The organism is Azotobacter beijerinckii, assembly GCF_900110885.1.
Taxonomy (GTDB): Bacteria; Pseudomonadota; Gammaproteobacteria; order Pseudomonadales; family Pseudomonadaceae; genus Azotobacter; species Azotobacter beijerinckii.
The window spans coordinates 55,355-112,212 of the sequence record NZ_FOFJ01000010.1; the positions used below are offsets into that span (position 1 = coordinate 55,355).

46 protein-coding genes and 3 pseudogenes (1 of these 49 cut by a window edge) are annotated in these 56,858 nt (G+C 65.3%); 30 read left to right on the top strand and 19 right to left on the bottom strand.

Going from position 1 to position 56,858, the window contains the following annotated elements; genetic code table 11:
- The 3 genes in view from BMY22_RS07405 to BMY22_RS07415 are tightly spaced (each overlapping or abutting the next) and all read left to right on the top strand, a layout consistent with a single transcriptional unit that may run on beyond the window.
- Nucleotides 1–1,342: the 3' portion of a xanthine dehydrogenase family protein molybdopterin-binding subunit gene (locus BMY22_RS07405; protein ID WP_090620817.1), read on the top strand. 974 nt of this gene lie to the left of the window's left edge; only the last 1,342 of its 2,316 coding nucleotides appear in the window; its start codon lies off the left edge, out of view; its stop codon occupies nucleotides 1,340–1,342.
- Complete coding sequence (locus tag BMY22_RS07410; RefSeq protein WP_090620818.1) at nucleotides 1,342–2,331, top strand: XdhC family protein; 990 nt, start codon at nucleotides 1,342–1,344, stop codon at nucleotides 2,329–2,331. Before BMY22_RS07405 ends, BMY22_RS07410 begins: the two co-directional genes overlap by 1 nt.
- Nucleotides 2,328–2,933 (top strand): nucleotidyltransferase family protein, encoded by a 606-nt coding sequence (locus tag BMY22_RS07415; RefSeq protein WP_090620820.1) that lies wholly within the window; start codon nucleotides 2,328–2,330, stop codon nucleotides 2,931–2,933. The genes BMY22_RS07410 and BMY22_RS07415 overlap by 4 nt, the downstream gene beginning before the upstream one ends.
- Before the next feature lie 22 nt (nucleotides 2,934–2,955).
- On the opposite strand, the gene BMY22_RS07420 is transcribed toward BMY22_RS07415, so the two are convergent.
- A complete protein-coding gene (locus BMY22_RS07420; RefSeq protein WP_244158820.1) occupies nucleotides 2,956–3,570 on the bottom strand; it encodes a thermonuclease family protein in 615 nt (204 codons plus the stop codon).
- A gap of 290 nt (nucleotides 3,571–3,860) precedes the next feature.
- Here BMY22_RS07420 and phnN point away from each other — a divergent pair, with 290 nt between their 5' ends.
- The 3 genes from phnN (at nucleotide 3,861) to groL (ending at nucleotide 7,058) form a co-directional block, all read left to right on the top strand.
- Entirely contained in the window at nucleotides 3,861–4,421 is a 561-nt protein-coding gene (gene phnN, locus BMY22_RS07425) for a ribose 1,5-bisphosphokinase (RefSeq protein ID WP_090620821.1), read from the top strand.
- An 81-nt stretch (nucleotides 4,422–4,502) separates the two neighbouring features.
- Nucleotides 4,503–5,441, top strand: coding sequence for a universal stress protein (locus BMY22_RS07430; protein WP_090620823.1), 939 nt, complete (start codon nucleotides 4,503–4,505; stop codon nucleotides 5,439–5,441).
- A gap of 3 nt (nucleotides 5,442–5,444) precedes the next feature.
- Nucleotides 5,445–7,058: a chaperonin GroEL gene (gene groL, locus BMY22_RS07435; protein WP_090620824.1), complete on the top strand. Its 1,614-nt coding sequence runs from the start codon at nucleotides 5,445–5,447 to the stop codon at nucleotides 7,056–7,058.
- A 107-nt stretch (nucleotides 7,059–7,165) separates the two neighbouring features.
- Here groL and BMY22_RS07440 read toward each other — a convergent pair whose 3' ends face one another.
- Entirely contained in the window at nucleotides 7,166–7,717 is a 552-nt protein-coding gene (locus BMY22_RS07440; RefSeq protein ID WP_090620826.1) for an Hsp20/alpha crystallin family protein, read from the bottom strand.
- A 281-nt stretch (nucleotides 7,718–7,998) separates the two neighbouring features.
- On the opposite strand from BMY22_RS07440, the gene BMY22_RS07445 reads away from it, so the two are divergent.
- The gene (locus BMY22_RS07445) at nucleotides 7,999–8,823 is read left to right on the top strand and encodes an FAD/NAD(P)-binding protein (protein ID WP_090620827.1); all 825 of its coding nucleotides are present in this window, start codon (nucleotides 7,999–8,001) and stop codon (nucleotides 8,821–8,823) included.
- A gap of 15 nt (nucleotides 8,824–8,838) precedes the next feature.
- Here the strand turns inward: BMY22_RS07445 and BMY22_RS07450 are convergent, their stop codons facing one another.
- Entirely contained in the window at nucleotides 8,839–9,330 is a 492-nt protein-coding gene (locus tag BMY22_RS07450) for a BCAM0308 family protein (RefSeq protein ID WP_090620829.1), read from the bottom strand.
- A 116-nt stretch (nucleotides 9,331–9,446) separates the two neighbouring features.
- On the opposite strand from BMY22_RS07450, the gene BMY22_RS07455 reads away from it, so the two are divergent.
- The gene (locus tag BMY22_RS07455) at nucleotides 9,447–10,121 is read left to right on the top strand and encodes a phosphoribosyltransferase (RefSeq protein WP_090620830.1); all 675 of its coding nucleotides are present in this window, start codon (nucleotides 9,447–9,449) and stop codon (nucleotides 10,119–10,121) included.
- 29 nt (nucleotides 10,122–10,150) lie between these two features.
- Nucleotides 10,151–10,783: a dienelactone hydrolase family protein gene (locus BMY22_RS07460; protein ID WP_090620903.1), complete on the top strand. Its 633-nt coding sequence runs from the start codon at nucleotides 10,151–10,153 to the stop codon at nucleotides 10,781–10,783.
- 16 nt (nucleotides 10,784–10,799) lie between these two features.
- On the opposite strand, the gene BMY22_RS07465 is transcribed toward BMY22_RS07460, so the two are convergent.
- Together BMY22_RS07465 and BMY22_RS07470 are read right to left on the bottom strand one after the other, a co-directional pair.
- Nucleotides 10,800–11,351: a phosphoribosyltransferase gene (locus BMY22_RS07465; RefSeq protein ID WP_090620832.1), complete on the bottom strand. Its 552-nt coding sequence runs from the start codon at nucleotides 11,349–11,351 to the stop codon at nucleotides 10,800–10,802.
- Between the two features lie 186 nt (nucleotides 11,352–11,537).
- Nucleotides 11,538–12,509 carry a site-specific integrase gene (locus BMY22_RS07470; protein ID WP_090620834.1) on the bottom strand — a complete coding sequence of 324 codons (972 nt, stop codon included), beginning with the start codon at nucleotides 12,507–12,509 and terminating at the stop codon, nucleotides 11,538–11,540.
- Between the two features lie 178 nt (nucleotides 12,510–12,687).
- Here BMY22_RS07470 and BMY22_RS07475 point away from each other — a divergent pair, with 178 nt between their 5' ends.
- Nucleotides 12,688–13,743 carry a DNA-binding protein gene (locus tag BMY22_RS07475; RefSeq protein ID WP_090620836.1) on the top strand — a complete coding sequence of 352 codons (1,056 nt, stop codon included), beginning with the start codon at nucleotides 12,688–12,690 and terminating at the stop codon, nucleotides 13,741–13,743.
- Nucleotides 13,744–13,781: 38 nt separating this feature from the next.
- Here BMY22_RS07475 and BMY22_RS07480 read toward each other — a convergent pair whose 3' ends face one another.
- The 7 genes from BMY22_RS07480 to BMY22_RS07510 all read right to left on the bottom strand — a co-directional run bounded on the left by BMY22_RS07480 (nucleotide 13,782) and on the right by BMY22_RS07510 (nucleotide 21,155).
- A complete protein-coding gene (locus BMY22_RS07480) occupies nucleotides 13,782–14,465 on the bottom strand; it encodes a nitroreductase (protein ID WP_090620838.1) in 684 nt (227 codons plus the stop codon).
- A gap of 50 nt (nucleotides 14,466–14,515) precedes the next feature.
- A complete protein-coding gene (locus tag BMY22_RS07485) occupies nucleotides 14,516–15,793 on the bottom strand; it encodes an OprD family porin (protein WP_090620840.1) in 1,278 nt (425 codons plus the stop codon).
- A gap of 370 nt (nucleotides 15,794–16,163) precedes the next feature.
- Complete coding sequence (locus tag BMY22_RS07490; RefSeq protein ID WP_090620842.1) at nucleotides 16,164–16,649, bottom strand: MarR family winged helix-turn-helix transcriptional regulator; 486 nt, start codon at nucleotides 16,647–16,649, stop codon at nucleotides 16,164–16,166.
- 74 nt (nucleotides 16,650–16,723) lie between these two features.
- The gene (gene aliB, locus BMY22_RS07495) at nucleotides 16,724–17,863 is read right to left on the bottom strand and encodes a cyclohexanecarboxyl-CoA dehydrogenase (RefSeq protein WP_090620843.1); all 1,140 of its coding nucleotides are present in this window, start codon (nucleotides 17,861–17,863) and stop codon (nucleotides 16,724–16,726) included.
- Nucleotides 17,864–17,926: 63 nt separating this feature from the next.
- On the bottom strand, nucleotides 17,927–18,709 hold the full coding sequence (badI, locus tag BMY22_RS07500) for a 2-ketocyclohexanecarboxyl-CoA hydrolase (protein ID WP_090620845.1): 783 nt from the start codon (nucleotides 18,707–18,709) through the stop codon (nucleotides 17,927–17,929).
- Nucleotides 18,710–18,732: 23 nt separating this feature from the next.
- Nucleotides 18,733–19,500 (bottom strand): SDR family NAD(P)-dependent oxidoreductase, encoded by a 768-nt coding sequence (locus tag BMY22_RS07505; RefSeq protein WP_090620846.1) that lies wholly within the window; start codon nucleotides 19,498–19,500, stop codon nucleotides 18,733–18,735.
- A gap of 56 nt (nucleotides 19,501–19,556) precedes the next feature.
- Nucleotides 19,557–21,155, bottom strand: a complete 1,599-nt coding sequence (locus BMY22_RS07510; protein ID WP_208599244.1) for an AMP-binding protein — start codon at nucleotides 21,153–21,155, stop codon at nucleotides 19,557–19,559.
- Nucleotides 21,156–21,413: 258 nt separating this feature from the next.
- Between BMY22_RS07510 and BMY22_RS07515 the strand changes: the two genes are divergently transcribed.
- The 10 genes and pseudogenes from BMY22_RS07515 (at nucleotide 21,414) to BMY22_RS07560 (ending at nucleotide 32,634) form a co-directional block, all read left to right on the top strand.
- On the top strand, nucleotides 21,414–22,190 hold the full coding sequence (locus BMY22_RS07515; protein WP_090620849.1) for an enoyl-CoA hydratase: 777 nt from the start codon (nucleotides 21,414–21,416) through the stop codon (nucleotides 22,188–22,190).
- A 59-nt stretch (nucleotides 22,191–22,249) separates the two neighbouring features.
- A pseudogene (locus BMY22_RS07520) lies at nucleotides 22,250–23,089 on the top strand (enoyl-CoA hydratase/isomerase family protein); the annotation flags it as partial.
- Between the two features lie 63 nt (nucleotides 23,090–23,152).
- A complete protein-coding gene (locus BMY22_RS07525) occupies nucleotides 23,153–24,334 on the top strand; it encodes an acyl-CoA dehydrogenase family protein (protein ID WP_090620853.1) in 1,182 nt (393 codons plus the stop codon).
- 11 nt (nucleotides 24,335–24,345) lie between these two features.
- The gene (locus BMY22_RS07530) at nucleotides 24,346–25,488 is read left to right on the top strand and encodes an acyl-CoA dehydrogenase family protein (protein WP_090620855.1); all 1,143 of its coding nucleotides are present in this window, start codon (nucleotides 24,346–24,348) and stop codon (nucleotides 25,486–25,488) included.
- Between the two features lie 30 nt (nucleotides 25,489–25,518).
- Nucleotides 25,519–26,268 (top strand): electron transfer flavoprotein subunit beta/FixA family protein, encoded by a 750-nt coding sequence (locus tag BMY22_RS07535; protein ID WP_090620856.1) that lies wholly within the window; start codon nucleotides 25,519–25,521, stop codon nucleotides 26,266–26,268.
- Nucleotides 26,268–27,197, top strand: a complete 930-nt coding sequence (locus BMY22_RS07540; RefSeq protein WP_090620858.1) for an electron transfer flavoprotein subunit alpha/FixB family protein — start codon at nucleotides 26,268–26,270, stop codon at nucleotides 27,195–27,197. The genes BMY22_RS07535 and BMY22_RS07540 overlap by 1 nt, the downstream gene beginning before the upstream one ends.
- A gap of 63 nt (nucleotides 27,198–27,260) precedes the next feature.
- On the top strand, nucleotides 27,261–28,784 hold the full coding sequence (locus BMY22_RS07545) for a 3-hydroxyacyl-CoA dehydrogenase (RefSeq protein WP_090620860.1): 1,524 nt from the start codon (nucleotides 27,261–27,263) through the stop codon (nucleotides 28,782–28,784).
- Complete coding sequence (locus BMY22_RS07550; protein ID WP_090620862.1) at nucleotides 28,781–29,983, top strand: 3-oxoadipyl-CoA thiolase; 1,203 nt, start codon at nucleotides 28,781–28,783, stop codon at nucleotides 29,981–29,983. The genes BMY22_RS07545 and BMY22_RS07550 overlap by 4 nt, the downstream gene beginning before the upstream one ends.
- A 40-nt stretch (nucleotides 29,984–30,023) precedes the next feature.
- Nucleotides 30,024–31,205 (top strand): acyl-CoA dehydrogenase, encoded by a 1,182-nt coding sequence (locus BMY22_RS07555; RefSeq protein WP_090620864.1) that lies wholly within the window; start codon nucleotides 30,024–30,026, stop codon nucleotides 31,203–31,205.
- A 142-nt stretch (nucleotides 31,206–31,347) separates the two neighbouring features.
- A complete protein-coding gene (locus BMY22_RS07560) occupies nucleotides 31,348–32,634 on the top strand; it encodes a tyrosine-type recombinase/integrase (protein WP_090620866.1) in 1,287 nt (428 codons plus the stop codon).
- Between the two features lie 132 nt (nucleotides 32,635–32,766).
- Here the strand turns inward: BMY22_RS07560 and BMY22_RS07565 are convergent, their stop codons facing one another.
- Both BMY22_RS07565 and BMY22_RS07570 read right to left on the bottom strand, forming a co-directional pair.
- A complete protein-coding gene (locus tag BMY22_RS07565; RefSeq protein WP_090620867.1) occupies nucleotides 32,767–34,578 on the bottom strand; it encodes a monovalent cation:proton antiporter-2 (CPA2) family protein in 1,812 nt (603 codons plus the stop codon).
- A gap of 167 nt (nucleotides 34,579–34,745) precedes the next feature.
- Nucleotides 34,746–35,936: a hypothetical protein gene (locus BMY22_RS07570; protein ID WP_090620868.1), complete on the bottom strand. Its 1,191-nt coding sequence runs from the start codon at nucleotides 35,934–35,936 to the stop codon at nucleotides 34,746–34,748.
- A 241-nt stretch (nucleotides 35,937–36,177) separates the two neighbouring features.
- Here BMY22_RS07570 and BMY22_RS07575 point away from each other — a divergent pair, with 241 nt between their 5' ends.
- Complete coding sequence (locus tag BMY22_RS07575; protein WP_090620870.1) at nucleotides 36,178–37,593, top strand: DUF2252 domain-containing protein; 1,416 nt, start codon at nucleotides 36,178–36,180, stop codon at nucleotides 37,591–37,593.
- Between the two features lie 69 nt (nucleotides 37,594–37,662).
- Here the strand turns inward: BMY22_RS07575 and BMY22_RS07580 are convergent, their stop codons facing one another.
- Nucleotides 37,663–40,116: a patatin-like protein gene (locus BMY22_RS07580; protein WP_090620872.1), complete on the bottom strand. Its 2,454-nt coding sequence runs from the start codon at nucleotides 40,114–40,116 to the stop codon at nucleotides 37,663–37,665.
- A gap of 202 nt (nucleotides 40,117–40,318) precedes the next feature.
- Between BMY22_RS07580 and acuR the strand changes: the two genes are divergently transcribed.
- Nucleotides 40,319–40,969 carry an acrylate utilization transcriptional regulator AcuR gene (acuR, locus tag BMY22_RS07585; protein ID WP_090620873.1) on the top strand — a complete coding sequence of 217 codons (651 nt, stop codon included), beginning with the start codon at nucleotides 40,319–40,321 and terminating at the stop codon, nucleotides 40,967–40,969.
- 43 nt (nucleotides 40,970–41,012) lie between these two features.
- Here acuR and BMY22_RS07590 read toward each other — a convergent pair whose 3' ends face one another.
- Both BMY22_RS07590 and BMY22_RS24850 read right to left on the bottom strand, forming a co-directional pair.
- Entirely contained in the window at nucleotides 41,013–41,663 is a 651-nt protein-coding gene (locus BMY22_RS07590) for a response regulator transcription factor (RefSeq protein ID WP_090620875.1), read from the bottom strand.
- A 457-nt stretch (nucleotides 41,664–42,120) separates the two neighbouring features.
- Nucleotides 42,121–42,361: pseudogene (locus BMY22_RS24850) on the bottom strand (NUDIX hydrolase); the annotation flags it as partial.
- Between the two features lie 678 nt (nucleotides 42,362–43,039).
- On the opposite strand from BMY22_RS24850, the pseudogene nadE reads away from it, so the two are divergent.
- Nucleotides 43,040–43,371: pseudogene (nadE, locus tag BMY22_RS24855) on the top strand (NAD(+) synthase); the annotation flags it as partial.
- A gap of 35 nt (nucleotides 43,372–43,406) precedes the next feature.
- Here the strand turns inward: nadE and BMY22_RS07605 are convergent.
- On the bottom strand, nucleotides 43,407–45,236 hold the full coding sequence (locus BMY22_RS07605) for a PAS domain-containing sensor histidine kinase (RefSeq protein ID WP_090620876.1): 1,830 nt from the start codon (nucleotides 45,234–45,236) through the stop codon (nucleotides 43,407–43,409).
- A gap of 171 nt (nucleotides 45,237–45,407) precedes the next feature.
- On the opposite strand from BMY22_RS07605, the gene BMY22_RS07610 reads away from it, so the two are divergent.
- From BMY22_RS07610 to BMY22_RS07640, 7 genes are all read left to right on the top strand, one after another.
- The gene (locus tag BMY22_RS07610; RefSeq protein ID WP_090620877.1) at nucleotides 45,408–47,030 is read left to right on the top strand and encodes an acyl-CoA synthetase; all 1,623 of its coding nucleotides are present in this window, start codon (nucleotides 45,408–45,410) and stop codon (nucleotides 47,028–47,030) included.
- Between the two features lie 138 nt (nucleotides 47,031–47,168).
- Nucleotides 47,169–47,498 carry a DUF485 domain-containing protein gene (locus tag BMY22_RS07615; protein ID WP_090620879.1) on the top strand — a complete coding sequence of 110 codons (330 nt, stop codon included), beginning with the start codon at nucleotides 47,169–47,171 and terminating at the stop codon, nucleotides 47,496–47,498.
- Nucleotides 47,495–49,159: a cation acetate symporter gene (locus tag BMY22_RS07620; protein ID WP_090620881.1), complete on the top strand. Its 1,665-nt coding sequence runs from the start codon at nucleotides 47,495–47,497 to the stop codon at nucleotides 49,157–49,159. Before BMY22_RS07615 ends, BMY22_RS07620 begins: the two co-directional genes overlap by 4 nt.
- Before the next feature lie 186 nt (nucleotides 49,160–49,345).
- Nucleotides 49,346–50,218, top strand: coding sequence for a 3-hydroxybutyryl-CoA dehydrogenase (locus tag BMY22_RS07625; protein ID WP_090620882.1), 873 nt, complete (start codon nucleotides 49,346–49,348; stop codon nucleotides 50,216–50,218).
- A 70-nt stretch (nucleotides 50,219–50,288) separates the two neighbouring features.
- The gene (locus BMY22_RS07630) at nucleotides 50,289–52,064 is read left to right on the top strand and encodes an acyl-CoA dehydrogenase C-terminal domain-containing protein (protein WP_090620884.1); all 1,776 of its coding nucleotides are present in this window, start codon (nucleotides 50,289–50,291) and stop codon (nucleotides 52,062–52,064) included.
- Nucleotides 52,065–52,349: 285 nt separating this feature from the next.
- Nucleotides 52,350–54,215: a choice-of-anchor I family protein gene (locus BMY22_RS07635; RefSeq protein WP_090620885.1), complete on the top strand. Its 1,866-nt coding sequence runs from the start codon at nucleotides 52,350–52,352 to the stop codon at nucleotides 54,213–54,215.
- 148 nt (nucleotides 54,216–54,363) lie between these two features.
- On the top strand, nucleotides 54,364–55,257 hold the full coding sequence (locus BMY22_RS07640) for a LysR family transcriptional regulator (protein WP_090620887.1): 894 nt from the start codon (nucleotides 54,364–54,366) through the stop codon (nucleotides 55,255–55,257).
- 362 nt (nucleotides 55,258–55,619) lie between these two features.
- Here the strand turns inward: BMY22_RS07640 and BMY22_RS07650 are convergent, their stop codons facing one another.
- Nucleotides 55,620–56,606, bottom strand: coding sequence for an aldo/keto reductase (locus tag BMY22_RS07650; RefSeq protein WP_090620890.1), 987 nt, complete (start codon nucleotides 56,604–56,606; stop codon nucleotides 55,620–55,622).
- Nucleotides 56,607–56,858 lie beyond the last annotated feature (252 nt).

The window sequence follows — 56,858 nt, forward strand, 5'->3', positions numbered from 1 at the left end:
GAGCCAGGCGGCAAAGGCGCCCGGCAAGGTGGTGCGCGAAGCCGGCGACGTGGAGGCGGTCTTCGCCAGGGGGGGGCGACTGTTCGAGGCCGAGTACTACATTCCGCACCTGGCCCAGGCGCCGATGGAGCCGCCGGTGGCCACCGCATACTTCGCCGACGGTGCCTGCGAGGTCTGGGCGCCCAGCCAGGCGCCGCAGGTCACCCGCGAGCGCATCGCCGAGCGCCTTGGCATTGCCTTCGACCAGGTGAAGGTCAACGTGACCCTGCTCGGCGGCGGTTTCGGCCGCAAGTCCAAGCCGGACTTCATCCTCGAGGCGGCCGTGCTGGCCAAGGAGTTCCCCGGCCGCCATGTGCGTGTGCAGTGGACCCGCCAGGACGACCTGCAGCATTCCTACTTTCACACCGTCTCGGTGGAATACCTGCGCGGCGCCCTGGACGCCGACGGCAAACCGAGCGCCTGGCTGCACCGCAGCGTGGCGCCGAGCATCGGCGCGCTGTTCGGGCCGGACCCCAGGCACGAGAACCCCATCGAGCTGGGCATGGGCTTCGTCAGCATGCCCTACGCATTGCCCAACCTGCGCCTGGAGAATCCCGAGGCGGCGGCCCACACGCGGGTCGGCTGGTACCGCTCGGTGTCGAACATTCCCCATGCCTTCGCCGTGCAGAGCTTTATCGCCGAGCTGGCCGCCGCCGCCGGCCGGGACCACCGCGACTTCCTGCTGGAGCTGCTCGGGCCGGCGCGCCGGATCGATCCGCACAGCCTGGGCGATGCCTGGAACCACGGCGAATCGCCGACGCTGTATCCCATCGATACCGGCCGCCTGCGCGCGGTGGTCGAGGAGGCGACCCGCCAGGCCGGTTGGGGTAAGGAACTGCCCAGGGGGCGCGGGCTGGGACTGGCGGTGCACTACAGCTTCGTCACCTACGTCGCCGTGGTGCTCGACGTGGAGGTCGGGGACGACGGCACTCTCGTCGTGCACCGGGCGGACATGGCGGTCGACTGCGGCCCGCAGATCAACCCCGAGCGCATCCGTTCGCAGATGGAGGGCGCCTGCGTGATGGGGCTCGGCAACACCGTGGTCAGCGAGATCAGCTTCAAGGACGGCCGGGTGCAGCAGAGCAACCTGCACGACTACCAGGTGGCCCGCCTGCCGCTGGCGCCGAAGGCCATCGCCGTGCATCCGGTCATTCCGGCCGGCGAGGTGCCGCTCGGCGGGGTCGGAGAGCCGGGCGTGCCGCCGGTCGGTCCGGCGCTGGCCAACGCCGTCTTCGCCGCTACCGGCAAGCGCATCCGCGAGCTGCCGATCCGCGACCAGCTCAAAGGCTGGCGGGAGGCCTGATGGACAGCGCCGACCTGAATGTCCTGCGCAGCGTGCTGGCCTGGCGGCAGGCCGGCCAGCGCGTGCTGCTCTATACGGTGGTGCAGACCTGGGGCAGCGCGCCCCGGCCGCCCGGCGCCATGCTCGCCCTGCGCGGCGACGGCGTGCCGGTCGGCTCGGTGTCCGGCGGCTGCATCGAGGACGATCTGATCGAGCGGCTGCGCGACGGACGCAGCATGCCGGGCCGGCCGGTGTCCCTGGTGACCTACGGGGTGACCCGCGAGGAGGCGGCGCGCTTCGGCCTGCCGTGCGGCGGCACCCTGCGCCTGACCGAGGAGGAGGTGCTGGAGACCGCGTGGGTCGAGGCGCTGCTGGCGCGCTGCGAGAACCACGAGCTGGTCGCCCGCGAGCTGGATCTGGCCACCGGCGCGGTCAGTCTGCACGCGGCCAGCCGCGGCGATGCCCTGAGTTTCGACGGGCAGCGCCTGCGCGCCGTCTACGGGCCGCGCTGGCGCCTGTTGCTGATCGGCGCGGGGCAGCTGTCGCGCTATGTCAGCGAGATGGCGCGGATGCTCGACTTCGAGGTGCTGATCTGCGATCCGCGCGAGGAGTTCGCCTTCGGCTGGGAGGACGGCAGCGCCCGCTTCGTGCCCGGCATGCCGGACGACGCGGTGCTGGCCATCGCGCCGGACGAGCGCACCGCCATCGTCGCGCTGACCCACGATCCGCGCCTCGACGACATGGCGCTGCTCACCGCGCTGCAATCGCGCGCCTTCTACGTCGGCGCCCTCGGCTCGCGGGTCAACAGCGCCAAGCGCCGCGAGCGCCTGGCCTTTCTCGGCCTGGCCGCCAGCGACATCGCGCGTCTGCACGGCCCGATTGGCCTGCCGATCGGCAGCCGGGTGCCGGCGGAGATCGCCCTGTCGTTGCTCGCCGAGATCGTCGCGCTGAAGAATGGCGTCGCTAGTATCAGCCGGCCGGCCCGTCAGGCCAGCGGGCAGCCGGCGTGAGTAGCGATTTCTGTGCCGTGCTCTTGGCGGCGGGGCAGGGGAGTCGCTACCGCGCGGTTGCCGGGGCGAGCGAGGACAAGCTGCTGGCGCGCTGTCGCGGCCGCGACGGCAGCGAGCGCGCCGTGCTGGAGCATGCGCTGCTGGCGCTGCGGGCGAATCTCGAGCGGGTGCTGCTGGTGACCCGTCCCGGCAACGGCGGGGCGATGGCCCTCGGCGAGGCACACGGCTGCGAAGTTCTGACCCTGGACTCGGCGGGGATGGGCGAGAGCATCGCTGCGGCGGTGATGCGGACAGCGGACTGTGCGGGCTGGCTGATCGCCTTGGGCGACATGCCGTTCATCCTGCCGGCGACCGTCGGGTGCGTGTTGCGGGCACTGGAGGAGCATCCGCTGGTGGTGCCCACCTGGCAGGGGCGGTACGGTCATCCGGTCGGCTTCGGCAGGGGCTGCCGGGCGGCGTTGGCGTCCCTGGACGGCGACAGAGGGGCGAAGCGCTTGCTGCGCGAGGGGCGGGCGCACGAGCTGGCGGTCGGCGACCGCGGTGTGCTGTGGGATGTCGATACGCCGGCAGCGCTGGGCTTCGAGGGCGCGGCGACCGGCTGAGCCAGTCCCGGCCGCGGCTGGCTCAGTACTGCGCCTCGTCCCGTGGTCCCCAGCTCAGTCGGCGAATGAGGCAGTTCGGGGCCTTGGTGTGCCCGGCGCAGCTCGAAACCACCGTCTGTACAGGCTGGCGCTTGGTCTTGCTCCAGACCCAGGGCGGCACTATGTCCTTCTTGGGCATGGCCCAGAGTCCTCGGCGCTCCCGCTTGGCCTCGGCCTCGACGGGCAGCAGGTGGGCTGGCGGAGGGTCCTGGTCATGGTCAACCCAGGCCGCGCCATGTCGGACCATCTCGCGATTGATGTCCAGCCCGTCGATGAGCATCCTGGCGACGCTGCGTCCGGCCAGGTCACGGGCCTGTACCTTCAGGGTGGCGCGCTTGCCGAGTGCCAGGGCGGAGAGCATTTTCCTGGCTTTGTCGCTGTAGGGCTGGCTGGGTTCCGGAGCGTCGATGTCGGCCAGGCGGACGTGGATCTGCCAATTGTCGGACGTGAGCAGGCTGAGGGTGTCACCATCGAGGATATCGATCACCTGGCCGGCAATTTCTTCTGCCCGAACCTGGCCGTTGCCCAGTAACAGCAGCACCGAAAGCAGGCTACCCCGGACGGCCGCCGGCTTCGCGAATGAGGTGCGATAAATCATGTGGTCGCCTCCTTGCGTGGGGTTCACCATGCCCCTGTGATGCGAGTGCTCCTGTCCATGACAGCCGGACGGCTGAAATCATGAACCAGATCACGTGCGGGCAGGATGCTAGCCAATGGCTTCGGCAATGGCAATCGCTATCTATACAAGGGACAACCTGTAAAGCAAATGCATGTTAAGCCTGGAAAAGTTTTCAATGGGTTGCGGAGTGGCACTATTGTCCGTGTGGCCTTTCCGGAACATCTTGGCACATTGATGATTCGCCATTGCGGCGAAGGGGAGAGTTGAATATGCACAGCCGGCTGTTCTACCTGATGGGGCCATCGGGTGCCGGAAAGGATTCCCTGCTGCTCCGCTGTCGCGAACGGCTCTGCGAGCGCTCCTGCCTGATCGCCTCGCGCTATATCACTCGTCCGCCCGAGCTGCAGGGGGAGAACCACCTGTGGCTGAGCGAGGCCGAGTTCCTCCAGCGGCTGCAACTCGGCGCCTTTGCCCTGCACTGGAGCGCCAACGGTTACCGCTACGGTATCGGCCTGGAGATCGACCGCTGGCTGGAGCTCGGGCTGGACGTGCTGGTCAACGGCTCGCGCGCCCATCTGGAGCAGGCCCGGGCGCGCTATGGCGAGCGCCTGGTGCCGCTGCTGCTGCAGGTCGATCCGGGGTTGCTGCAGCAGCGGCTGAACGCCCGCGGCCGGGAGACCCAGGAGGAGATCGCTGCGCGGGTCGAGCGGGCCCGCCTGCTGTCGGCGGAGCTTCCGGCGGATGCCATCGTCATCGACAACAGCGGGGAGCTGGAGGCGGCGCTCGGGCAGCTTCTCCAGGCCGTACAACGGAGCTATCTACCGGTGTAGCGCGGGTTCTGGCGCCCTCCGGCATTTCGCGGCAGGCCTACTAATATGAAACCGTGGCCTGCTCCCCCGGAGGGATTTTCCATGAGCCAGTTTCAACGCCTGTTTCTGGTCGTCACGCCAGACATGTGCCGAACCCCGGCGTTCGAGCGTGCCGTCGCCCTGGCCAGGGTCAGCGGCACGCCTCTGCACATGGCTTTGTTCACCCATGTGGAAACCCTGGCGGCGGTCGGCCGGATCAACCCGGATGGGATGAAGCAGGCCGTGGACAGCTATCTGGCCGGCCATCGCGAGTGGCTGGAGGAGGAAGCCTCGATCCTGCGCAGCCAGGGGCTGGAAGTGACCACCGAGGTGGTCTGGACCAAGCATCCGGCAGAGGAAATCATCGATCATGTGCGGCAGATGCCGGCCGGTATGTTGATCAAGGACGTGCGACCGGAGTCAGCGGTCATGCGGGCCTTCGTCACGCCGCTGGACTGGCAACTGCTACGCCGCTGCCCGGTGCCGCTCCACCTGGTGACCGATGCGCACAACCCGGTGCCGCTCAAGGTGGCGGCGGCGGTCGACCCCTTCGTGCATGCCGACGGGGCCAGCGAGTTCAACGATCGGATCGTTCGTGCGGCAGAGGGGCTCGCCATGCTGTGCCGCGCCGAACTTCATCTGCTGCATGCCTGTAACGCCACGGCCGAGCATTTCGGCAGCAGCCTGATTCGCCTGCCCTGGTTGGAGGGGCTGCAGAAGCGGATGAGGACGGGGGCCGAGGAGGTATTCACGATCCTCGCCAACCGCCATGGCGTACCGCCGAAGCAGCGCCATTTCCTGCTCGGCCCGCCGGTCCCGACCCTTACCGATTACGCCGTCCGCAGCGAGATCGACGTGGTGGTGCTGGGCAGCAGCCTGCGCAAGTCGTTCGAGCACGAGATTCTCGGCAGTACCAGCGAGGCGCTGCTCTATCGTCTGCCCTGCAGCGTGCTGGTGGTTCATCCGGAGGGCGTCTGCGACCCCGAACACCACAGGAGATGAGAGATGGCCAAGACCCGCATCCTGTTTCGCAACGCCGCGCGCGAGAAGGTTCTACAGGGGGCGACCCAGTTGGCCGATGCGGTGCGCGTGACCCTGGGACCGAAATCCAAGTCGGTGCTGATCCAGCGCCAGTGGGGCTCGCCGGCGGTCTGCAACGACGGCGTGACCATCGCCAAGCAGGTTGACCTAGAGGACGCCGAGGAGAACCTCGGTGCGGCCATGCTCCGCCAAGCCGCCGAGCGCACCGGCGAGGCGGTCGGCGACGGCACCAGCACCGCCACAGTGCTGGCCCAGGCGATCTTTGCCGACGGCGTGCGCAACGTGGTTGCCGGCGCCAGCGGCATCGACCTCAAGCGCGGCCTCGACCGTGGCCTGCAGGTGGCCGTCGCCTCCCTGAAGGCGCAGTCGCGGCCGGTGGTGGCGCGCAGGGAAAAGGCACAGGTCGCCAGCATCTCCGCGCACAACGACGAGCAGATCGGCGAACTGGTGGCCGAGGCCATGGAGAAGGTCGGTGGCGAGGGCGTGATCACGGTGGAGGAGTCCAAGACCACCGAAACCATCCTCGAGGTGGTCGAGGGTATGCAGTTCGAGCGCGGCTACGTGTCGCCGTACTTCGTCACCGACCCCGAGAAGATGCAAGTGGTGCTGGAGGATGCCTTCGTCCTGCTCTGCGAACAGAAGGTCAGCCTGCTGCAGGACCTCATCCCGCTGCTGGAAGAGGTCGCCAAGGCCGGCCGGCCGATGCTGTTCATCGCCGAGGACATCGAGGGCGAGGCCCTCGCGACCCTGATCCTCAATCATATCCGCGGGGTGCTGCACGCGGTCGCGGTCAAGGCGCCGGGGTTCGGCGACCGGCGCAAGGAGATGCTGGAGGACATCGCCGTGCTGAGCGGCGGCGAGGTGATCAGCCGCGACTTGGGCCGCAGCCTGGCGGACACCACCCTGGCCCAGCTCGGCCGTATCCAGCGCGTGGTGGTCGACAAGGAAAGCACCACCCTGATCGGCGGCGCCGGCGATTCGGCTGCACTCGAGGCGCGGATGAAGCAGATCCGTGCGCAGCTCGACAAGACCGGCAGCGACTACGATCGCGAGAAGCTGCAGGAGCGGCTGGCCAAGCTGGCCGGCGGCGTGGCGGTGATCCGCGCCGGGGCGCCGACCGAGGCGGAGATGAAGGCCCGCAAGGATGCCCTGGACGATGCCATTGCCGCGACCAAGGCGGCCATCGCTGAAGGCATCGTGCCAGGCGGAGGGCTGGCGCTGCTGCGCACGGTGCCGGCCCTGCAGGCCGAGGAGGCGAAGCTCGAGGGCGACGAGCGCACCGGGCTGCAGATCCTGCGCCGCGCCCTGGAAATGCCGGCGCGGATCATCGCCGAGAACTCTGCGGTGGATGACGGCGTGGTGGTGGCGCGGCTGCTCGCCGAACAGGGCAGCGTCGGGTTCGACGCGGCGCAGAACCGTTATGTCGACATGTACGAGGCCGGGATCATCGATCCGACCAAGGTGGTGCGGGTCGCCCTGGAGAACGCGGTGTCGGTCGCCAGCGTCCTGCTGCTGACCGAGGCGACCATGACCGAACTGCCTGAGCCCAAGTCCCGGGAACCCGGGTTGCCAGAGTGAGGCGGGTGATGCACTGGGCGTTTGGGGGAGGAGATGAATGAGTGGGAGCGGCCTTGGCGGCCGCATCCACTTCATGCGGGCTGGATCGCGGCCCGGGGTCCGGTCGATCAATGAGTCGTCGGCTTGATGTCGATGACCTTCTCCGGCTTCTGCGCTTCGGGCTTCTTGGGCAGGGTGATGGTTAGCACGCCCCTGTCGAAGCGAGCCTCGATCTTGTCGGCATCGACCGTCTCGGGCAGGGCGAAACTGCGCTGGAAGGAGCCGTAGCTGCGTTCGGAGATGTAGTAGCCCTTGCTCTTTTCCTCGTGCTCGCTCTTCTTCTCGCCTTTGAGCATCAGGTTGCCGTTGGAGAGCTTGAGTTCGATGTTGTGCTCGTCCATGCCGGGCAGTTCGGCGGTGATGAGAATGGCCTTGTCCTGTTCGACGATGTCTACCGCAGGCATGCCGGCCATTTCTGCGGCGCCTCGGGCAAAGGGCTCCATCTCGAAGCCGCTGCGGCCCATCGGCCAGAACGGCGACATGCGGTCGAAGTCCTCCAGCAGGTGGTCGATCTGCCGGCGCAGGTTGCTCAGCGGGCGCCAAGGATCGCCGGAAGCGGCACTGGGCTGGCGGGACTGCTGTTCCTTGCTGACGGGAACATTCCGATCTGCTTGAGCCATGATTGTTTCCTCCGCGTGGATGATGAAAAAAGTACAAACGTTCCACACGCTCCACAGTCAAGCACATGCCCGGGCGAATTCTATTTCCTACCCCGGGCAGGCGACGAAATGCCGGACAGTGCTCTCTAGGGAAAGGATATTCTTGGCATGCCTGCTGGCGGACGGCCGTGCTCGCCTGCTCGGGTGCCACTTGCGCCAGCACTCGTGGCGATCGCCCGCCTGGTCGTTTCCGTGCCCGCCGGCGGCGGCAGGCATCGGTTCATGCAGAGGATTGGATAATCATGGTCAGCCTGGTTCCGCGGCGCATGCAGTTGCTCGAGTTCCATGACGAGGGTGAGATAGCCCGGCATTTCAGCTTCGCCCTCGAGTCGCCACGGCCCGGCGATCAGGCCGTCATGCCCGGCCAGTTCTTCATGCTGACGGTGCCGGGCGTGGGCGAGGTGCCCTTCACCTACCTCAGCCCGCCGGACTGGCAGGGGCGTTTCTCTGCGTTGATCCGCGCGGAGGGCGCGGTGAGTTCGGCCCTGTTCGAGCTGAAGCCGGGTGCCAGGCTGGGCTATCGTGGCTCCTTTGGGACCGGCTGGCCAGAGCTGTGGAGCGCCCGGCGAGTCTTGGCGGTCGCCGGTGGCAGCGGTCTGGCGGCCATGGCCGGGCTGATCGAAGCGCTACTTCGGGGCGGTCGGCAGGATGCCCTGACGCTCGTCTACGGAGCGCGCAGCCGCGTCCATCAGGTTTTGCCCCGGGAGCGCGAGCAGTGGCGGGGTAGTCTGGAACTCGTCGAAACGCTCGAGCGGGCGGAGGACGGACGCCCCGGTTGCACGCCGCTCGAACCGTTGCCGGCGTTGTTCGCCAGTCTGGCCCCGGAGGCCGTGCTCTGCTGCGGCCCTGAGCCGATGATGCGGAATGTCGCCGAGCTCTGCCTGGCCCACAACGTGCCGGTGACGGGTATCTGGCTGTCCATGGAGCGGCGTCTGGAGTGCGGCATGGGGCGCTGCGGGCATTGCTATGTCGGACGCAGCTCGGCCTGTCAGGAGGGGCCGGTCTATCGCTACGACCGCTACCTCGACCTGCTCGCCGAGGATGAGGAGGTGCGCCGGCCCTGCTGAACCGGCGCCGGTCCTTCAGTTGCGTTCCCAGCGGATTCTCACCAGCGTCTGGTCGTCGCTGTACTTGTAGTCGGCATGTCCCTTGTAGGCCGCTTCCAGCGCATGTCCCAGGCGGTTCGCCAGGTGCATGCCGGTGGTTGTCACCACCAGGCCCTCGGGGTCGTCGCCGATGGTCATCAGTCGCTCGAGGGGATGTTCCTGCTTCTCCAGTGCCTCGGTGTTGCGCAGCAGGTTACAGATCTCGTCACTGTGCTCTTTGACGAAGTGGCCGGCCAAGGTCAGGTTGCCGGCCGGAGCCTTGTCGGCGATGCGCCGGCAGGCGGGGCAGGCGGTCCGCTCGGCATGTTCGGTGTCGTCCAGCTCTTGCCAGGACCAGCGGCCGGCCTGGTAGGAAACCCCGCATTCCGGGCAGAACGCATCGCCGTGAGCATGCCAGTGCCGGAGATAGGGGTCGTGAATCTCTGGCTTGAACAGTTGGTCGCGCTGACTCTGACGTTGCTTGTCCATGACGGCACCTCGCTGCATGGGGAGTTCGGCTATCCGTCGCGATTTCCGGCTGTCCGTCCCTGACGCGGATTTATTGGGCCAGACTCAAAGCATAGAAGTGCAGCGGAGCCATGCAAATGAAGCCGAACATTCCCTTTCCCGATCGTGCCCGGGCCGGTCGGGGCTTGGCCGAACAGCTGGCATCGGAAGGCTCCTGGAGGGATGCCCTGGTGCTGGCCCTGCCGCGTGGCGGAGTGCCGGTAGCCTACGAGGTGGCCAGCTGCCTGGGGCTGGAGCTGGACATCCTGGTAGTACGCAAGCTCGGCCTGCCGGGCAATCCTGAGCTGGCGATGGGCGCCATCGCCAGCGGCGGGGTGCGGGTGCTGAACGAGGACGTCGTTCATTACGCTCATGTGCCGCAGGCGACCATCGATCTTGTCGCCGAGCGGGAAACCCTGGAGCTCGAGCGTCGCGAGCGCGTCTATCGCGGGGAGCGGCCGCTGCCGTCGCTGCAGGGGCGGCCGGTGATCCTGATCGACGACGGCCTGGCGACCGGCGCCACCATGCGCGCAGCCATCGAGGCGGCGAAGAGGCTGGGGGCGGAGAGCACGATCGTCGCCGTGCCCGTCGGTGCGCCGGAAACAGTCGGTCAGCTACGCCGGCTGGCAGATCGGGTAATCTGCCTGCACACGCCGCAGGAGCTCTGTGCGATCGGCTACTGGTACCGCGATTTCAACCAGGTTTCCGACGCTGAAGTGCAGGAGCTGCTGCAGCGGGCATGGTCAGAAAAAAGAAAAAATGGAGAAAGGTGAGCATGAAGAGTTCTGTTGTACCGCATCCGATGCGTTTCCCCCTCGGCAAGGCCAGGTTGCATGGCGAACTGACCGCTCCGGAGGACGCGCAGGGGCTTGTGGTGTTCGTACATGGTAGTGGCAGCAGCCGGCACAGCCCGCGCAACCGTAGCGTCTCGCGTTTCTTCAACGGCCTGGGGATGGCCACCTTGCTGTTTGACCTGCTCACCGAGGAGGAACAGCCCGTTGACGAGCGTACCCGCCAGTTTCGTTTCGACATCCCGCTGCTCAGCGAACGGCTGAGCGGAGTGGTAGACCAGTTGCGTGGCAACGTCGAACTGCGCGACCTGCGGCTCGGCCTGTTCGGTGCCAGCACCGGTGCTGCCGCCGCGCTGATCGCTGCAGCGGCGCGTCCGGCCGATATCGCCGCGGTGGTCTCCCGCGGCGGCCGCGTCGATCTGGCGGCAGACGTGCTGGACAAGGTGCGCGCTCCCTCGCTGTTCATCGTCGGCGAACTGGACAGCGAAGTCCTCATGCTGAATCGCCGGGCTGCCGAGCGGCTGCAGTGCCAGCACGAACTGGCGGTGGTGTCGGATGCCACTCACCTGTTCGAGGAGCCGGGAACCCTGGAGGAGGTGGAGCGGCTGGCCGGCAAGTGGTTCCTCGAGCATCTGGCGGGCTGAGCCGGCCGGCGATTCCTCACCGGCGGCAGAGTTCGATGCGGAACTCCGCCTCGTAGGGCGGCACGCGGCAATCGATGATATCCCCCGGCGCGATCTGCAGACGCACCCCGCAGACATCTGCATGCACCGGCTGGCTGCTCACGCAGCGGTCGACCAGCACTGCCGTGCGGATCTCGTCGGCCCCCAGGCGGCTCAGGTAGGCGCAGCTGCGCAGTAGCGAGTGCCCGCCATAGAGCACGTCGTCGACCAGCAGCAGCGGCGTGCCGGCCAGTTCCAGGCCGGATATGGCTGGGTTTTCCTCCAGCAGGGTGTCGCGGTGCAGCAGGCTCAGGTCGTCTGCGTAGCGCTTGACCCGTAGGGGAATGACCGGCAGTTCGGTCAGGTCGAGCAGCGGTCGCAGCCGTTCGGCGAGCATCCGGGCGAGCGGCTCGCCGCGCCGCAATAGACCCACCACATGCAGCGGGCGTCCCGGCAGAAAGAGCTGGGCTGCCTGCTGCGCCATGCGCTGCAGTACCGGTTCCAGTTCCGTGTCGGTATAGAGGCACAACCGTTGCTCGGCGCCGCTCATTCCAGTTCTCCAGCAATACGGTCGTCTGCCTGAAACCATAGCCGATCCAGCAATGCACGCAGGTTGCGTGCTTGTGGGTACAGCTTCAAATGCTATTTACTGAAATCGGAAATTAAGGAAAAGGGAAAAATTTCACCAGAACCACCCCACAACTCAGCAAAAAAACCTGCAATCAGGGCAAATAAATCAAAGCGATTCTGGAAGCTTCGGCAGGGCTCTGACATCGTTCTCCAGGGCAGGTCTGACGGCCAGACCACCGAAGGAAAGGGTCGGGTCGATATAGCGCATAGCCGATTTCACGTCCTTCCAGCCGACGTAACCCATCAGGCTCTTGAGGTCCCAGCCGTTGGCTGCCGCCCAGGTGGCGAAGCCACGGCGCAGCGAGTGGCTGCTGTACGACTCGCCCGGCACTCCGGCGCGGCGCAGGATCTGCCGGAGCAGGGCGATCAGACTGTTGGGGTTGAGCCCCTCCTCGCCGAGGTTGCCCCAGCGGTCCAGTCGGCGGAACACCGGTCCCTTCACCAGACCGGCCAGCTCGATCCACTCCAGATAGGCCTGCACCGGACACAGCCGTTTCAGCGCAGGAGCACGGCAGGTAGTGCCGAGGAAATCACGGTCGCCCTTGCTGCGTGGCAGGTAGATCTCCATGCCCACACCGGCCACCGCCTGAATCCGCTCGACATCCAGGCGGCACAGTTCGTCGCTGCGAAAGCCCCGCCAGAAGCCGATCAGCAGCAGTGCGGCATCCCGCCGGCAGCGCAACAGAGCGGGTGTGTCGCCGCGGACGCTGGCATTGCCGGCCTCGCCGTCGAGCCAGCCGATGGCCTGCTCCAGATGCTGCAACGGCAGCGGTGCGGCCTGCTTTTCCCGTGCCGGATGCAGGGCGCGGATGCCCTTGAGCACCTGGCGGACCACCGGCGCCTTGGTCGGGTCCGGGAAGCCTTGGCTGAGATGCCACTGGGCCAGGGCGGCGAGGCGCAGCTTCAGCGTGTTGAGCGACAGCTTGTCAGCGTGGGCAACCAGGTAACGCGCCACGCTGTCGCTGGTCGCCGGTAGAAAGCCTCCCCAGTTCACCTCGAAATGCTCGATGGCCGCCTGGTAGCTGCGCCGGGTGTTCTCCCGCGTACCGGCCTGCAGGTAGCGCTCGATATCGCTCATTGCCCATCTCCCGTACGAAAAGCGCCATTTTCGCAGCTGCCTCGGGGCCTGTCAGCGGATAACCTTTAATTATCCAGTCTCAAGATATGAAATATTTATCGGAAAACATACTATAAGTTAGTATGTAATTACATGGTACGTAAAACAGTACTAAATATTCGAAGGAGCAAGACCCTATATGGCACGGGGCGGCATCAACAAGGCACTGGTCATGCGGGCACGGCAGGTGCTGCTGGCACGCGGCGAACACCCCAGCATCGACGCGGTACGTATCGAGCTGGGCAATACCGGCTCGAAGACCACCATCCACCGCTATCTGAAGGAGCTGGAGGAGAGCGAGGCCGGGCAGGCGGAGAACGCTGCCAGCCTGAGCGAGGAACTGGGCCGCCTGGTCGCTGCCCTGGCCGGGCGGTTGCAGGGCGAGGCCGATGAACAGGTCGAGCGGATGCGCGAGCGCTTCGCCGAGGAGCGCGCCCGGCTGGATGAGCAACTGCGGCTGGCGGAAGAGAGGGGGCGGCAGCTGGAGGCGGGGGTCGCAGCGCTGACCGAGCAGCTGCAAGGGGAGAGCGATAGCCATCGGCAAGCCCGCGAACGGCTGCAGCAACTGGAGGTTGAGCAGGCCCGCCTGCTCCAGGCCAATCAGGATCAGGCGACGCGGCTGACGGAGCGCGATGAGCAGATCCGCTCGCTGGAGGAGAAGCACCGGCACAGTCGCGACGCGCTGGAGCACTATCGCCAGGCCAGCAAAGAGCAGCGCGAGCAGGAGCAGCGTCGTCATGAAGCCCAGCTGCAGCAACTGCAGATGGAGCTTCGCCAGCTGCAGCAGACGCTGATCCTCAAACAGGACGAGGTGACGCAGCTGAACCGCGCCAACGAGCGCCTGGCCAGCGAGAACGGTTACCGGGCGAAGGAGCTGGGCGAGCAACGCGACCGACTGGAACGGCAGGCGGGCGAACTGGCGACGCTACGCACCGAGCTGGCCCAGTCCCAGGCCGCCCGGGAGGCGCTGCTGGAGCGCCTCGGCCTGCTGCAGTCGGAAACGACCGAGCTGAAGGCGGCCCTCGCGACCCAGCGGCAGGAAACGCAAGCGCTGCACATAGGCCTGGCCGCGGCGACCACGGAGGTGCAGTTGCTGCGCCAGGCAGCCGCCTCCATGGCACCGGAGGAGGTGCCGGCCGGGGAGCCCGACACCCAGACGTCAGGCACCGCGGCGGAGCGGCCGGAGGAAGCCTGACAGCTCGGCCGGGGAAGGCGTCAGCACACCCTTTCCGTTTACGGCGTTTCGCTGAAGCCATGGAAGCTGGCAAATGCCTCGACCGGCTGCCGCTCGGTCAGCAGGCGGTTTTCCGGGGCCTGGGTATCTTCATGCCCCAGGGCGATACCGCAGACCAGGATGTCGTCCTCGTTCAGGGGCAGATGCTCGCGCACGATCGCGTGGAACGTGGCGAAGGCAGCCTGGGCACAGGTGTGCAGCCCATGAGCGCGGGCGGCGACGAGGATGTTCTCGATGAACATGCCGACGTCCATGTAGCTGCCGGTGTTCAGGCATCGGTCGAGAGTCACCAGCAGGCCGACCGGGGCATCGAAGAAGCTGTAGTTGCGCAGCATCTGTTGCTCCCGCTGTTGCCGGTCGTCGCGACCGATGCCGAGGACTTCGTAGAGGGCGAAGCCGTTCTGGCGCCGGCGCCCCAGATAGGGTTCGACCCACTGCGTGGGGTAGTAGGCGTACTCGGCCTGGTGCTGTTCGGCGGCTTCGCTGGCAGCCTGCAGAATGTCTCGGCACAGCGCTTGCCGCACTTCGCCGGTGACCACATGGACGCGCCAAGGCTGGATATTGTTGCCGCTGGGCGCGCGCGAGGCTATCTGCAGGATATGCCGGATCACCTCCAGAGGGACGGGGGTGGGCAGAAAGCGGCGCACCGAGCGGCGCGACTGGATGGCTTCATCGACATGCATGCCGGTTCTCCTTCGAGGCAAATGGTGGGGTTGCGTCCGGTTTTGGCGGCTCACCAGAACCTCAGGACGTAATTGACGATCAGGCGGTTCTCGTCGATGTCGGTGGTGCGGCTACCCCTATAGGCGACGTTGCGCCAGCGCAGGACCAGATTTTTGAGCGGGCCGCTCTGGATCACATAGGTGATATCGACATCGCGCTCCCATTCGTGGGCGTCCTGCCGGCGAATCTCGAAGTCGTCGCCGCGCACATAGCGCGCCATCAGGGTCAGGCCGGGAATGCCGAGGGCTGCGAAGTCGTAGTCGTAGCGGGTCTGCCAGGAGTCCTCGTCGGCGCGCAGGAAGTGGTGATAGGTCTGAGTGTTGAAGACGAAGGGATCGGCCCCGCCGGCGATGAAGGGCTGGCCGGTATCTCCCGTCTGTCGCTGGTAGCTCGCGCCGAGGGCATGTCCCCCGTAGCTCAGGGTGAACATGGCCCCCAGATTGCGGTTATCGACCGTGGTTCGGCCGTCGTCGTCGCTGTCGAAATAGCGCAGCTCGGATCTCAGTTTCAGGCTTTCGGTCAGAGGCAGGGTGTGCAGCAGGCCGAGGTAGTGCTGGCGGTAGTTGTCCTCGAGCTGGGCGTAGAAGTAAGTGCCGGTCAGCTTCGGCGAAACGGCATAGGTGATGCCGCCGAAGTTGAAGCGGTCGCTCTCCACGCCGCCCGTGGCACCATCGGCGAACATCTTCATGTCCTCGTAGTTGGTCGAGTCGCGCAGGCGGGTACTGCGGAACTGGCCGGCAGTCAGGGTCAGGCCCTCGATGTCCTTGGAGAGCAGTTGCGCACCCTCGAAGGTCTGCGGCAACAGGCGGGTGTCGTTGCGGATCAGTACGGGCATCAGCGGGGAATGAGTACCGACCGTGAGTTGGGTCTGGGCGATCCGTGCCTTGCCGGTCAGGCCGAGAAAACTGAACTCGTCCGCTGTCTCGCCGGTTCGCGGATTGCGCGGCAAGGCACCGGTCCCGCTGGTGCCGCCCCCGGAATCCAGTTTGATGCCGAGCAGGCCGAGCGCATCGAGGCCGAAGCCGACCGGCCCGTCGCTGAAGCCGGACTCGAAGCGCAGCATGAAACCCTGTCCCCAGTCCTCCGCCTTGGCTTTGCTTTGCCCCTTGATTCGTGGCGTATCGACAAGGCCGGCATCCCGGTAGTCGCGGTTCATGTAGAAATTGCGCATCTCCAGACTCAGGTGGCTGTCCTCGACGAGACCGGCCTGGACGGCAAGCGGAAGCAGGCAGCCGCACAGCGTCAGCAGCTTCAGTCCGTTGATATGCTGAAACGGGTATTTATGCATGATATTTACTTTTGTTTTTATTGTTGGTTTATCGAGGCATCAGCGGATTGATGGCTATCTATCAGTCCATTGAATGGTATTTAGGTATGCCTTGCCACGTCTTTCAGGCTAGGTTTCACCCGCTTAAGTGTCAATGTATTTACCTAAATACCGAAAGCAAGATGCCCTGGTCAGCACCCGCAGGGAGTGCCAGGGAGGAGGGGAGATTGCAGGGTGGCAGGCAAGAATCCGCTCTCGCAGCCAAGGTTGTACAAGCGGCTCGGGCGTTGTTTTGCAGCCTTGAGAAAGGATTCAGCCGATCACAGGGGAAGACCAGAGGTGTGTGAAGTCCGGCCCCCGGTGCCGCACCGGAGACGGAGACGCCGGATGTTCAGGCGTCATCGGACTCGAGCGCGACCTGTTGCGGATCGATCTCGACTTTCGCGAGGTCGGCATTCAATTTGTTCAGGTAGTGCAGCAGGCTCACCTCGTCGTCGAAGCCGAAGCTCGCCAGCGCCTGCCGGTAGAACTCGTCGATCTTGGGCTGCAGGCTTTCCCAGAACGCGAGGCCCTGCGCGGTCAGCAGCACCAGGCGCGCCCTGCCGTCCTGGGGGTGGGCGATGCGCACCACGTGATTGTCGCGCTCGAGACGCTTGAGCACGCCATCCAGGTTTTGCCGGCTGACGATCAGGTACTCGGTCAGTTCATTGAACGAGATGCCGTTTTCGTAGCCTGGGCGGGACAGAGCTCCCAGTACCGCCCATTGCACCGTGCTGACCCCCATCTCTTTCTGGACCTGACGCTGCAGCACGTTGCCGGTCTGGAAGAGGCGGAAGAACAGCCTGTTGGGAATAGCTTTCGAGTGGTTATCGGTCATCGTGTGTCCACAGTGTTCACTGGCATCGATGCTCGGTAGCCACTGGTACTCCCAGACAGGCCGGAAGGGGGTGGTCACTTGGCGACGGACTCTCGAGCAATGATATTTTTCATGATCTGCGCCGTGCCGTCACCAATTTGTAAGCCGAGCACGTCACGCAGACGCTGGGCAAACGGCAGATCCTCACCATAGCCGGTGTGACCATGCGCCAGCAGGCACTGATTGATCGTGTCGTAAGCCAGCTTCGGCCCCCACCATTTGTTCATGGCGGCTTCGGGGTTGTGCGGCAGGCCGTTGTCTTTCAGCCACAGTGCGTAGTAGCACTGCAGGCGGGCCGCCTGGACGTAGGTCTGGTACTCGGCCAGCGGATGGGTCAGGCCCTGGAAGGCGGACAGCGGTTGGCCGAAAGCCTGACGTTCGGTCAGCCACCGCCAGGTTTCGTCCAGCGACTGCTGAGCCAGTGCCAGGCACTGCAGGCCGATCAGCGCACGGCTGTAGTCGAAGCCTTGCATGACCTGCTTGAAGCCCTTGCCTTCGTCACCTAGGCGATGGCTGACCGGCACTTCGACGTTGTCGAAGAATATCGAGCCACGGCCGATGGCGCGCTGGCCGGCATCTTCGAAACGGGTGGTACTGACGCCTTTGGTGTTCATCGGGACGAGGAAGGCACTGATGCCGTTGGCACGCGATTCCTGGGTGCCGGTACGGGCGAAGACCACGGCGACGTCGGCCTGGTCAGCCATGGAGATCGAGGTTTTCTCGCCATTCAGGACATAGACATCCCCCTTGCGCTCGGCTTTCAGGCGCAAGCTGGCGGCGTCGGAGCCGCCGCTGGGCTCGGTCAGTGCGATACAGACAATCTTGCGACCGGCGGTGATTTCGTTCAGCCACTCCCTGGCCAGTTCCGGTGCGGCGTGCTGGGCAATGATCTGGCCGTTGAGCGAAGTCAGCAGCGGGATATAGCCGACGTTGAAATCGCCCCTGGAAATCTCTTCGATGATGATGCCGGCGGTAATGCAGTCCAGACCGCTGCCGCCATACGCTTCCGGCAGCTCACCGCCGAGCAGGCCCATTTCACCCATCTGCCGAATGACGGCACGCTCGATATTGCCTTCCCGGTCGCGCTTGCGATAACCGGGGGCGAGCACGTCGATGCTGAAGCGGGCAACGCTTTCACGGATGGCGTTTTGTTGTTCGTTGAATCCGAAATTCATGATTCTCTCCGAGCCTGGTCTGGGGCCTGAGCCGGCAGCGCGAGGGCTGCCGGCGCCAGGGAATTACTTGTAGAACTTGCGAAAGTCCGGCTTGCGCTTTTCCTTGAACGCGGCAGTGCCTTCCTTGGCTTCCTCGGTGTCGTAGTACAGGCTCAGGGCCTGCATGCCGAGGCCGCCGATGCCGGCGATGTTTTCGCTGTCGGCGTTGAACGAGCGCTTGGCGATCGACAGGGCGGTCGGGCTCTTCTCGAGAATCTCGTCGCACCATTTCTGTACTTCGGCATCCAGCTCGTCGTGCGGCACCACGGCGTTGACCAGCCCCCAGTCCAGCGCCTGCTGGGCGCTGTACTTGCGGCACAGGTACCAGATCTCGCGGGCGCGTTTCTCGCCGACGACGCGGGCCAGGTAGGCGGTACCGAAGCCCGGGTCGACCGAGCCGACTTTCGGGCCGACCTGGCCGAAGATAGCCTTGTCGGAGGCGATGCTCAGGTCGCAGACCACGTGCAGCACGTGGCCGCCGCCGATGGCGAAACCGTTGACTCTGGCGATCACCGGCTTGGGCACTTCGCGGATCAGGCCCTGCAGTTCCTCCACCGGCAGGCCGATCAGGCCGCGGCCGTCGTACTGGCCGGCGTGGGCGCCCTGGTCACCACCGGTGCAGAACGCCTTGTCGCCGGCGCCGGTGAGGACGATGACGCCGATGGCTTTGTTCCAACCGGCGCGGTTGAAGGCGTCGATCAGTTCCATGCAGGTCTGGCCGCGGAAGGCGTTGTAGCGGTCCGGACGGTTGATGGTGATGGTGGCTACGCCATCGACTTCGGTGTACAGAATGTCTTCGTAATTCATGGATGGTTCCTCCTTATTCCTTATCAACCGGCCATGGTCAGGCCACCGGACACGCTGATGACCTGACCGGTAATGAAATTGGCATCGTCGCTGGCGAGCAGGGCGATGATCCCCGGATAGTCTTCCGGTTGGCCGATGCGGCGCATCGGCACGGCGTTCCTGAAGGCTTCCAGGAGTTTTTCCGGGTTGTTGGAGGTGTCGGCCACGCTTTTGAGCAGGGCGGTGTTGGTCGGGCCGGGGCAGACCACATTGAAGTTGATGTTCTTGGTCGCCAGCTCGCGCGCCAGGGTCTTGGAGAGGCCGACCAGGCCGGCCTTGCAGGCGGCGTACACCGCTTCGCCCGAGGAGCCGACGCGGGCTGCATCGGAGGCGACGTTGATGACCTTGCCGCCGCCGGCTTCGAGCATCTTCGGCAGGACGACGTGATGCATGTTCAGCGCGCCGGTCAGGTTGACGGCGATCAACTGCTCCCACATCGCCGGCTCGGTCTTGAGGAAGGGCATGAAGCGGTCGTAGCCGGCGTTGTTGACCAGCACGGTGGGCACGCCCAGATCCTTCTCGATGGCCGCAACGGTGTTGACGATGGCTTCGTAGTCGGTGATGTCGGCTGCATAGGCCCTGGCCTTGCCGCCGGCTTCGACGATCAGGTCGACGGTGGTTTGGGCGGCGCTGGCGTCGCGATCCAGTACCGCCACTTGGCTGCCTTCCTCGGCGAAGCGCAGACAGACCGCGCGGCCGATACCGCCGCCGCCACCGGTAACAATTACGGTTTTTCCAGTCAGACCTTTCATACTTGGTGCTCTCTTTTTATTGATAGGGCTTGGTATCGATGGGGAATCGCCTGACTTCAGGCGTGAATCTTCCGGTCGAGGAATAGCTCCTTGGCCATTTCCCGCAGTTTGAATTTCTGGATCTTGCCGGAGGGGGTACGGGGCAACTCGTCCATGACCTCGAGGTATTCCGGCAGGTACTGGCGCGTGAGTTGCTGCTCCAGCAGATAGTCGGTCAGATCCTTGAGGGTCAGCGGCTGGGCTGTGCCATCGTGCAGCGTGATGTAGGCGCACAGGCGCTCGCCGAGGCGCGGATCGGGTGCCCCCACGAGGGCGACGCTCTTGATCGCAGGGTGCTTGTAGAGCATGTTCTCGACATCGACGACCGGGATGTTTTCGCCGCCGCGGATGACGATGTCCTTGCTGCGCCCGGTGATGCGGATGTAGCCGTCCGCGCTCATGCGGGCGATGTCGCCGGTCGGGAACCAGCCCTCCGCATCCACGTTGTACAGCTCCGGCTGGTTGAGGTAGCCGACGAACTGGCTGGAGCCGCGTACCAGCAGATCGCCTTCCTGGTTGGCCGGCAGCTCCTGTCCCTCTTCGCCGACCACCTTGACCTCCATGTAAGGAAGGGCCAGGCCATCGCTGATAACGGCCATGTGCATGGGATCTTCCGGGCGCGTGGTGGTGACCGCGCCGTTTTCGGTCATCCCCCAGGCCGAGACGATGCGCGTGTCGAGCAGGCTGGCGGCCTTTTCCACCAGCGCGCCGGGGATCGGCGCGCCGGCCGAGATGAAGGTCTTCAGCGAGGACAGTTGCTGGTGATGCTCGGTCGCGACCTCCACCAGGTCGGCGAGGAAGGGCGTCGAGCCCAGGGTCAGCCCGGGACGCTCTTCGGCAATGATCTGCACCGCGAACAAGGGATTCCAGACGTCCTGCAGGATGACGCTGGCCCCTAGGTAGACCGGTGTCATCAGCCCGTAGAGAAAACCGAGCTGATGTGCCAGGGGCGAGGGCATCAGGATGCCATCGCCTTCACTCAGGCCATGCCGTTCGCAGAACGGGCGGATATGGCTGAGCAGCGTATTGCAGGTATGCATGACCCCCTTGGGCTTGCCGGTGGTGCCCGAGGTGTAGATCACCTGGACCACGTCGTCGGGGGAGGGGCGGCGCTCGGCGAACAGCCGTCCAGTGTCGCATTCGTCTTCCCAGGCGCGCTCCAGCAGTACCCGTTCGAACGACTGCTCGCCGTCGCCCTCGACGACCAGCACATGGGCCAGATTCGGCAGATCGCCGCGCAGCCCCTGGATCATCTGCCGATGGTCGAAGTGGCGGAAGCTCTGTGGAATGACCAACACCCGGCTGCGGGCATGCGCCAGCATGAAGCGCAGCTCGTGCTCGCGAAAAATCGGCATCAGCGGGTTGATCACCGCGCCGATGCGCACGCAGGCCAGGAACAGGGCGTTCATCTGCCACCAGTTGGGCAACTGGCAGGACACCACGTCGCCCGGCCCGACCCCCAGCGCGGCCAGCCCGGCAGCCATCCGGGTGACACGCCGGTTCAACTCTCCATACGTCAGGACCGTGCGGTCGCCGGCCTGGACCCGGTAGCCCACCAACGCCGTCCTGCCTGGCGCGGATGCCACCACCTTGTCCAGGTAGTCTGTAATGATCATGTCATTCCAGGCACCGCATGCATACATCTCCGCACGCCGTCTCTCGTGCATGTTTGTCGCTACTTTCATGCCTTCCTCCCTCTACGGGTTTTATTGTTCTGTCGGGCACTGCATTGACTTCCCTGATGGGAACCGAAGATAGGAGCTGAAGAAATTTATGTCAACATATTGTCTTTTATTTTCGGGCAACCTAAGCTCGGTTCCAAGACGGCAAGCGCGCCCCGCTCCGGGGCCTGCCCAAGCAAGGAGGAGGGAGTCATGGAGTTCGAGAACATCCGCGTGGAGGTACAGGGCGCGGTCGGGCTGATCCGCCTGAACCGCCCGCAGGTACACAACGCCCTGAACGGCGCCCTGATGGAAGAGCTTGGCGCGGCGCTGCGCCGCTTCGAGCGCGACGAGGCGATCCGGGCGACGGTCATCACCGGCAACGACAAGGCCTTCGCCGCCGGTGCCGACATCGCCGAGCTGCAGGCCAAAACCTTTTCCGACGTCTACCTGGAGGACTTCGTGACCGCCAGCTGGGAGGAGGTGACCCGCTGCCGCAAGCCGGTGATCGCCGCGGTCGCCGGGCTGGCGCTGGGCGGTGGCTGCGAGCTGGCGATGATGTGCGACTTCATCGTCGCCGCCGACAACGCCCGCTTCGGCCAGCCGGAGGTCAGGGTCGGCACGCTGCCGGGTGCCGGCGGCACCCAGCGGCTGACCCGCGCCATCGGCAAGGCCAAGGCCATGGATATGTGCCTGACCGGGCGCAGCCTGGATGCCGAGGAGGCCCTGCGCTACGGGCTGGTCAGCCGGGTGGTGCCGCTCGAACGCCTGCTCGACGAGGCGCTGACTGCCGCGGCGCAGATCGCCGGCCATTCTGCGATGGCGGTGCGCCTCAACAAGGAAGCGGTCAACCGCGCCCACGAAACCACCTTGGCCGAGGGCGTGCGCTTCGAGCGCCGACTGCTGCATGCCAGCTTCGCCACCGAGGACCGCCGGGAGGGCATGCAGGCGTTCGTGGAGAAACGCCCGCCACAGTGGACCCACCGCTGACCCGAACCCGCTTCGACAAGAACAACAAAGCAGGCGACGACGCCTGCAGGAGCCGCTCCATGTCATCCCCCGTGCACCTCGCCCGGCAGGGCGCCATCGCCCTGATCACGGTCGACCATCCCCCCGTCAACGCCCTCGGCCAGGCCGTCCGCGCCGGCCTGCTGGACGCCTTCCGCCACGCCGAGGCCGACCCCGAGGTCCGGGCCGTGGTCCTGGCCTGCAGCGGCCGGACCTTTATCGCCGGCGCCGACATCAAGGAGTTCGGCCTGCCGCCCCGGGCGCCGCGCCTGCCGGAGCTGGTCGAGGCGATCGAGTCCGGCAGCAAGCCCAGCGTCGCGGCCCTCCACGGCTCGGCCCTGGGCGGCGGCCTGGAGGTCGCCATGGCCTGCCATTACCGCATCGCCCGCTGCGATGCCGCGCTCGGCCTGCCGGAGGTCAGGCTCGGCCTGCTGCCCGGCGCCGGCGGCACCCAGCGTCTGCCTCGTCTGGTCGGTGTGGCCCGGGCGCTGCGCATGATCCTGAGCGGCACGCCGATCGCCGCCGCCGAAGCCGAGGCCTGCGGGCTGGTCGACGAACTGTTCGAAGGCGAGCCACAGGCCGCCGGACTGGCCTTCGCCGAACGCCTGCTGGCCGACCGCTGCGGCCCGCGGCGCACCGGCGAGCGCAACGGAAAGCTGCTGGCGGGCGACTGCGCCGCGCTGTTCGCCGCCAGGCGCCGCGAGGTGGAAGAGACCCAGCCCGGGCTGTTCTCGCCGCCGCGCGCCATCGCCGCCATCGAGGCGGCGACCCTGCTGCCGCTGGCCGAAGGCCTGCGGCGCGAGCGCGTGCTGTTCGAGGAATGCCTGCGCTCGCCGCAGCGCGAGGCGCTGGTGGCGGCCTTCTTCGCCGAACGCCAGGCGCGCCGCCAGCAGGCCGCCGGCTGAATAGCGCGCCATCTCCCACCGATCACCCGAGGAATCCGCATGGACATCAACTACACCGCCGAGGAGTTCGCCTTCCGCGACCAGGTGCGCGCCTTCCTGAGCGCCGAGCTGCCGGCCGACATCGCCGAGCGCGTGCGCCTCGGCAAGCACCTGGGCAAGGAGGATCACCTGCGCTGGCAACGCCTCCTCAACGCCCGCGGCTGGTATGCCGCCAACTGGCCGGTGGAGTTCGGCGGTACCGGCTGGAGCGTGGTGCAGAAGCACATCTTCGAGGAGGAGTGCGCCGCCTTCGGCGCGCCCAGGCTGATCTCCTTCGGCGTCAACATGGTCGCCCCGGTGATCATCAAGTTCGGCACCCCGGAGCAGAAGGCCCGTTACCTGCCGCGCATCCTCGACGGCCGCGACTGGTGGTGCCAGGGCTATTCCGAGCCGGGCGCCGGCTCCGACCTGGCCTCGCTGAAGACCCGCGCGGTGCGCGACGGCGATCACTACGTGGTCAGCGGCCAGAAGACCTGGACCACCCTCGGCCAGCACGCCAACAGGATCTTCTGCCTGGTGCGCACCGACCCGGCAGCCCAGCCGCAGCGCGGCATCTCCTTCCTGCTGATCGACATGAGCACGCCGGGCATCGGCGTGCGACCGATCATCACCCTCGACGGCGAGCACGAGGTCAACGAGGTGTTCTTCGACAACGTGCGGGTGCCGGTGGCCAACCGGGTCGGCGAGGAAAACCAGGGCTGGACCTGCGCCAAGTACCTGCTGACCCACGAGCGCACCGGCCAGGCCGGCATCGGCCCGTCCAAGGCCGCGCTGGCCCATCTCAAGCAGGTCGCCGCCCGCGAAGGCCGACTCGACGACCCGCTGCTGCGCGCGCAGATCGCCGAAGTGGAAATGCAGCTGATGGCCATCGAGGTCAGCACCCTGCGCATCCTCGCCGCCGCCCAGGCCGGCGGCGTGCCCGGCGCGGAAAGCTCGATCCTCAAGATCAAGGGCTCGGAGATCCGCCAGGCGATCAGCCATCTGCTGCGCAAGGTCGTCGGCCCCTACGCGCTGCCGTTCCTCGAGGAGGAGCTGAGCCCGGCCTTCGCCGGCGCGCCGCTGCATGCCGACTACAGCGCCGGCCCGGCCAGCCAGTACTTCAACCTGCGCAAGCTGTCGATCTACGGCGGCTCCAATGAAATCCAGAAGAACATCGTCTCGAAGATGATCCTGGATCTGTAGGAGAACACCTCATGGATTTCCAATTGACCGAAGAGCAGCAGATGCTGCAGGACACCGTCGCCCGCCTGGTGCGCGACAGCTACGGCTTCGAACAGCGCGAGCAGTTCTACCGCAGCGAGGCGGGGTTCAGCCGCGCGTTCTGGCAGCAGCTGGGCGAGCTGGGCCTCACCGGCGTGCCCTTCGCCGAAGCCCACGGAGGGTTCGGTGGCAGCGGCGTGGACAGCCTGCTGATCATGACCGAACTGGGCCGTGGCCTGTGCCTGGAGCCCTACCTGCAATCGCAGATCCACGCCGGCGGCCTGCTCCAGCAACTGGGCGGCGCCGAGCAGCGCAAACGCCTGCTGCCGGTGGTGATCGCCGGCGAGCTGCAACTGGCGGTCGCCCTCGAGGAGCCGCAGAGCCATTACCACCTGCACCATGTGCAGACCCGCGCCGTGCGGGTCGAGGGCGGCTGGGAGCTCTGCGGACGCAAGGCGGTGGTGATCGGCGGACACAGCGCCGGACTGCTGCTGGTTTCCGCGCGCACCCACGGCGAAGCGCGCGACGAGCAGGGAATTTCCCTGTTCCTGGTCGATGCCCGCGCCAGCGGCCTGAGCCGCCGGGTCTACCCGACCATCGACGGGCCGAAGGCCTGCGAGCTGTACCTCGACCGGGTGCTGGTCGGCGACGGCGATCTGCTCGGCGAGCCGGGACAAGCCTTGCCGGCGCTGCGCTACCAGCAGGGCCGGGCCATCGCCGCCCAGTGCGCCGAGGCCATCGGCAGCATGGAAGAGGCCTGCCGACTGACCCTCGACTACCTGAAGACGCGCCAGCAGTTCGGTACGCCGATCGGCAAGTTCCAGGCGCTGCAGCATCGCATGGTCGACATGCGCACCGAACTCGAACTGGCCACCCCCATGGCCATTCTCGCCGCCTGCGTGGCGGATGAGGCCGACAGCGAGGAGCGCAGTCGCCGCCTGGCCGCCGCCAAATTCATCATCGTCCATGCCGGGCGCTTCATCGCCGAGCAGGCGATCCAGCTGCACGGCGGCATCGGCATGACCTGGGAATACAGCCTGGCCCACCACGCCAAGCGCCTGGTCATGCTCGGCCACCAGCTGGGCGATGACGACCACCACCTCGAGGCCTACGCACAACTGCTGAAAACGGCCTGAATTCCACTCCGAAGACCTGAGGACAACAAGATGAAGATACTGGTCGCGGTAAAAAGAGTCGTCGATTACAACGTCAAGGTTCGCGTCAAGGCCGATGGCTCCGGCGTCGACCTCGCCAACGTCAAGATGGCCATGAACCCCTTCTGCGAGATCGCCGTGGAAGAGGCGGTGCGCCTGAAGGAGAAGGGCATCGCCAGCGAGATCGTGGCGGTTTCGGTCGGTCCCGCCGCCGCCCAGGAACAGCTGCGCACCGCCCTGGCCCTCGGCGCCGACCGTGCGATCCTGATCGAGAGCGACGAGGAACTCGGTTCCCTGGCGGTGGCCAAGCTGCTCAAGGCGGTGGTCGACAAGGAGCAGTCGCAACTGGTGATCCTCGGCAAGCAGGCCATCGACAGCGACAACAACCAGACCGGGCAGATGCTCGGCGCACTGACCGGCTACGCCCAGGGCACCTTCGCCTCCAAGGTCGAGATCGCCGGCGACCAGATCAACGTGACTCGCGAGATCGACGGCGGCCTGCAGACCGTGGCCCTGAAGCTGCCGGCCATCGTCACCACCGACCTGCGCCTCAACGAGCCGCGCTATGCCTCCCTGCCGAACATCATGAAGGCCAAGAAGAAGCCGCTGGAGACCCTGACCCCGGATGCCCTCGGCGTTTCCACCGCCTCGACGGTGAAGACCCTCAAGGTCGAAGCGCCCGCCACGCGCAGCGCCGGAATCATCGTCAAGTCCGTGGCCGAACTGGTCGAGAAACTGAAGAACGAAGCGAAGGTGATCTGATGGCTACTCTCGTCATTGCCGAACACAACAATGCCGCCCTCGGCGCCGCGACCTTCAACACCGTGGCGGCTGCCCAGGCCATCGGCGGCGATATCCATCTGCTGGTCGCCGGCAGCAACTGCGCCGCCGTGGCCGAAGCCACCGCCAGGGTCGCCGGCGTGAGCAAGGTGCTGGTCGCCGACCAAGCCGCCTACGCCCACCAACTGCCGGAAAACCTTGCGCCGCTGGTGGCCGCGCTCGGGCGCGACTACAGCCACCTGCTGGCCGCCGCCACCACCAACGGCAAGGACCTCCTGCCGCGTGTCGCCGCGCTCTTGGATGTCGAGCAGATCTCCGAGATCGTCAAAGTCCTCGCACCCGACACCTTCCAGCGGCCGATCTATGCCGGCAATGCCCTTGCCACCGTACAGTCCTCGGCGGCCATCAAGGTGATCACCGTGCGCGGCACCGGCTTCGATGCCGTGGCGGGCGAGGGCGGCAGCGCTTCCATCGAGGCGGTGAAGGGCGGCAGCGATGCCGGCCTCTCGCGCTTCGTCGGCGAGGAAATCGCCAGGTCCGAACGCCCCGAACTGACCGGCGCGAAGATCGTCGTCTCCGGCGGGCGCGGCATGCAGAGCGGCGACAACTTCCAGCTGCTCTACCGGGTCGCCGACAAGCTCGGCGCGGCGGTGGGCGCCTCGCGTGCCGCGGTGGATGCCGGCTTCGTGCCCAACGACATGCAGGTCGGCCAGACCGGCAAGATCGTCGCGCCGCAGCTGTACATCGCCGTCGGCATCTCCGGGGCGATCCAGCACCTGGCGGGGATGAAGGACTCGAAGGTGATCGTGGCGATCAACAAGGACGAGGAGGCGCCGATCTTCCAGGTGGCCGACTACGGCCTGGTGGGCGATCTGTTCGAAATCGTGCCGGAACTCGAGCGGCAGCTCTGAATGGGGCGCTTCCCGGCCGCCCTGCGGGGCGGTGGTCATCAGGCACAGGCGAAAGGAGGCAGGATGTTCAAACGAATAGGGGTGATCGGCAGCGGCGCGATGGGGCGCGGCATCGCCCAGCTGTTCGCCACGGCCGGCGTGGAGGTGCTGCTGCACGACAGCCGGAGTGAGGCCATCGACCAAGCGCTGGCCTACAGCCGCGAGACGCTCGAGCGGGCGGCCGCCAAGGGGCGGCTGAGCCGGACGGAACTCGACGCGAGCCTGGCGCGCCTGCAGCCGGCCGCGAGCCTCACGGCGCTGGCCGACTGCGACCTGCTGATCGAGGCCATCGTCGAGGATCTCGAGGCCAAGCAGGCGCTGTTCCGCGAGCTGGAGGCGCTGGTCGCCGCCGACGCGGTGCTGGCGACCAACACCTCGTCGCTGTCGGTGACCCGGATCGCCAGCGCCTGCCGGCATCCCGAGCGGGTCGCCGGTTTTCATTTCTTCAACCCGGTGCCCTTGATGAAGATCGTCGAGGTGATCCGCGGCGAGCGCACCGATCCGCAGGTGATCGAGCGCCTGGCGGCGCTGGCCGAGCGGGCCGGGCATTTCCCGGCGCGCACCCCGGACAGCCCCGGCTTTCTGGTCAACCACGCCGGCCGTGCCTATGGCACCGAGGCGCTGCGGATTCTGGCCGAAGGCGTGGCCACACCGGCGCAGATCGACCGCATCCTGCGCGACAGCCTGGGCTTTCGCATGGGGCCGTTCGAGCTGATCGATCTGATCGGACTGGACGTGACCCAGGCGGTGATGGACTCGGTGTACCAGCAGTTCTACCAGGACCCGCGCTACACCCCGTCCTGGCTGGTCGCGCCGCGGCTGGCCGGCGGCCTGCTCGGGCGCAAGAGCGGGGAGGGTTTCTATCGCTATGTCGATGGCCAGGCTCGGCTCGATGCCGAGCCGGCACCCGCGCCGGTGGCCATTGAGCGGCCATTCTGGCTGGACAGCCGCGACGCCGCGGTGCGCCGCCAGGTGGCGGCGGTGCTGCACGTCGCCGGCGCCGAGCTGGAGGAGGGCGACCAGCCCTCGGCGCAGGCCATCTGCCTGGTGACGCCGCTGGGCGAGGATGCCAGCAGCCGGATCGCCCGCCAAGGCTTGCCGGTGGCGCGCAGCCTGGCCATGGAAACCCTGGCCGGCTTCGACCGGCGCCGCGTGCTGATGCGCCAGCCGGGGCTGGATGCCGGGGTGCTGGCCCAGGCCCGCCAGGCGCTGGGCGCCGACGGCGTGCCGGTGGAGGTAATCGACGACTCGCCGGGCTTCGTCGCCCAGCGCGTGCTGGCCTGCATCGTCAACCTCGGCTGCGAGATCGCCCAGCGGCGCATCGCCAGCCCGGCGGTGCTCGACCGCGCCGTGCAGCTGGCCCTGGGCTACCCACATGGTCCGCTGGGCTTCGGCGAACGCTTCGGCGCAGCGCGGATCGCGCAGATCCTCCATGAACTGCACGAGCAGTATCAGGAGCCGCGCTACCGGATCAGCCCCTGGCTGCGCCGGCGCGTGCAGCTCGGCCTGCCGCTCGACACCCCGGAAGATCAGGAGCAATCGGCATGACTGCCTATATCTACGACGGCCTGCGCTCGCCCTTCGGCCGCTACGCCGGCGCCCTCGCTTCGGTGCGCCCGGACGACCTGCTGGCCAGCGTGGTGCGCGCGCTGGTGGCGCGCAACCCGTTTCCCGGCGAGGCCTACGAGGACATCGTCGCCGGCTGCACCAACCAGGCCGGCGAGGACGCGCGCAACCTGGCGCGGCATGTGGGCCTGCTGGCCGGGCTGCCGCTGTCGGTCGGCGGAGTGACCGTCAACCGTCTGTGCGGCTCGGGGCTGGCGGCGGTGCTGGATGCCGCCCGTGCGGTGCAGGCCGGGGAGGGCGAGCTGTTCGTCGCCGGCGGCGCGGAAAGCATGAGCCGTGCGCCCTTCGTGCTGGCCAAGAGCGAAAGCCCCTATGCCCGCGAGTTCCGCGCCTTCGACAGCACCATCGGTGCACGCTTTCCCAATCCGAAGGTGGAAGCCGAGTTCGGCGCCGACTCGATGCCGGAAACCGCCGACAACGTGGCCAATGCGCTGGAGATCGGTCGCGAGCCCGCCGACCGCTATGCCGCCCGCAGCCAGCAGTTGTATGCCGCAGCTGCCGAAGCCGGTTTCTATACGGACGAGATCCTGCCCATCGAGGTGGTGCAAGGCCGCAGGCAGCCGCCGAAAATCGTGGCAAGCGACGAGCATCCGCGTCCGGAGAGCACCTTCGAGGCGCTGTCGCGGCTGCAGCCGCTGTTTGCCGGGGGTGTGGTCACCGCCGGCAACGCCTCCGGGGTGAACGACGGTGCGGCGGCGCTGTTGATCGGCTCGCAGGCGGTTGGAGAGCGCTACGGGCGCAAGCCGCGGGCGCGCATTCTCGCCGGTGCGGTCGCCGGGGTGGAACCGCGGCTGATGGGCCTCGGCCCGGTGCCGGCGATTTGCAAGGTATTGCAGCGCAGTGGGCGGACGCTCGCCGACATGGACGTGATCGAGATCAACGAGGCCTTCGCCGCCCAAGTGCTGGGCTGTACCCACGAACTGGGACTGGCCTGGGACGATCCGCGCCTCAACCCCAACGGCGGCGCGATCGCCCTCGGCCACCCGCTGGGCGCCTCCGGTGCGCGCCTGGCACTGACCGCATTGCGCCAGCTGGAGCGCAGCGGCGGGCGCCATGCGCTGGTCAGCCTGTGCATCGGCCTGGGGCAGGGGATCGCCTGCGTCATCGAGCGGCTCGACTGAATCCATACTCACAACAAGACCGATACCGAGGAATACCGACATGGCCAACAAAGCCAGCTTCAACTGGGAAGATCCGCTGCTGCTCGACCAGCAACTGACCGACGAAGAGCGCATGGTGCGCGACAGTGCGCAGAGGTTCTCCGCCGACCGCCTGGCGCCGCGGGTGCTGGAAGCCTTCCGCCACGAGCACACCGATCCGGCGATCTTCCGCGAGATGGGCGAAACCGGCCTGCTCGGCGCGACCATTCCGGTCGAGTACGGCGGCAGCGGCCTGAACTACGTGTGCTACGGGCTGATCGCCCGCGAGGTCGAGCGCATCGACTCCGGCTACCGCTCGATGCTGAGCGTACAGTCGTCGCTGGTGATGGTGCCGATCAACGAGTTCGGCAACGAAGCCACCAAGCAGAAATACCTACCGAAGCTGGCCAGCGGCGAGTTGATCGGCTGCTTCGGCCTGACCGAGCCGAACCACGGCTCCGACCCGGGCTCGATGATCACCCGGGCGAAGAAAGTCGAGGGCGGCTACCGCCTGACCGGCAGCAAGATGTGGATCACCAACTCGCCCATCGCCGATGTGTTCGTGGTCTGGGCCAAGGACGACGCCGGCGAGATCCGCGGCTTCGTGCTGGAGAAGGGCTGGCAGGGCCTGTCCGCCCCGGCGATCCACGGTAAGGTCGGCCTGCGCGCCTCGATCACCGGCGAGATCGTCATGGACGAGGTGTTCGTTCCCGAGGAGAACGCCTTCCCCGAGGTGCGCGGCCTCAGGGGCCCGTTCACCTGCCTGAACTCGGCGCGCTACGGCATCGCCTGGGGTGCGCTGGGCGCTGCCGAGGCCTGCTGGCACACCGCGCGCCAGTACGTGCTGGACCGCCAGCAGTTCGGCCGCCCACTGGCCGCCAACCAGTTGATCCAGAAGAAGCTGGCCGACATGCAGACCGAGATCACCCTGGCGCTGCAGGGCTGCCTGCGTCTGGGGCGGATGAAGGACGAGGGCACCGCGGCGGTGGAAATCACCTCGATCATGAAGCGCAACAGCTGCGGCAAGTCGCTGGAGATCGCCCGCCTGGCCCGCGACATGCTGGGCGGCAACGGCATCAGCGACGAGTTCGGCATCGCGCGGCATCTGGTCAACCTCGAGGTGGTCAATACCTACGAAGGCACCCACGACATCCATGCGCTGATCCTCGGCCGTGCGCAGACCGGGATTCAGGCGTTCTTCTGAGCTGAGCAGGCGGGGTGCGAAAGTCCGGTTGCACGCCGGGCTTTCGCACCCTGGCAGGCTTGCGTGGACAGGTGGATTCCGGTTATGCCTATAATCGGAATAAGCATCTAAGCGCCTAGCCACCCAACAAACTCCCTGCCCAATGACCGCACCCGCTCCCCAGCCGTTGTTCGACACCTATGCACGCTTCCTAGCACTGTCTCCCAGCAGCCTGGTGTTCGAGAACCGTTTCGTCGTTCGCTTCCTGAACAAGCTAGAACCGGAAATCCCGGCCAAGTCGGACTACCTGCACACCCGGGATTTCCTGCGCGACTACGCCGGCTGGGAAACCACCTACAAGGCCTACCGCATCCAGGTGGAGCGGTTGCTGTTGTGGGGCTGGCTGAAAAAGGGGAGTTCGGTGCTGAAACTGACCCGCGAGGATGCCGAGGCCTTCCTCGGCTTCTGCCGCGAGCCGGACATGGAGTGGGTCGGCCAGGCGGTACGGCGGCGCTTCATCGCCGGCGAGGAGCCGGGCGAGCTGGTACCCAATCCGCAGTGGCGACCCTACGAGAGCCTCGGCAGCAAGGCGGCGCGCAAGCTCGCCGACGAGACTGGCATGCCGCGCCAGACGCCGGAGCATTACAAGGTCACCGCGAGTTCGCTGAAGCAGGCCTTCACCATCTGCTGTTCCTTCTACGACTTCCTGGTCAGGCAGAACACGCTGCTCGACAACCCATTTCGCGCCATCGAGGAGCCGGGGCGCTTCTTCGAGAAGCGCGCGCCCTCGATCGAGGGCAAGGTGCTCAATCCGCTGCAATGGGCGTTCGTCATCGAAACCGCGGAGTGGATGGCCCACCAGGATGCGGAGCGCCACGAACGCACGCTGTTCGTGGTCGTCGTGCTGTTCTCCCTATACCTGCGCATCTCCGAGCTGGCCGGTCGTCCCGACTGGCATCCGACCATGCAGGCCTTCCAGCAGGACGAAAGTGGCGCCTGGTGGTACGTGACCGTCGGCAAGGGCGGCAAGGAGCGGCGGATCTCGGTCGGCAGCGAGCTGCTCGGCTACCTCAAGCGCTACCGCATGTCGCGCAACCTGACGCCGTTGCCGCAGCCCGGCGAGAACGTGCCGCTGTTGCTGAAGCTGGACGGCCGCGGCGGGCTGACCGACCGGCAGATCCGCAACATCGTGCAGAAGTGCTTCGACAGCGCGGTCAAGCGCATGCAGGCCGAAGGGCGCGGCGAGCGGGAAATTTCCAGCCTGCGCGCCGCCAGCACCTACTGGCTGCGCCACACCAGCGCCAGCTACGACGCGCCGCTCCGGCCGCTCAGGAGCCTGCAGGTCGACCTGGGGCACGCCAAGGCCAGCACCACCCATGACATCTATTACCACAGCGTCGAGCCGGAGCGGACGCCCACCGGACGCCCCCGGCGGCTAAAGCGCCGCTGATCAGAAGGGCACCGCCTCGAACTCGAAGCTGTCGGCGCGCGCCATCCGCCACATACGCGTAGAACTCGCTGAGGCCGGCGGCAGCGACCGTTTCGGCCAGGGCCTTGAGCGTGTTGCGGTGGACTGAGCGGATCAGGGTTCTTTCGGGGCGATGGGTTCTTCCAGGACGTCCCGGGCGAACAGTCCTTCGAGATCGTCGTAGTAGGCATGAGTGGTCCTGAGGCTGGCGGCCTCGTCGCTGGCCACCTTGTGCAGCTCGCGCAGCATCTCCTCGTCGTGGCGGCGGAAACGCTCGATCCGTGCGGCGATCTGCTGCTCGTTCAGGCCAAGCCCGAGCAGCACCTGGCGGCCCATCTCCAGGCTGGAGAAGAAGGTCTCGCGCACTGGGCCGGCATCCAGGTCGAGGAGGGTGTGCAACTGCTCCCAGTCCAGAGCGCGGGTGATCACCGTCATGTGCGGATAGCGCTGGCGGACCAGCCGGGCCGTGTCGATGTTCGCCTGCCCGTCGTCGGTGGCGATGACGAAGAACTGCGCGTGCTCGGCCTTGGCGGCATGCAGGATCTCCAGGCGCAGGGGGTTGCCGTAGTAGATCGGCAGATTGCTGATCTTGCGGTTGAACTCCACCGTCTCGACCGCCGTATCGAAGGCCACGAAGGGCACCCGCTGGGCGTGCAGGAGGCGGGCGACGACCTGGCCGACGCGGCCCATGCCCATGATGATGACGCGCGGCTCGTGTTCGATGAGCGGTTTCTCCTGCTCCGGCGCGGCGCTCTGCCGGACCGGCTTGGCGAACAGCGAGAGCAGCATGACCACCAGCGGGGTGAGTGCCATCGACAGAGTGATGGTCAAGACCAGCAGATCGTGGAGTCCGGCATCGAACAGGCCGTGGCGGCGGGCGATCGAGAAGATGACGAAGGCGAATTCACCGCCGCCGGCGAGCACCACGCCCAGGCGCAGAGCGGAGTCGGGCTGCAGTCGGCCGGGAAAGCGGCCGACGAGGGCGACCAGCGGCAGCTTGAGCAGGATCAGCAGCAGGGCCAGGCCGAGCACCGTCCAGAACGAATCGACCAGCAGGCCGAGGTTGATGTTCATGCCGACGCCGAGGAAAAACAGGCCGAGCAGCATGCCCTTGAAGGGCTCGATCTTCGCTTCCAGGGCATGGCGGTACTCGGATTCGGCCAGCAACACGCCGGCCAGGAAGGCGCCGAGGGCCATGGAGACGCCGATCAACTCCATCAGCAGGGCACTGCCCATCACCACCAGCAGCGCGGTGGCGGTGAGGATGTCCTGCAGATCGCCCTTGGCCACGATGCGAAACAGCGGACGCAGCAGGTAGCGCCCACCGACGATCAAGCCGCCCACGCAGGCGACCACCTTGAGCAGCTCGACCAGCGGATCTTCGCCGCTGTCCGGCTGGCTGACGCCACTGAGCAACGGCACCAGCGCCATCAGCGGGATGGCCGCGATGTCCTGGAACAGCAGCACCGAGAACGCTAGGCGTCCGTGGGGCATGTGCAGCTCGCGACGCTCGGCGAGCAGCTGCAGGACGAAGGCGGTGGACGACAGCGCCAGGCCGAGGCCGAGGACGAGGGCGCTGGTCCAGTGCTGCTGGAAGAACGCGATGGCCACGCCGCCGATGGCCGCGCCGCAGAGCAGCACCTGCGCCAGGCCGGCGCCGAATACCGCATGGCGCATCAGCCAGAGGCGTTTGGGCGACAACTCCAGACCGATGATGAACATCAGCATCACCACACCCAGCTCGGAAATTCTCAGGATGCTGCCGGCCTGATCGATCAGGCCAAGCACGCCGGGGCCGATCAGCACGCCGCCGATCAGATAGCCCAGCACGGCCCCCAGCTGCAAGCGTTTGGCGAGCGGCACGAGCACGACCATGGCCAGTAGGCACACCACGCTAGCCTGCAAGAGGCGCGACTCATGATCCACGATGAAATACCTCGATGAGCGGGCCTTTGGGGAAAACCGAATTGTGCCTCTGGCGTGGTGCTTTGGCAGCTGATCCCGGTCAGCAGCTTGCTGCTGGTTCGGCTTTGGCGTTCTGAACCTATACTTCGCATAATGTATATTATGTTAAATAGCGTATGAAGCACCGATTACTGCGTTGGGATGGTGATCACTGGCAGCCTGTTGTTGCCACCGGTTTCCGACAATGTGAAGAAAAACATCACGGCCACCATCGCACGCTTCGCCTGCCAGTTACTGTCTTCGATCCAAAACCAGTGATCGCGATAATATACGGCCGTGTACGCATGCTCGGGCTTTTCCTTGCCGCTGCGAATATGAATTCGGGACTCTCGCTTCTCCGCACCGCTGTCCTCGGTGATCGGTGCGGTTGGCAAGGCACTGTGATCTTTCAGGTGCTCCTCGGGCACATCCATGTAACTGGAAAACGCCCCCATGATTTGCAACAGCGAACGGCTGTTCACTGCCAGTTCATCCTCCTCGCCACGTGCCGGCGAATACTTGAGCACGAACTTCTGGCGATCTTCCGACAAATGAAGTAAGCGACGGACTTCTTTCTGCTTTTCCAGAATCTCAGGAGTAACATCATCGTGGCGCATGAACAGAACGGCGATAGTGCCCTTGTCCTTGTCCTCCTCTACGCGCATGCCCACGGCACCGGCGGCCTGGATTTCGTGCAACAACTCCAGCACGCGCAAGAATGCCGGATCGGCCTCCTGTATTCCGCCCACCATTGCCGAACGATTGCGTACACCGTTTAGCGACTCGACGGTCAGCGCGAGGACGAAATCTGCCGCATAGCCCGATTGGAGCATGGAAAAAATATTTTTCGGCGCAATTGGCGACAGCAGTCCGATCAGGAATTTTTCACCGGTTAATGGCACATAAGTGATCGTGGGACGATCGGTATATTTGCCGTTGGCACCCAGCAAGAGACTGTCGCGTTGAATGGCATCGGCGGATGAAAGCTGCCCGACAATGCTGCCCCCGGTTTCCAGCGAATAAGAGGCGACAATTGAGGAAACATCGACAAACACCGGCAGGTCCATATAACGCAGCTTGACGATGTTGAGCAGCGTCTGCTGTTTCCATGAGTCGGAGATGGCCGAGCTGTAATCGAAGCGATCTACCTTTACCGTATTGGGGCCGATGTGCGAGCAGCCCGACAACGTCAGTGCAACGACCATCGCAGTAGCGGGTAAGTATTGCTTGTGTGTAGTTAATAGCATCGCCCGCTTTCTCACCTGCCCGGCTTCGTGCATCGGTTGCGCCCCACGATGCCGATCACAGTGATACCCCTGCCCCTTCAGTCCGGCTTCCATGCGGCGGTACCCGTAATTCCAGTCATTTCGAGACTAGCTCAAGTCCGCACCCGAGCGTCGCCATCGCCGCGGACAGCTCGTTCAACCCCATGTATTTGAGCTATGGACGTGCGTGGGACGGAAACAGCAGCTTTTATTTCTACTTGGGAAGACCGTTTAGGGGCTGGACGTAAACACGACAGCTTGCTGACGACCGCTGCAGCGGATAGCGCTGCAACAGCAATAATGAACAGGTGCAGCCATGGCAATCGTAAAAAAAATAACCAGCAAGACGAAGATCGAAACCACCAAGGCGGTAGAGCCTCCCCCCGCATTCCGCTCCCGCGAAGAGCGGATCAACGTTGGACGGCTGCTGCGCGAGAGAGTGCCGCGCACCAGCCACGCCGCATGGCTTCCACCGGCCAAGCACCGAGATCCCATCGCTATCCTTGAACAATCGAATGAGGATCGACTGCAGGAGCTGGTGCCGATCCGCTACGGCCGCATGCTTCGCAGCCCCTTCACCTTCCTGCGCGGCTCGGCGGCGCTGATGGCCCACGATCTGGCAACGACGCCTAATACAGGTATTCGGGTGCAGGCCTGTGGCGACTGCCACTTGTTGAATTTCGGCTTGTTCGCCACCCCGGAGCGCAACCTGGTCTTCGACCTGAACGACTTCGACGAAACCCTGCCCGCCCCCTGGGAATGGGACATCAAGCGGCTGGCCGCCAGTTTTACGGTCTGCGGACGCGACGGCCGGTTACCCGATGCCCAGTCACGGGAGGCTGCGGTGGCGTGTGTGCGCGCCTATCGGGAAAACCTGCGCGAATACTCCAAGATGAGTCCTCTGGAGGTCTGGTACTCGCGCCTGGATGCGCAGACGCTGATCGACACGGCGCCCGATGAAAAAGTGAAAAAAATGCGTCAGCAGCTCTTCAACAAAGCCCGCGAGCGGGTGGGCGAAAGCGTTTTCCCCAAGATTGCCCAGCAGGTTGGCGGGCGCCCCCGCATCGTCGACCAACCGCCGATCCTGTACCACGTTGCCGACCCTGAGTTCATGGACAAGGTTCGGGAGGGGCTGGCGGACTACCGCGAGACGCTGTCCGATGAGCGTCGCGTCCTTCTGGATCGCTATCGGCTGGAAGATGCTGCGTTGAAAGTGGTGGGTATTGGCAGCGTCGGCACCCGCTGCTTCATCGGACTGTTGTTCTCCGAGGAAAACCATCCCCTGATTCTCCAGTTCAAGGAGTCCTGTCACTCGGTCCTCGCGCCCTATGCGGGGAAAAGCCAGTATGAAAATCAAGGCCAGCGAGTCGTCATGGGACAACGGCTGATGCAGTCCTCCAGCGACATTTTCCTGGGTTGGACGCGAGGCCGGGCGGGGCGTGACTTTTTTGTGCGTCAGTTGCGGGACATGAAGATGTCTGCGCCTGTCGAAGAAATTTCGGCCGCACAACTCAAACGCTACGCCGGGCTCTGTGGCTCGGTCTTGGCCCGCGCCCATGCCAAGTCGGGAGATGCCGCGACTATCAGTGGGTATCTGGGCAAGGGAGATACCTTTGACGAGGCGCTGGGCGACTTTGCCCTCGCCTACGCAAGCCAGACGGAGCAAGACCACGCGGCTCTGGTGAAAGCCGTGAATTCCGGGCGGTTGGAGGCTCTCGTCGAGGAGGAATAGCGTCCGGGGTGCCACCGACTCCGAAGGCAGGCCGTTTTCGTGCAGAGCTGAACTCTGCACGAAAACGGCCTAAAGCTGCTCTATGGCTGCCTCGATTTTGGCGATCAGTGCGGGAACCGACGTCAGTCGCTGGCGCTCTTCCTCGAGCACCCTCTCGAAGGCACGCTTCTTTAAAGTGTTGATGGCGAAATTGTCGCGAATGCTCACCGGAACCGTACTGAGTAGGATGTCGAAAAGCCGATCCACCGCATGCAGACGCCCCCACAGGTAGTCGTTCTCGCGAATCGAGCGATCGAGAAATCCGCCAAAGCTGGCGAACGACCTGCCAAGCAGCACATTTTTCTGCGTGTCGAGCACGATGCCGTTCGCGTCCTCGGGACTGATGCGGTCCACCAGGATTTCCTCGATCGGCCCCGCATCGGCATCCAGCGACAGCGCACTCATGGTCGGGCGCAGGATGATGTCCCAGAAGAAATACCCCAGGTAACCGGTGAGAATGGCGTCTCGGCTACGCTCTTCCAGGCTCAGAACCAGGGACGACGCCAGGACGGCGTCCGCATTGTCGGCCGTTCTGGCGAGGTCGCATTCCTGCGTCAGGCGCTCGACCAGCCTGGATATTTCCTCGAATGTGGCTGGCGCAGGCCAGGTAGTATCGTCGCCCTGCTCCAGGAAAATCTCCCGACAGCCTGCAACGGCCTGCCGACTGAGAAAGTCGATGTCGTCGAAAATGGACAGCTCGTCGATGCACTTGTGGATCTTGATCTTCAACAGATCGAGGAACTCCGAATCGGCAACGCCGGCCTGCTCGCTGGAAACCCCAGGGTAAAGATCGTTGATTTCATGCAGAACGAAGTTCAACCGCCTCCTTTTATAGATCACCCCGAAATCCAGAATGATCCTTCCGAACGGCGGCAGATCGACGTTTCTGTAAAGATTGTCCGGCATCGCGTAAGAGTCGGCGATGACGCCCTGCTGCCGGGCCCATGCCTCGATGACTTCCTGTACCCGGCACGCTTCCGGCGAATTGGCAGTGTACTGACAGGCACTGACGATGATCCGCGCAATGAAATCCAGGGCTTCGAGAACCAGCGAACGCATCCAGACGTCGTAGACGATCGTCGTGCTGGACAGCAGGCTGATCGACGAGAGCCGCCAGTGCCGCAGGTCGTCGGCCGTGAAGTCTCCCCTGAGCCGCCCCTCCGTCGCCTGCTCGATCAGTTTCGCGACGATGGGCCGAGCGTTGAGGATCGCCGCCTTCAGCCGTCGTGCCTGTACGTTGTAGCGGCTGATGACCGCCAGCTCGTTATAGACGGGATCATGGCGCGGCAGGTCCGAGAGCGCGCCCCGCAAGGTGGCGAAAAAGCCTGGCATGCCGGTCCCGGGCGCCGCCCTTCCGATTCCAGGGTGGGGATCGATGAAGACCAACCGGCGATCCACCTCGCGGAACGCACAGTGCGTGCGGATGGTTTCGACGCAGGCCATGATCGGCTTGTTATCGAGCACACTGCCGTCGAGCAGTATCGCATCCTCGGGATTTTCGCCCCGCTCGCGGTAGTGGCGAAAATTGCGATCCAAAAAATGCGCGCGTGCTGGCCAGGGCATATGGCGCTCCGCCAGGAGTTCGTCGATCTCGCGAATCCGGGCCGGTGGAAAGGCCCCCGGATAGGATGCCGTCGCCCGCCCGGCGAAAGCCAGGGAGGGAAAGTTGTCGATGTCGAAGTCGCTCAGCAGATGCCCGGTTCGGCGATGATCGAGACTGAAGCGCAGCAGGTGGCGGTGCTCCCGCTCGTAGGCGACCGCCGGGTCGTGGATGAAGATCGGCTGCTCGATCCCTCTGAAATCGGTCACGGTCACCAGCAGATCGAGCCTTGCACCCTGCGGCAGCAGCGACTCCCACGGCGAACTGGAGGTTTTCATCGCCGTCAGGCCATCGAGCATGAGCGTGCTCAGGCGGCGGCCATCGAGGGGCGGCTTGAACCAGCGGGAGCGCAGGAAGACCGAAATTCGCTTTTCCATCTCGGCATTGGCCTTTCCCGGTAGCAAACCTTCGCGGTTGAGCCGGGTGAGCACGGGATGCACGAGCGGCCAGAAATACCACTTGTTCCAAAGATGCGCCTTGGCCTCGGGGGCCAGCAGGCTCAGCATGTCGGCATCGTCGAGCCACATGTCCGTGATCGGCATCAGACTGCGATCGTGGGCCAGCGCCGTGGCCAAGGTCACGCCGTTGATGCCCCCTGCCGAAGATCCGGCGATGACATCGACGATCACCCGAAGGCAAACGTCTTTACCCAACGTTTCCAGAAACTCGCGATAAACGTCTCCGGTGGACTGCTCCGGTTCGTCCGGGTAACGCTCGTGAAGGCTGCTTACCGGTTTGTCCTGGCCCTCGTAGGGCTTGTCCGCATGGTAGATCTTCGATGCCCTGACCAGATTGAGAATTTCCCGGTTGATACCGTGCTGGTAGATCGCGAGCGATACGCCACCAAAGAAAACGACCGCCAGTCGAAGCTCTTTCTCTTTCATCGTCAGTCTGCCTGAACAAGTCGGCCTTGCAGACCATCGCCCATCCAGTCCGGCAGCCAGATTTTTCGAGTATAGAGCGTAGGCAAGATCCGTTCGGGAAGCGGGAAAGCAAGAGGGGTTCAGCCAGTTTCCGTGATCGGCCTCGCCCTCCTCCCCACTGGCACGGGTTGACTTCGGTGACGTTCTCCCCAGAATCGCGCCCATGACCATCACCACTCCCAAACCCAAACCCAAACCCAAACCCCGCCGCGGCCGCCCGCCCAAGATCGCGCGGGAGTTTCCCGATACCCGCGAGGCGCTGATCCGCTGCGGCATGGAAATGCTCACCGAGCAGGGTTTCATGTCCACCGGTATCGATGGTGTGCTCAAACGCATCGGCGTGCCCAAGGGCTCCTTCTACCACTACTTCGACAGCAAGGAGGCCTTCGGCCAGGTGGTGCTGGAAAACTATGGCGCCTACTTCGCCCGCAAGCTGGATCGCTGGCTGCTGCGGGACGACGTGCCGCCGCTGCAGCGCTTGTGCGATTTCGTCGAGGACGCCAAGGCCGGCATGATCAGACACCAGTTTCGTCGTGGTTGCCTGGTGGGTAATCTCGGCCAGGAGGTAGCCATCCTGCCGGACAGTTTCCGCGAGCGGCTGGAAGCCACCCTGTGCGACTGGCAGCACCGCCTGGCCAACTGTCTGCGGCTCGCCCGAGATAGCGGCCAACTGGCCGCTGGCGCCGACTGCGAGGAACTCGCGACGTTCTTCTGGATCGGCTGGGAAGGCGCCGTGCAGCGTGCCCGGCTGGTTCGCTGTACGGGTCCGCTGGACATCTTCCTCGCGGGTTTTCTCGCCGGCTTGCCGCGCTAGACGACAGACCGTCCGTTCGCGGACAACAGATCCGTCCCCTCGCCTACCCAGCCATGCTGGCTGGCACGTTCGCTCGCAGATTCAGCGGGTCCACCAGCCCAGCCGCGATGGCCATGCCGACCAGGTCGGCATGCCGCTCGGCTTGCATGCGCTTCATCACCCGCATGCGATAGAGATCGACGGTCTTCACGCTGATCGACAGCTGCTCGGCGATTTCCCGGTTTGTATAGCCCTGTACCAGCGGCAGTAATACGTCGCGCTCGCGCGGGGTGAGCGCATTCAGCCGCTCCTGCAACGCATCCTGGCCACGACTGTCGGAGCGGCGCTCGCCAAGGCTGCCGAGAGCCTGCTGCACGCTGTCCAGCAGCAGCTGCTCGTTGTAGGGCTTCTCGATGAAGTCGCAGGCGCCAGCCTTGAAGGCCCGCACCACGATGGGCACATCGGCGTGTCCGCTGACGAAGATCACCGGTAGGTCGATATCCCGCGTCCGCATCGCCTCTTGCACGTTCAGTCCGCCCATGCCGGGCATTCGTACATCCAGCAGCACGCAGGCGTTGAGACTGGGGTCGCAAGCGTCGAGAAACTCCCTGCCGCTGATGAACGGTAAGGCTTTCAATCCCACCGACTCGAGCAGCCAGACTGTTGAGTCCAGCATGCCCTGATCGTCATCTACCACGTACACCACCTGCTCCATCGAGATTCTCCCGTTGTCGTCGTTTGGTTTTGCCTTTCCGGGAGGTCGCGGAGCATCGGACCATCCTTCTGAAAGTTTCTGAAAGTCGCCGCCAAGGATGCAGAAGAGCCCGACACCGGGTGATCCAGCAGCTATCGAAGCCGCCAAGTACAGCATGCCTGTTGGTAGGCTGAAAGTGATTAGCTTAGTTTTTGTCTGTTTACAGGTTTTAAGTTTATGTAGAGGTTTTTTGGTAGAAAGTGTTCCCATTCTTAGATTTCCGATTATGGTAAAATGCCAATGAATAGGCAAAAACCTTCCGATTTGTGAAAATAAAAAGGGTCAAAGGGAGATAGCGGTAAAGACCATAGGTATTTTCCAGCTGAAACCATCCCCGAGATGGGCAGGTTTCAGCTGGACAGCGGGTCGTTATGGATGTCGAGCGCCAGCAGGGCTAGGTAGAGGCGCTCATGGATCAGCCACGCGGATTGCGAACGGCATTGCCCTCTGTTGCAACCTGTTCATGCACCTCGCCTTCTCGTTTAAGGCTCGGATAGCCGCAGCATCCAGACTGGATCGAAGCAGCGACCGTTGACCAGTACGCTCGGTAAAGCCCACTGCCTCTCGAAAGGCGCCCTTCCCCGCTGGATCACCAGCAGTTCCAGCCTGCCCGGAGCGCGATCCAGATGCAGCGCGATTATGTCGACGCTGGCCAGTATCCCCTACAGCACTCTGGCGGCGTCCTGCCGACCGGTCAGCAGGACGGACACGAGCGGAGGTGCGTTCTCCCGGCGTATCGTGCAAAGCCTGCTCGATACTGACTTCTACAAGCTGACCATGATGCATGGCGGCCCTGCACAACTACCCCAACACCGGGGTCGAGTAGGAACTCCACTGCCGCAGCAACGAGAACCTGATGCCCTGCCCCACCGAGACTCGCTGGGAGATCGAACTTTGGCCAAAACCGGGATCGCGGACGAACAGTTGGCGTTCCTCGAACGTATTCCGTACATCAGCCGGACTTCATACGCTTCCTCAGCCTGTTCCACTTCAATCTTCGTTACCTACTGGTGGCCGTCAGTTGAGCATCCGCGATCCCTGGCTACACGTCAGCCTCTACGAGGCTCCCCTGCTGGCGACCGTCTGGCATGGGCATGCGAACGACTCCAGGAAAAGCTCGAGAGACTAAAGCGCTCGACCTCCGTTGGGGAGTTGGCCGGCCTTCAGATTTCCGATTTCAGGACTATCCGACACTTTTCCTACCGGGTTTAGGAGAAGCTGGTAGGCCTCCTCAAGCGCGACTTCGCCGGCCGCATGGCCAGCAGCTGGGCCCCGGTTGATCGAGCACGACGAACGGGACTCCCAGGACGCGCTGGCCTTCATCGCCACCGGCGCGCGTCGCCCAATACGCGATTGCCAATGCCTGTGGCGGGCTGGTGATCGGTACCGATCACACGAGGCGGTGATGAGCTTCTGCGACGGCGCCAGCGATCTCGCCCCCTCTCGCCGGCCTGGTCAAGGAGTAGGTGCGCGCCTTGGCCTGCTACCTGGGCGCACCCGAACGCTTGGTCTAAGGTGCCGACCTTGAGGAGCTGCAGTCGGACCGGGCAGGCCGGACGAGGATGCACATGGCGTTTCCTACGCCGAAATCGATGCCTTCCTGCACGGCCGGGAGGTTAGCCCGGCAGCCTGCCGGTGTATCGTCCTCGCGTACGAGGCGCCCCGGCACATCCTGGCGGACGCGCCATCTCGTCGCCGCCAGGGCTATTTGGCGTCCGGCCGCGCATCGCCCTGCTGGAGCGGCAGCAGGCAGCACATCGACAACCCACCGGCCTCGGCGCGCTGTGCTTCCAGAGAGCCGCCGAAGCCCTCGACGATGCTGCGGCTCATCGACAGGCCCAGCCCCAGCCCTTCCGGCTTGCTGGTGTAGAAGGGCGTGAACACCCGCTCCAGCTCGGCGTCGCTCAGCCCCGGCCCGCAGTCGCGCACCTCGATCGCTACCTGGCCGGCCTTGGCACAGGCCGTCAACACGATGCGGGTGGGCTGACCGGGATGGGCCTCGCGGTTGGCGTCGATGGCATTGCGCAGCAGGTTGAGCAACACTTGCTCAAGCAGTACCCGGTCGGCATAGACCGGCGGCAGATCGCCCGGCAATTGCTCCTCAATCGCCACCTGGCTGGCGCTCGCCTCCCAGCCGCAGAGCCGCACTGCCCCCCGTGCCACGTCGGCCACGTCGAGTGCCTGCATGCGTCGCTGGCCCTTGCGCAGGAAGGCGCGCAGCCGCTTGATCACCTCCGAGGCATGGTTGGCGTGCTCGGTGATGCGCTCCAGCCCCTGGGCCACGCGTAGCACTGCCTGAGGGTTTTTCTCCAGGGACTGCAGGTAGCGCTGGCTAGCACTGGCGTAATTGACCACCGCCGCCAGCGGCTGGTTGATCTCGTGGGCGAGACCCGAGGCCAGCTCGCCGAGGCTAACCAGCCGCGCGGTATGCGCCAGCTCGTCCTGGTGGCGGTGCTGCTGCGCCTCACGCAGTTCGCGCTCGGTCATGTCGCGCGCCACCAGCGAATAGTAGCGTTCGCCGCCGATCGCCGAGTGCGCCAGCAGCACCAGCGACACCGGTACCGAGGGGCCGCCGCCGGAAGGCTGCAGGCGCAGGTCGGCACTCCAGGCACCCAGCCGTTCGGCGGTGCTCCAGCCCTCCTCCTGCAAACGCGCCAGATCGGCACAGGCGAAGAGTCCGGCCAGCGCCGGCATCGGCTGCCGCTCGCCGATACCCAGGGTCCGGCGGGCCGCCGGATTGAGATAGGTGACCTGCCCGGCCGGATCGATGAACAGCACCAGATCGGTGTTGGCCTCCACCACCCCGGCCAGCCGCCGGTTGTTCTCCTCGGCCAACACCCGAGCGGTGATGTCCCGCGACACGCTGATCACTTCCACCACAGCCCCGGTATAGGTATCGCGGATCGCCCGGCTGGCGGTTTCGAACCACAGGTAGTGCCCGGCGCGATGGCGGATGCGGTAGCTCATGGTGTGATAGCCGTGCTGCTCCAGCGCCTCCTGGGCACGCCGCAACTGCGCCCGCTCGCGGACATGCAGGAGCGTGCGCACCGGCATGCCGCGCAGTTCCTCCGGCCAGTAGCCGAGCAGAGTCCAGGAGGCCGGCGAGGCGTCGAGGAAGTGGCCGTCGGGATCGTGACGGGAAATCAGGTCGGTGGTGTTCTCGGTGATCAGCCGGTACAAGCGCCGCGCCCTGGCTGCCTCGCGCTCGCCGAGGAGCTGCGCAGTGGCGTCCCGGCAGCGCGCCAGTACCCGCCTCTCCTGCGGATCGGGAATGAAGGTCCAGAGCAGAACCCGCTCACCGAATTGCGCCTCGACGTCCTCGATGGCCCGTCGCTGCTCCAGGCAGGCGCGCACCAGCTGCACATGATTTGCCGGCAGACAGCCGGCCAGCGCTTCCGGACCGGGACTGCCGAGCAGCGCCAGCAGGGCCGCGTTCAGGGCGAGGGGACTTGCCCGGACATCCAGCAGCAGGCCCGGTTGCGGGTCGAGCGCCAGCAGCGGCGAGACACTGGGGAAAACGGGGGGGATGGGCATAAGGGCTTCCGTCGCTCAGAACAAATATAGTAATAAAACTATAAGTATTCAGTAGTATTTACATATCAAATGGAGATTGCTATACAGATCGACGAAGGATGTACCACTCCCCGCCGGAACGGGGAAGCTGGAAGGCAATAAGAGCTAACAATTAGCCTAAAGGATAAAAACATGTCGATCTTCGAACAGGGTCTGCCGCGCTCTGCCGTCAATCACGTCCCCCTTTCTCCGCTGAGCTTCATCGAGCGCAGCGCCGCCGTCTATCCGCAGCGCCCCGCCGTGATCCATGGCTCGATCCGCCGCAACTGGGCCGAAACCTATACGCGCTGCCGACGCCTGGCCTCCGCCCTCGCCGGTCGCGGCATCGGCAAGGGCGACACCGTGGCGGTGATGCTGCCGAACATCCCGCAGATGCTCGAGGCGCACTTCGGCGTGCCGATGATCGGCGCCGTGCTCAACACCCTCAACGTGCGCCTGGATGCCGAGGCCATCGCCTTCATGCTGCAGCACGGCGAGGCCAAGGTGCTGATCGCCGACCGCGAGTACCAGGAGGTGATTCATGCCGCCGTCGGCATGCTCGCCCACCCGCCGCTGGTGGTCGACGTCGACGATCCGGAATACGGCGAGGGTCAGCCGGTCAGCGATCTGGACTACGAGGCGCTGCTCGCCGAGGGCGATCCGGAGTTCGCCTGGCAATGGCCGGAGGACGAGTGGCAGGCCATCAGCCTCAACTACACCTCCGGCACCACCGGCAATCCCAAGGGCGTGGTCTACCACCACCGCGGTGCCTACCTGAATTCGCTGGGCAACCAGATGGTCTGGGCGATGGGCAACCATCCCGTGTATCTCTGGACCCTGCCGATGTTCCATTGCAACGGCTGGTGCTACCCCTGGACCGTCACTGCCCTGGCCGGCGCCCATGTGTTCCTGCGCCGGGTCGACCCGCAGAAGATCCTCACCCTGATCCACGAGCACCGCGTTACCCACCTGTGCGGCGCACCCATCGTGCTCAACGCCCTGGTCAACATGCCCGACTCGGCCAAGGCCGCCATCGACCATCCGGTCAACGCCATGGTCGCCGGCGCCGCACCGCCGGCCAAGGTGATCGGCGCAGTGGAGGAAATGGGCATCAAGGTCACCCATGTCTACGGCCTCACCGAGGTCTACGGTCCGGTCACCGTGTGCGCCTGGCACGAGGAATGGGACGAGCTGCCGCTGGACGACCGGGCACGGATCAAGGCGCGCCAGGGCGTGCGCTACCCGACCCTGGAGGGGGTGATGGTGGCCGATCCGCAGACCCTGGAGCCGCTGCCGCGCGACGGCGAAACCATCGGCGAGATCTTCATGCGCGGCAACACCGTGATGAAGGGCTACCTGAAAAACCCCACCGCCACCGCCGAGGCCTTCGAGGGCGGCTGGTTCCACACCGGCGACCTGGGCGTCTGGCACCCGGACGGCTATGTGGAGATCAAGGACCGTCTGAAGGACATCGTGATTTCCGGTGGCGAAAACATCTCGACCATCGAGGTGGAGGGCGTGCTCTACCGCCATCATGGCGTCCTCGAGGCGGCCGTGGTGGCCCGTCCCGACGAGAAATGGGGCGAAACCCCCTGCGCCTTCGTCACCCTCAAGTCCGGCCACGAACGGACCAGCGAGGCGGAAATCATCGCCTTCTGCCGCGAGCATCTGGCCGGCTTCAAGATCCCCAAGCGCGTGGTCTTCAGCGAACTGCCGAAGACCTCCACCGGCAAGATCCAGAAATACGTCCTGCGCGACAGGGCCAGGGCGCTGTAGCGCCCCCATAGCGATTCCGACAAACAGATCGAGCAAATGATGGCGTCCAGCCCCCGGCTGGACGCCTCAGGCCGCGGCGCGCCCGAAAAGGCTGCCGCGAATGGTACGGCGACAACAACAACAATCCGGAGCCCCAACATGGACCGACCCGTTTCACAACACGCCCAGAGTTACGACCAGATCCGCAACAACCCGAAATTCCGCCAGCTGGTGCAGAGCCGTTCGCGCCTGGCCTGGTCGCTGAGCGCCTCGGTGTTCGGCGTCTACAGCCTGTTCATGCTGACCGTGGCCTTCGCCCCGCAATGGCTGCATCGGCCGCTCGGCGAAGCCAGTCTGCTGACCGTCGGTATTCCGGTCGGCGCGGCGATCATCGTCTTCTCCTGGCTGCTCACCGGCTGGTACGTGCGCAGCGCCAACACCCGCTTCGACACCCTCAGCGCCCAGATCCTCGAGGAGAGCCAGCAATGAGTCCGCTTCGCGCCCTTGGCCTTGCCGGCCTCTGCCTGTTCTCCGCCAGTGCCCTCGCCGCCCCGGTGATCGTTGCGGAAAAACAGCCTCTCAACCTGCATGCCATCGGCATGTTCTTCGTCTTCGTCCTCGGCACCCTGGCGATCACCTGGTGGGCCTCCCGCCAGACCCGCTCCACGGCCGACTTCTACACCGCCGGCGGCGGTATCAGCGGCTTCCAGAACGGCCTAGCGATCGCCGGCGACTACATGTCCGCCGCCACCCTGCTCGGCCTGTCCAGCCTGATCTTCGCCAAGGGCTACGACGGCTTCATCTATACCGTGGCGTTCTTCGTCGGCTGGCCGCTGATCACCTTCCTGATGGCCGAACGACTGCGCAACCTCGGCCGCTTCACCTTCGCCGACATCGTGTCCTATCGCCTCGACCAGACCCGCATCCGCACCTTCGCCGCCTTCGGCTCGCTGACCGTGGTGTGCTGCTACCTGGTGGTACAGATGGTCGGCGCCGGCCAATTGATCAAGCTGCTGTTCGGTCTCGACTACCCGGTGGCGGTGCTGGTGGTCGGCGCGCTGATGCTGGTCTACGTGATCTTCGGCGGGATGCTCGCCACCACCTGGGTACAGATCATCAAGGCGGTGCTGCTGCTCGCCGGCGGTACCACCCTGGCGCTGCTGGCGATGGCCCAGTTCGGCTTTAGCTATGAAACCCTCGCCGCCCGCGCCATCGACAGCCACGCCATCGGCAAGGCGATCATGGGCCCCGGCTCGATGCTCGCCGACCCGCTCAACGCCGCCTCCATGTCGCTGGGCCTAGCCTTCGGCATCGCCGGCCTGCCGCACATCCTGATGCGCTTCTTCACCGTGCCGAACGCCAAGGAAGCCCGCAAATCGGTGTTCTACGCCACCGGCTTCATCGGCTTCTTCTTCCTGGTGGTCATCACGCTCGGCTTCTCCGCCATCGTCATCGTCGGCACCGACCCGCAATACTTCGTCGGCGGCGACCTCAAGGGCGCGCTGATCGGCGGCGGCAACATGGTCGCCATGCACCTGGCCAAGGCGGTCGGCGGCAACCTGTTCCTCGGCTTCCTCTCCGCCACGGCATTCGCCACCATCCTCGCGGTGGTTTCCGGCCTAGCCCTGGCCGGCGCCTCGGCGATCTCCCACGACCTGTACGCCACCGTGTTCAAGAAAGGCCAGGCCAGCGAGAAGGACGAGATGCGCGTGACCCGCATCGCTACCATCGGCCTCGGCCTGGTCGCCATCGGTCTCGGCATCCTGTTCGAGAAGCAGAACGTCGCCTTCCTAGTCGGCCTGACCTTCGGCGTCGCCGCCTCGACCAACTTCCCGGTGCTGATCATGGCCATGTACTGGAAGGGCCTGACCACCCGAGGCGCCCTCTGCGGCGGTTGTGCCGGCCTGCTCAGCGCCCTCCTGCTGGTGATCCTGTCGCCGGCGGTGTGGGTCACCGTGCTGGGCAACGCCAAGGCGATCTTCCCCTACGACCATCCGGCACTGTTCTCCATGCCGCTGGCCTTCCTGGTCATCGTCGTGGTGTCCAAGCTCGACCGCAGCGCCCGTGCCGAGCACGAGCGGGCGGCCTTCGACGACCAGTTCGTACGGGCCCAGACCGGCCTGGGAGCTGCCGCAGCCAGCGCACACTGAGGTGCCGGCCAGACCGCGCCCCGCAGGAGCTGGGCGCGGTCGCCGGGTTCGATCCGGCCGGGTCGGACTAAGCTGTCGAGGTACTCGAGAGCATGGTCTCGATTCGGCACCATCGCGTCCTGGCGGCAAGCGCCGCCAGAACCTCAGGGCATCAATCAGCCAAACCTGTCTACACGGAACATGAGCATGAGCGATCATCTGAAGAGCGGAAGCGATCTGCGCATCGCAATCATCGGCGCCGGCACCATGGGCAACGGCATCGCCCAGATCTGCGCGCTGGCGGGCCTGCCGGTCACCCTGGTGGACATCTCCACCGGCGCCCTGGAGCGCGGCCTCGCCACCCTGTCCGGCAACCTGGAGCGACAGGTGAAGAAGGGCCTGATCGGCGAAGCGGACAAGCAGGCCGCACTGGCGCGCATCCAGTCGGACACCCACTACGCCGTCCTGACCGGCGCCAGCCTGGTCATCGAGGCGGCCACCGAGAATCTCGACCTGAAGCGGCAGATCCTCGGCCGGATCGACGAAGTGGTGGAGCCCGGCACCCTCGTCGCCAGCAACACCTCCTCGCTGTCGATCAGCGAACTGGCCAGCGCCCTGAGCAACCCCGAACGCTTCATCGGCCTGCACTTCTTCAATCCAGTGCCGGTCATGACCCTGGTGGAAGTCATCCGCGGCCTGCAGACCTCCGACACCACCCATGCCAAGGCGCTGGAGTTCGCCGAGCACATCGGCAAGACCGCCGTCTCGGTACGCAACAGCCCAGGCTTCGTGGTCAACCGCATCCTCTGCCCGATGATCAACGAGGCGATCTTCGTCCTTCAGGAAGGCTTGGCCAGCGCCCAGGACATCGATATCGGCATGCAGCTCGGCTGCAACCATCCCATCGGCCCGCTGGCACTGGCCGACCTGATCGGCCTGGACACGCTGCTGGCGATTCTCGAAACCTTCCACCGCGATTTCGGCGATCCCAAGTACCGCCCGGCCACCCTGCTCAAGGAAATGGTCGCGGCCGGCTATCTGGGCCGCAAGAGCGGCCGCGGCTTCCACGTCCACGCCTGATTCGCCGCCCCCGATACCCTACCGCCCGGAGCGCGCCGGGCGGCCCCATGACCAGAACACGAGGTCCGTCATGCCCCACTACCATGCCCCCCTGCGCGACATGCGCTTTGTCCTGCACGAGGTCTTTGCCGCCGACACACTCTGGGCCCGCCTGCCCGCACTGGCCGAGACGGTGGATGCCGAGACCGCCGATGCCATCCTCGAGGAAGCGGCCAAGGTTACCGGCGAACTGCTCGCACCGCTCAACCGCAGCGGCGACGAGGAGGGGGCGCGCTGGAACAATGGCGTCGTCAGCACACCGGCCGGCTTCCGCGAAGCCTATGCCACCTACATCGAGGGTGGCTGGGTCGGCCTGGCCGGCAATCCCGCCTACGGCGGCCTGGGCATGCCCAAGATGCTCGCCGTGCAGTTCGAAGAGATGCTCTATTCCGCCAATGCCAGCTTCACCCTGTACTCGGCGCTGACGTCCGGCTGCTGCCTGGCGCTGGACGCCCACGCCAGCGAGGAACTCAAGCAGCGCTACCTGCCGCGCCTGTACAGCGGCGAATGGGCCGGCACCATGTGCCTGACCGAAGCCCAGGCCGGCTCCGACCTCGGCCTGCTGCACACCCGCGCCGAACCGCAGGCCGACGGCAGCTATGCGATCAGCGGCAGCAAGATCTTCATCACCGGCGGCGAGCAGGACCTGACGGCGAACATCATCCATCTGGTGCTGGCCCGCCTGCCCGACGCGCCGGCCGGCTCGAAGGGGATTTCGCTGTTTCTGGTGCCCAAGTTCCTGGTCGAAGCCGACGGCGCCCTCGGCGCACGCAACGCCCTGTCCTGCGGCTCGCTGGAACACAAGATGGGCATCAAGGCCTCGGCCACCTGCGTGATGAACTTCGACGGCGCCAGCGGCTACCTGGTCGGCGAACCCCACAAGGGCCTGGCCGCCATGTTCACCATGATGAACTACGAGCGCCTGTCCATCGGCATCCAGGGCATCGGCTGCGCCGAGGCCTCCTACCAGAACGCCGTGGCCTACGCCCGCGACCGCCTGCAGGGGCGCGCGCCCGGCGGCGCCCAGGCACCGCAGAAGAGCGCCGACCCCCTCCTCGTCCATCCCGACGTGCGCCGCATGCTGCTGACCATGAAGGCACTGACCGAAGGCGGACGGGCCTTCTCCACCTACGTCGCCCAGCAGTTGGACCTGGCCAAGCATGCCGAAGATGCCGGCGAGCGCCACCGCGCCGAGGCGCTGGTCGCGCTGCTCACCCCCATCGCCAAGGCCTTCTTCACCGATACCGGACTGGAAAGCTGCATCCACGGCCAGCAGGTATTCGGCGGGCACGGCTACATCCGCGAGTGGGGCCAGGAGCAACTGGTACGCGACGTGCGCATCGCACAGATCTACGAAGGCACCAACGGTATCCAGGCCCTCGACCTGCTGGGTCGCAAGGTCGTGGCCAACGGAGGCGTCGCACTGCGCCTGTTCGCCGAGGAGATGCGTGCCTTCGTCGACGAGCCGGCCTCGCGGCCGTTCGCCCGCGAACTGCTGGCCGCCCTGGAGCGCCTGGAAAGCGTCAGCGCCTGGCTGCTCGACCAAACGGGCAAGGACCCGGCACTGGTCGGTGCCGTGGCGGTGGACTACCTGAATCTGTTCGGCTACGTCGCCTATGCCTACATGTGGGCCCGCATGGCCGCCGTGGCCCAGGCCAGTCGTGCCTCCGACGAAACCTTCTACGGCACCAAGCTGGCTACCGCAGGCTTCTATTTCGCCAAGCTGCTGCCGCGCATCCACTCCCTGGAAGCCGTCATCCGCGCCGGTAGCACCCCGATCCAGAACCTTGCCGACGATCAGTTCTGACCCCCCCGACAGCCGGCGCGGCCAAGCCTCGCCGGCTGACCGGCTCGATGCGGTGCCCGAACACCGCGTGCCGTTAATCCATCCAGCCACTTTTCCCCTCCTCGCCCGTTCTGGTCGCCTCGCGCCCCTTTATTCAAGAAAAACCCGGCAACAAACTGGTAACTGCCGGAAATCGACTGCAAACGCCCTGTAACACCCGGCCGATAGGGTTTTGTCTCTGTCAGTGGCCGCAGGCCCTGTTCGCATAACACTTCGTTTTTTAATGATCGTTCAAGGGTTCAGGTAATGGCAGTCGATACGGCGTTCAAAAGCTCGGTCTACAGACAGTTCGACAGCGGCTCCGGCGAGGCCGGTTCCGAGGTGGTGGCATTCGAAAGCGGTCAGTTGTTCGTAACTAACGGTGCGGACGAGCGCATCGACATCTTCGATACCCAAACCGGCACCAAGATTGGCATTGCCGATGCCAGTAGCATCCCCGGCTTTGCCGGCATCAACTCGGTCACCGTTTCCAATGGCCTGATCGCCGTGGCCGTTACCCGGACGACCCTCAGCGGCGAGACCACGGTACTGGATCGCGGCGTGGTGGCATTCTTCAACGTGAGCGGCCAGCGGCTGAACACCATCGAAGTCGGCTATGGTCCGGACATGGTGACCTTCTCGCCGGACGGCAGCCAGGTTTTCGTGGCCAACGAAGGCGAACCCAGCGCCAGCGGCGACAGCAATCCCGGCTCGGTTTCGGTGATCGACCTGAGCCAGGGTGTGGCGGCCGCCACCCATACCGAGATCGACTTCGCCACTTTCGACGGCCAGGAAGAAGCCCTGCGCGAACAGGGCGTGCGCATTTTTCCCGATCAGAGCGCCTCGGAAGACTTCGAGCCCGAATATATCGCCTTCTCTCCCGACGGCCAGACGGCCTACGTCACCCTGCAGGAGGCCAACGCCGTCGCGACCATCGACATGGCCACGCTGAACGTATCCGCGCTGCTGCCGCTCGGCACCGTCGATCACCGCGCGGCCGGAAGCGGCGTCGACGCTTCCGACAAGGACGGCACCATCGACATTGCCAACTGGCCGGTTCAGGGTCTGCGCATGCCCGATGCCATCGCCAGCTATGCGGCCGATGACAAGACCTACTTCGTGGTCGCCAACGAAGGCGACGATCGCGGGGAAAATGTCCGGGTAAAAGACATCGCCCTGGACTCCAGCGCGTTTCCCGATGCCGCGAGCCTGCAGGAAAATGCCAACCTGGGACGCCTGAACGTCTCCAGCATCGACGGCGATACGGACGGCGACGGCGATTACGACGCGCTGTACAGCTACGGCAGCCGCTCCTTCAGCATTTTCGATGCCGAAGGCAATCTGGTCTTCGACAGCGGCGACGACTTCGAACAGATCATCGCCTCGCTGCACCCCGAATCCTTCAACATCGACGGCGACGAGCCGGATGCCCGCTCGGACAACAAGGGACCGGAGCCCGAAGCCCTGGCCATCGGCCGGCTGGGTGATCGCACCTATGCCTTCATCGGCCTAGAGCGCGACAGCGGCATCATGGTGTACGACGTCACCGATCCAGCCGGCTCGACGTTCGTCAGCTACATCGACTCGGCGGCCAACGGCGATCTGGCTCCGGAAGTCATCAAGTTCATCGATGGCGGCAACAGCGCCAGTGGCAAGCCACAACTGGCGGTGGCCTATGAGATTTCCGGCACCACGACCCTGATCGACATCGACCAAATCGGTACCGACGACCACCGCACAGTATTCGGTAGCGATACTGGGGCCGCCTTTCTGGAGCGCCTATATGACGGTTTGCTGGCACGCGATAGCGATGCCGCCGGTCTCGGCTTCTGGATGGATCAGCTGGAGGCCGACATATCCCATGGACAGATTGCAGAGAACTTTCTGCAATCCGCCGAGGCTACCGATGGGGGACTGAACACCCTGAACGATACGGACTTCGTCAACCACCTGTATCAATCGGTGCTCGCGCGCGATGCTGACATTGATGGCTTGGCATTCTGGCGGGATGGCCTGGCCGCCGGCGTTCAGCGCGCCGATGTGGCGGTAGGTATTGTCGGCTCTGCCGAGGCAATCGAAAACTTCGCCAGCGAAGGCGCCCAAGGAGTCAGTTACGATCTGTGGGCCGCCTGATAGGCGAATGGGCATCTGGAGAGTCGCGGCGGCGACCGCGCCGATCTATAACCAAGCAGCCTGCAGGCTCCATCAAGCCAGGCGGCTGAAAGGGGAACGGGGCGTATCCGGTTGATACAATTCCGCCGTCCCTGCCTGGAATGAAACGATGCCTCGTGAACACTACAGCGATCTGCTCGCGTTGATCTCGGTTGCGGAGGAGCGCAGCTTCACCCGCGCAGCCGCCCGGCTCGGCATCTCCCAGTCGATGCTCAGCCATACGATCCGTGGACTGGAAGCACGGCTCGGGGTGCGGCTGCTGACGCGGACCACGCGCAGCGTATCGGTCACCGAGGCCGGCGAACGGCTGTTGCGCGTGGTCGCCCCCCGGCTCAAGGACATCGCCTCGGAGCTGCGGCATGTCTCCGAGCTAAGCGAAACGCCCGCCGGCACGCTCCGTATCACCGCCACCGAACATGCCATCGACACGCTACTGTGGCCGAAGCTCTCCGGGATACTGGCCGCCTACCCGAAGATCAAGGTGGAGCTGAGTTCCGACTACGTCCTCACCGATATCGTCCAGAGCCGGTATGACTTCGGCGTGCGCCTGGGCGATGGGTTGACCAGGGACAGCTCGGCCGTGCGCATCGCGCCCGACCTGCAATTCGCCATCGTCGGCGCGCCGTCGTATTTCGCCTCGCGCGCGATGCCCGCCAACCCCCAGGACCTGACGAACCACGCGTGCATCAATCTGCGGCTGCCGACGCGGGGCAACCTGTACGCCTGGGAACTCAAGGAGGACCAGAGCGAGCTGAATGTGCGGGTAGACGGCCAGTTGGTGTTCAACGGTATCTACCAGATCGTGAACGCCGCGTTGTCGGGACATGGATTGGCCTACGTTCCCGAAGACCTGGCTCGCCCTCATCTCGAATCGGGACGCTTGCTGCCGGTGATGAAGAGCTGGTGGCGCACGTTCCCCGGCTATCACCTCTACTACTCCAGCCAGCGCGAAACCTCGCGGGCCATGCAAATCCTGATCGAGGCGCTGCGCTACGGGGAATAGAGAGAGAAGGCACGCTGCCGCCCTGACAGGATGGCGAGAACCCCAGAGCCCTTTGTGGCACCTGGATTGTGAGACGCACTACGGGCCGGTTCCGCCACCTGCTTTTCCTCCCAAGCCATTGGCGGGATGATCGTCTGCAGGCCAGATCCGTCCGGATTCACCACCAGGACGGAGCCGACGCCGTTGGGGATGTCCAAGGCTGCGACGAAGAGACGCCCGTCCTTGTGGAAGGCCAGCCCCCCGGGGGCGTCAGACGCAGCACGCGTCGGCCAGACACCCGCCTTCCGGCTCTCTTCGTGCGGTGAATATCCATGCACTTATGGCTCGACCCTGGAAGCAGATAGCCAAGTAAGGCCGCGCGCTTACCATGCATAGGCTTTGGGTGCCTCGCCACCCGGACCCGGCCAGATCTCGTCCAGCTTCGCCAGCGTCTCGTCCGAGAGCCTCAGCGACAGCGCCTTGAGGTTCTGGCGCAGTTGCTCGACGATGCGCGGGCCGCTGATCGCGGCGGTCACCACCGGATTGTGCAGCAGCCAGGCGAGCGCCACGTCCGACGGGGCCTCGCCCAGCTCGTCGCACAGTGCCTCGTAAGCCTCCAGTTGCGGGCGCCGTCTGTCGATCTGCTGCTGCAAATGCGGCGTCGCCCGGCGACCGTCGGCGATCTTGCGCAGCACGCCGCCCAGCAGCCCCATGCCGATCGGACTCCAGGGGATGAGGCCCACCCCGAAGTGGCGCAGGGCCGGGATCACCTCGAGCTCGATGGTGCGCTGGGTCAGATTGTAGAGGCTCTGCTCCGATGCCAGTCCCAGCAGGTTGCGCGAGGCGGCCGTGCACTGCGCGGTGGCTATGTCCCAGCCGGCGAAGTTGCTGCTGCCGACATAGGTGATCTTGCCCTCGCGGATCAGTTGCTCCATCGCCTGCCAGATTTCCTCCCAGGGCGTCGCCCGGTCGACGTGGTGCATCTGGTAGAGGTCGATGTGATCGGTCTGCAGCCGTTTCAGGCTCGCCTCGCAGGCGCGGCGGATGTGGTAGGCCGACAGGTACTTGTCGTTCGGGCCGGTGTCCATCGGCTGATACACCTTGGTCGCCAGCACGATCCGGTCGCGCCGCCCGCCCTGCGCCAGCCAGCGGCCGATGATCTCCTCGGAGATGCCGAAGCCCTTCTCCATGTCCGGCGATTGCGGGCCGCCATAGACGTCGGCGGTGTCGAAGAAGTTGATGCCGGCGTCCAGCGCCTCGTCCATGATCGCGAAGCTGGTCGCCTCGTCGGTCAGTTCGCCGAAGCTCATGGTGCCCAGCGCCAGCCGGCTGACCTTCAGGCCGGTCCGGCCCAGATGGGTATATTGCATGTACGCACCTTCATGGCAGCAGAGAAAAAGGGGCGCGACGGATACGGAAAGCGCCACGGTCAGCCCATCGACGACACGGGTTGGCTTGCCATCGGACGAGCGGGATACGGCTCCCGATGATAGGGGGTCCCGCCAGCAGCACAGCCGTTGATTTCTCGAAAGCGTCTATGAGCCAGAGTAATGAATCCGTTGGCCATGGCTGCGAAAACCGGCTGGATTAATCACCCTGACTCATAGCTCCATTCGGAGTTT

Bases quoted from the DNA above. Each gene is read 5' to 3' on its own strand.
- BMY22_RS07410 (WP_090620818.1), top strand. From the start codon at position 1,342: ATGGACAGCGCCGACCTGAATGTCCTGCGCAGCGTGCTGGCCTGGCGG.
- BMY22_RS07420 (WP_244158820.1), bottom strand. From the start codon at position 3,570: ATGATTTATCGCACCTCATTCGCGAAGCCGGCGGCCGTCCGGGGTAGC.
- phnN (WP_090620821.1), top strand. From the start codon at position 3,861: ATGCACAGCCGGCTGTTCTACCTGATGGGGCCATCGGGTGCCGGAAAG.
- BMY22_RS07430 (WP_090620823.1), top strand. From the start codon at position 4,503: ATGAGCCAGTTTCAACGCCTGTTTCTGGTCGTCACGCCAGACATGTGC.
- groL (WP_090620824.1), top strand. From the start codon at position 5,445: ATGGCCAAGACCCGCATCCTGTTTCGCAACGCCGCGCGCGAGAAGGTT.
- BMY22_RS07440 (WP_090620826.1), bottom strand. From the start codon at position 7,717: ATGGCTCAAGCAGATCGGAATGTTCCCGTCAGCAAGGAACAGCAGTCC.
- BMY22_RS07445 (WP_090620827.1), top strand. From the start codon at position 7,999: ATGGTCAGCCTGGTTCCGCGGCGCATGCAGTTGCTCGAGTTCCATGAC.
- BMY22_RS07450 (WP_090620829.1), bottom strand. From the start codon at position 9,330: ATGGACAAGCAACGTCAGAGTCAGCGCGACCAACTGTTCAAGCCAGAG.
- BMY22_RS07455 (WP_090620830.1), top strand. From the start codon at position 9,447: ATGAAGCCGAACATTCCCTTTCCCGATCGTGCCCGGGCCGGTCGGGGC.
- BMY22_RS07460 (WP_090620903.1), top strand. From the start codon at position 10,151: ATGCGTTTCCCCCTCGGCAAGGCCAGGTTGCATGGCGAACTGACCGCT.
- BMY22_RS07465 (WP_090620832.1), bottom strand. From the start codon at position 11,351: ATGAGCGGCGCCGAGCAACGGTTGTGCCTCTATACCGACACGGAACTG.
- BMY22_RS07470 (WP_090620834.1), bottom strand. From the start codon at position 12,509: ATGAGCGATATCGAGCGCTACCTGCAGGCCGGTACGCGGGAGAACACC.
- BMY22_RS07475 (WP_090620836.1), top strand. From the start codon at position 12,688: ATGGCACGGGGCGGCATCAACAAGGCACTGGTCATGCGGGCACGGCAG.
- BMY22_RS07480 (WP_090620838.1), bottom strand. From the start codon at position 14,465: ATGCATGTCGATGAAGCCATCCAGTCGCGCCGCTCGGTGCGCCGCTTT.
- BMY22_RS07485 (WP_090620840.1), bottom strand. From the start codon at position 15,793: ATGCATAAATACCCGTTTCAGCATATCAACGGACTGAAGCTGCTGACG.
- BMY22_RS07490 (WP_090620842.1), bottom strand. From the start codon at position 16,649: ATGACCGATAACCACTCGAAAGCTATTCCCAACAGGCTGTTCTTCCGC.
- aliB (WP_090620843.1), bottom strand. From the start codon at position 17,863: ATGAATTTCGGATTCAACGAACAACAAAACGCCATCCGTGAAAGCGTT.
- badI (WP_090620845.1), bottom strand. From the start codon at position 18,709: ATGAATTACGAAGACATTCTGTACACCGAAGTCGATGGCGTAGCCACC.
- BMY22_RS07505 (WP_090620846.1), bottom strand. From the start codon at position 19,500: ATGAAAGGTCTGACTGGAAAAACCGTAATTGTTACCGGTGGCGGCGGC.
- BMY22_RS07510 (WP_208599244.1), bottom strand. From the start codon at position 21,155: ATGATCATTACAGACTACCTGGACAAGGTGGTGGCATCCGCGCCAGGC.
- BMY22_RS07515 (WP_090620849.1), top strand. From the start codon at position 21,414: ATGGAGTTCGAGAACATCCGCGTGGAGGTACAGGGCGCGGTCGGGCTG.
- BMY22_RS07525 (WP_090620853.1), top strand. From the start codon at position 23,153: ATGGACATCAACTACACCGCCGAGGAGTTCGCCTTCCGCGACCAGGTG.
- BMY22_RS07530 (WP_090620855.1), top strand. From the start codon at position 24,346: ATGGATTTCCAATTGACCGAAGAGCAGCAGATGCTGCAGGACACCGTC.
- BMY22_RS07535 (WP_090620856.1), top strand. From the start codon at position 25,519: ATGAAGATACTGGTCGCGGTAAAAAGAGTCGTCGATTACAACGTCAAG.
- BMY22_RS07540 (WP_090620858.1), top strand. From the start codon at position 26,268: ATGGCTACTCTCGTCATTGCCGAACACAACAATGCCGCCCTCGGCGCC.
- BMY22_RS07545 (WP_090620860.1), top strand. From the start codon at position 27,261: ATGTTCAAACGAATAGGGGTGATCGGCAGCGGCGCGATGGGGCGCGGC.
- BMY22_RS07550 (WP_090620862.1), top strand. From the start codon at position 28,781: ATGACTGCCTATATCTACGACGGCCTGCGCTCGCCCTTCGGCCGCTAC.
- BMY22_RS07555 (WP_090620864.1), top strand. From the start codon at position 30,024: ATGGCCAACAAAGCCAGCTTCAACTGGGAAGATCCGCTGCTGCTCGAC.
- BMY22_RS07560 (WP_090620866.1), top strand. From the start codon at position 31,348: ATGACCGCACCCGCTCCCCAGCCGTTGTTCGACACCTATGCACGCTTC.
- BMY22_RS07570 (WP_090620868.1), bottom strand. From the start codon at position 35,936: ATGGAAGCCGGACTGAAGGGGCAGGGGTATCACTGTGATCGGCATCGT.
- BMY22_RS07575 (WP_090620870.1), top strand. From the start codon at position 36,178: ATGGCAATCGTAAAAAAAATAACCAGCAAGACGAAGATCGAAACCACC.
- BMY22_RS07580 (WP_090620872.1), bottom strand. From the start codon at position 40,116: ATGAAAGAGAAAGAGCTTCGACTGGCGGTCGTTTTCTTTGGTGGCGTA.
- acuR (WP_090620873.1), top strand. From the start codon at position 40,319: ATGACCATCACCACTCCCAAACCCAAACCCAAACCCAAACCCCGCCGC.
- BMY22_RS07590 (WP_090620875.1), bottom strand. From the start codon at position 41,663: ATGGAGCAGGTGGTGTACGTGGTAGATGACGATCAGGGCATGCTGGAC.
- BMY22_RS07605 (WP_090620876.1), bottom strand. From the start codon at position 45,236: ATGCCCATCCCCCCCGTTTTCCCCAGTGTCTCGCCGCTGCTGGCGCTC.
- BMY22_RS07610 (WP_090620877.1), top strand. From the start codon at position 45,408: ATGTCGATCTTCGAACAGGGTCTGCCGCGCTCTGCCGTCAATCACGTC.
- BMY22_RS07615 (WP_090620879.1), top strand. From the start codon at position 47,169: ATGGACCGACCCGTTTCACAACACGCCCAGAGTTACGACCAGATCCGC.
- BMY22_RS07620 (WP_090620881.1), top strand. From the start codon at position 47,495: ATGAGTCCGCTTCGCGCCCTTGGCCTTGCCGGCCTCTGCCTGTTCTCC.
- BMY22_RS07625 (WP_090620882.1), top strand. From the start codon at position 49,346: ATGAGCGATCATCTGAAGAGCGGAAGCGATCTGCGCATCGCAATCATC.
- BMY22_RS07630 (WP_090620884.1), top strand. From the start codon at position 50,289: ATGCCCCACTACCATGCCCCCCTGCGCGACATGCGCTTTGTCCTGCAC.
- BMY22_RS07635 (WP_090620885.1), top strand. From the start codon at position 52,350: ATGGCAGTCGATACGGCGTTCAAAAGCTCGGTCTACAGACAGTTCGAC.
- BMY22_RS07640 (WP_090620887.1), top strand. From the start codon at position 54,364: ATGCCTCGTGAACACTACAGCGATCTGCTCGCGTTGATCTCGGTTGCG.
- BMY22_RS07650 (WP_090620890.1), bottom strand. From the start codon at position 56,606: ATGCAATATACCCATCTGGGCCGGACCGGCCTGAAGGTCAGCCGGCTG.